Source organism: Streptomyces virginiae (genome assembly GCF_000720455.1).
Classification (GTDB): domain Bacteria; phylum Actinomycetota; class Actinomycetes; order Streptomycetales; family Streptomycetaceae; genus Streptomyces; species Streptomyces virginiae.
Genome location: NZ_JOAK01000026.1, coordinates 108,352 through 160,581, shown reverse-complemented (window position 1 = coordinate 160,581; position 52,230 = coordinate 108,352). Strand labels below are relative to the sequence as shown.

Here is a 52,230-nt window from a genome sequence, read left to right as displayed (position 1 = left end):
CGGCCCGTCCCGGACGGAGCGGGGCCGTGGGGTGGGGACACTGCGGGGGCTCCCCGCAGGACGAGGCGCGACCACCGGGTACGGCCGGGACGTGCCCGCGCGCGCCGAGCCGAGGAGAGCCCCCGGAGGGGCACCACCCCACCCGAAGCCACCGCCCTGCCCGACGGGTCACGCCCCCGGCCGGGGACACCACCCCGGCCCCGCCGGCGATTGAGGCGCGGCCACCGGGCCGCGGGCGGGATCAGATGCCCAGGGCGGCAGCGGTGAGCATGGCCACCGCGTCCTTCTCGCCGTCCAGCGACACCGCGGCAGACGCCTGGCGGCCGAAGCAGAACAGCGTCAGTTCTCCCGGCTCGCCCGTCACCGTCACCACCGGCGTGCCCTTGTGCGCCACCGCCGTCCGCCCGTCGGGGCGGCGCAGCACCAGGCCCACCGGCGAGCGGCGGCCCGTCAGGCGGGCCAGCTTCTCCAGGCGGGACCACAGCGCGTCCGAGAACACCGGGTCCAGCTCCCGCGGGGACCAGTCCGGCTGGGCCCGGCGGACGTCCTCCGCGTGGACGTAGAACTCCACCGCGTTCGCCGCCTCGTCGATCTGCTTCAGCGCGTACACCGACAGCCGCGGCGGCCCGGTCCGGATCAGCTGGATGAGCTCCTCGTACGGCTTGGCCGTGTATTCCTCCATCGCCTTGTCCAGGCGGGTCTTCAGGACGTTCAGCAGGAGCCCGCCCGCCGCGTCCGGCCGCCGTTCCCGGACGACCACGTGCGCGGCCAGGTCGCGACAGGTCCAGCCGTCGCACAGCGTGGGGGCCTCCGGGCCGGCCGCCTCCAACAGGTCCGCCAGCAGCAGGCGTTCACGCTTCGCATGGGTAGACATGCCAGCCAGCCTACGACCGGATCGCGCCGGACGCCCGCCCATCAGGCGGACATGGATCATTCCGCCCGTCCTCGCCCGGCACAATGGCTCCATGAGTACGTCCCCCCGCCCCGGCAACCTCGACCCCGCCATTGCCGCGCGCCTCAAGCGCTCCGCGGACGGGCTGGTACCGGCCATCGCCCAGCAGTACGACACCGGTGAGGTGCTCATGCTCGGGTGGATGGACGACGAGGCCCTGCACCGCACCCTGACCACCGGCCGCTGCACCTACTGGTCCCGCAGCCGCCAGGAGTACTGGGTGAAGGGGGATACTTCCGGCCACTTCCAGCACGTCAAGTCCGTCGCCCTCGACTGCGACGCCGACACCGTGCTCGTCAAGGTCGACCAGGTCGGAGCCGCCTGCCACACCGGAGCCCGCACCTGCTTCGACGACGATGTCCTCCTCCGCGCAGCCGACTAGGCAGGGGTCCCCACGCAATGGATCTTGAGACGTTCCGCAAGCTCGCGGCCGACCGCCGCGTCATCCCCGTGAGCCGCAAGCTGCTCGCCGACGGGGACACGCCCGTCGGGCTCTACCGCAAGCTGGCCGCCGAACGCCCCGGCACCTTCCTCCTGGAGTCCGCGGAGAACGGCCGGTCCTGGTCCCGGTACTCCTTCGTCGGGGTCCGCAGCGACGCGACCCTGACCGTCCGGGACGGCCGCGCGCACTGGATCGGCACCCCGCCCGTCGGCGTACCCACCGACGGCGACCCGCTCGACGCCCTGCGCGCCACCGTCGAGGCCCTGCACACCCCCCGCGACCTCGCGGGCGGCATGCCCCCCTTCACCGGCGGCATGGTCGGCTACCTCGGCTACGACATCGTGCGCCGGCTGGAGCGCATCGGCGAGCACGGCAGCGACGACCTGGAGCTGCCCGAGCTGACGATGCTGCTCACCTCCGACCTCGCGGTGCTGGACCACTGGGACGGCACCGTCCAGCTCATCGCCAACGCCATCAACCACAACGACCTCGACTCCGGGGTCGACGAGGCCTACGCGGACGCCGTGGCCCGCCTCGACGCCATGCAGGCGGACCTGGCCCGGCCCGCGCCCTACGTGCCGGCCCCGCTGCCCGCCTCCGAGCTGCCCGAGTTCTCCGCCCTGTGGGGCGGCGAGAAGTACCAGGCGGCCGTCGAGGACATCAAGGAGCGCATCCGGGCCGGCGAGGCCTTCCAGGTGGTTCCCTCGCAGCGGTTCGAGACCTCCTGCGAGGCCTCCGCACTGGACGTCTACCGGGTGCTGCGCGCCACCAACCCGTCCCCGTACATGTACCTCTTCCGCTTCGAGAACGGATTCGACGTCGTCGGTTCCAGTCCCGAGGCACTGGTCAAGGTCGAGGACGGGCGGGCCATGGTCCACCCCATCGCCGGCACCCGTCACCGGGGCGCGACCCCGCAGGAGGACAACGACCTCGCCGAGGAGCTGCTGGCCGACCCCAAGGAGCGCGCCGAGCACCTGATGCTCGTCGACCTGGGCCGCAACGACCTCGGCCGGGTCTGCGAGCCGGGATCGGTGGAGGTCGTCGACTTCATGTCGATCGAGCGCTACTCCCACGTCATGCACATCGTCTCCACCGTGACGGGGCGCGTGGCCGAGGGGAAGAGCGCCTTCGACGTGCTCACCGCCTGCTTCCCGGCCGGCACCCTCTCCGGGGCGCCCAAGCCGCGCGCCATGCAGATCATCGAGGAGCTGGAGCCCTCCCGCCGCGGCCTCTACGGCGGCTGCGTGGGCTACCTGGACTTCGCCGGGGACTCCGACACGGCCATCGCGATCCGTACGGCCCTGCTGCGCGACGGCACGGCGTACGTGCAGGCCGGAGCCGGTGTCGTCGCCGACTCGGTGCCCGAGCTGGAGGACAACGAGTGCCGCAACAAGGCCGCCGCCGTGCTGCGCGCGGTGGCAGCGGCGAACTGCCTGAGCAGCTCCTGAGGGCGTAGGGGATAGTGGGGTACGTGAGTGCCGTACCCCCGCCCCGATCCGACGCCTCCGCCGAGCCCGAACCCGAGGCCGCCGACAGCCGCAGCAGCCGCCGCAGCGTGGCCGCCGCGCTGCTGCTCGGCGCGCTCGGCGCCACCGTCGTCCTGCTCGCCTCCGGCCGGGTCTGGGCCCGGGGCACCGCCGCCATCGGCAGCGACTCGCTCCAGCTCAGCGCCGACGGGCGGGCCGTGACCGGCCTCCCCGCGGCTCTGGCCATCGTGGGCCTGGCCGCGCTCGTCGCCGTCTTCGCCGTCCGCGGCAAGAGCCGGCTGCTGGTGTCGGGCCTGCTCGCCCTCAGCGGCCTCGGCGCGGCCCTGTCGGCCCTCCTCGGTTCCGACGGCCGCACCGCCCTGGACGCGCAGGCGGTCCGTACGACCGCGGACAGCGCGGCCCACGTGGCCGGCCTGACCCAGACGACGTGGCCGTACGTCACGGCCGCCGGCGCGGTCCTGATCCTGGCCGCCGGACTGCTGGCGCTGCGTTTCGGCGGCGGCTGGCCCTCGATGGGGGGCCGCTACGAGCGTGACGGCAGCCCCCGTCCGCGGGCCGTCGCGGCGGTGGATCCCGACCGGCCGGAAGATCTGTGGAAGGCTCTGGACCGCGGCGAGGACCCGACCACGGACCCGGGCGGCGACCGGACCCGCTGACCCGGCCCCTGAGCCGACCCCCCTGGACGGTGAAGCCGCCCGGTACGGGACAATGTCACCGAGCGTTCGCACAGACCGCACGTTCGACACAGCAGCGCGACAGAGCAACGAGGAGCAACTCATGGCGGGCACTAGCCACGGACACACCCCGGCCGCCTGGACCGGTGTCATCATCGCCTTCATCGGTTTCTGCATCTCCGGCGCCTTCATGGTGCTCGCGAACCCGCTGGGCTTCTGGGCCGGTCTCGTCGTCGTCGCGCTCGGCGGTGTCGTCGGCCTGGCGATGAAGGCCGCGGGCATGGGCGCGCCGAAGGCCGCCCACAAGGACCTCGCCGAGGTCATCGCCGCGAACAAGGTTCCCGCCAAGGCCTGAGCGCGCCGTCTGCGCCGGTCCTGGAAGAGAGCCGAAAGGCGCGGCCCCGTCGGGCTGCGCCTTTTGTCGTGAGCGGAGAGAATCAGCAGGTGGACGCCTCCAGCACCCCCGACGCCGTGCCCGGTCCGCCGACCGGGCACGCCGTACCCGTGGTGCCCGCCGAGCGGGCGTCGCGGGCCAGGCGGCTCGCCGCCCCGGCGCTCTACCTGGCCGCGGCCGGCGCGGCGTTCACGTACGTGGGCACCGTGGACCCCAACGAGCCGGGCCACTACCCGGTCTGCCCGCTGCTGCGGCTGACGGGCATCCTGTGCCCGGGCTGCGGCGGGCTGCGCAGCGCGCACGCGTTCGCCCACGGGGACCTGGCCGCCGCTTTCGGGTCGAATGCCCTCGCCGTCGTCGGCTACTTCGTCTTCGCGGGGTTCATGGCCCTGTGGCTGGTTCGCGCCTTCCGCGGCGGGCCCGTCCCGAGGATCGTGCTGCGTCCCGCCCACTGGTGGGCGGTGGGCGCGGTGGCACTGGTTTTCGCCGTTGTCCGAAATCTCTCTTTCGGGTCGGCACTGGCGCCCTGAGCCCCGTGTGCAGCGGGGATGAAGGGCGTATTCCGAATGTCCAGTTACTGGGACGCCGTCAACCGAGTGCGGAGGGCGACGCCTCCGCCGGATACCATTTGATTGCCGACCTTGCAGTGGTACGTGTCTGCAGGGCGGCCGACCGTCATCGACCCGGAAGGGGGCCGCTCGCGTGAGTGTGCTCGACGAGATCATCGAAGGGGTCCGCGAAGACCTTGCCGAACGGCAGGCCCGCGTGAGCCTCGACGAGCTCAAGGAGCGTGCCGCCAAGGCGCCCCAGGCCAAGGACGGCGTCGCGGCCCTGCGCGGCGACGGCGTCAAGGTGATCTGCGAGGTCAAGCGCTCCAGCCCCTCCAAGGGCGCGCTGGCCGCGATCGCGGATCCGGCCGGGCTCGCCGCGGACTACGAGGCGGGCGGTGCGGCGGTCATCTCCGTCCTCACCGAGCAGCGCCGGTTCGGCGGCTCGCTGGCCGACCTGGAGGCCGTCCGCGCCCGCGTGGACATCCCGATCCTGCGCAAGGACTTCATCGTCACGGCGTACCAGCTCTGGGAGGCGCGTGCCTACGGCGCCGACCTCGCGCTGCTGATCGTCGCCGCCCTGGAGCAGGAGGCCCTCGTCTCCCTCATCGAGCGGGCCGAGTCCATCGGCCTCACCCCGCTCGTCGAGGTCCACGACGAGGAGGAGGTGGAGCGCGCCGTGGCCGCCGGCGCCAAGATCATCGGCGTCAACGCCCGCAACCTCAAGGACCTCAAGGTCGACCGCTCCACCTTCGAGCGCGTCGTCGGCGAGATCCCGCCCCACATCGTCAAGGTCGCCGAGTCCGGTATCCGCGGACCGCACGACCTGATCGCCTACGCGAACGAGGGCGCCGACGCCGTCCTCGTCGGGGAGTCCCTGGTCACCGGACGCGACCCGAAGGCGGCCGTGGCCGACCTCGTCGCCGCCGGGGCCCACCCCGCCCTGCGCCACGGACGGAGCTGACCCGTCCCATGGCCCACGACCGCCCCTCCGTCCGCACGCGGCGCGTGCCGACGGCGCACGCGCCCCTGGCGCGCGGCTGCCGCCCCCGCGGCTGCCGCGCCCCGGCCCGGCGTGTCCACGGGCGGCGGGTCCGGTACGTGATCGGCTCCGAGCCCGGCCAGGTCAACGGCATGCGATGGCGCCGCGGAGACGCGCCGTAACGAGGGCTGCCGCAGCCCGGTACGCGAGACGTACCGCGTCGCGAAGCGGTCCCGTACGGCCTGCTGCCCGGGCCGACCGGCTCCGGGAGCGGGCCGCTGCGCACCGTACGCCGACATCCCCCAGCGGGGTGTCCGCGGCCGGGGCGGGCGGCGCAATACGGTGAAACCACCCGCCGCACCTCGCACCCGTAGGAGCACTGGATCATGTCCAGCGAGTTCTTCATCCCGGACCCGGAGGGTCACGTCCCCAACGCCGAGGGCTACTTCGGCGACTTCGGCGGCAAGTTCATCCCGGAGGCGCTCGTCGCCGCCGTGGACGAGGTCGCCGTCGAGTACGAGAAGGCCAAGGGCGACCCGTCCTTCGCGGCCGAGCTCAACGACCTCATGGTCAACTACACCGGCCGCCCGAGCGCCCTCACCGAGGTGCCCCGCTTCGCCGAGCACGCCGGCGGCGCGCGGATCTTCCTCAAGCGCGAGGACCTCAACCACACCGGCTCGCACAAGATCAACAACGTGCTGGGCCAGGCGCTCCTCACCAAGCGCATGGGCAAGACCCGCGTGATCGCCGAGACCGGCGCCGGCCAGCACGGCGTGGCCACCGCCACCGCCTGCGCCCTGTTCGGCCTCGAATGCACCATCTACATGGGCGAGATCGACACCCAGCGCCAGGCGCTGAACGTCGCCCGCATGCGCATGCTGGGCGCCGAGGTCATCGCGGTGAAGTCCGGCTCGCGGACCCTGAAGGACGCGATCAACGAGGCGTTCCGCGACTGGGTCGCCAACGTGGACCGCACCCACTACCTCTTCGGCACGGTCGCCGGCCCGCACCCCTTCCCGGCGATGGTCCGCGACTTCCACCGGGTCATCGGTGTCGAGGCGCGCCGCCAGATCCTGGAGCGCGCCGGCCGGCTGCCCGACGCCGTCGCGGCCTGCGTCGGCGGCGGCTCCAACGCCATCGGCCTCTTCCACGCCTTCATCCCGGACGCGGACGTCCGCCTGGTCGGCTTCGAGCCCGCCGGGCACGGCGTCGAGACCGGCGAGCACGCGGCCACGCTGACCGCGGGCGAGCCGGGCATCCTGCACGGCTCCCGCTCCTACGTCCTCCAGGACGAGGAGGGCCAGATCACCGAGCCGTACTCCATCTCGGCGGGCCTGGACTACCCGGGCATCGGCCCGGAGCACTCCTACCTCAAGGACACCGGCCGCGGCGAGTACCGCGCGGTCACCGACGACGCCGCCATGCAGGCCCTGCGCCTGCTGTCGCGCACCGAGGGGATCATCCCGGCGATCGAGTCGGCGCACGCCCTCGCGGGCGCCCTGGACCTGGGCCGTGAACTGGGCAAGGACGGCCTGCTGGTCGTCAACCTGTCCGGCCGCGGCGACAAGGACATGGACACGGCCGCCCGCTACTTCGGCCTGTACGACGCCGACGGTGAAGTCGCCGACAACGAGTTCTCCGAGGGGGACGACAAGTGAGCTCCACGCACGGACGCGGCAACATCGAGCTGCTGAGCGCCACCCTCGCCAAGGCGAAGTCCGAGGACCGCGCGGCCCTCGTCGCCTACCTCCCCGCGGGCTTCCCGACCGTCGACGGCGGCATCGAGGCGGTCAAGTCCGTCGTCGCCGGTGGTGCGGACGTCGTCGAGATCGGCCTGCCCCACAGCGACCCGGTCCTCGACGGGCCGGTCATCCAGACCGCCGACGACATCGCCCTGCGCGGCGGCGTCAAGATCGCCGACGTGTTCCGCACGGTCCGCGAGGCCCACGAGGCGACCGGCGCCCCGATCCTGGTGATGACCTACTGGAACCCCATCGACCGCTACGGCGTCGAGCGGTTCACGGCCGAGCTGGCGGCCGCGGGCGGGGCCGGGTGCATCCTGCCGGACCTGCCGGTCCAGGAGTCCGCGCTGTGGCGCGAGCACGCGGAGAAGCACGGTCTGGCGACCGTCTTCGTCGTGGCCCCCAGCAGCAAGGACGAGCGCCTGGCCACCATCACGGCGGCCGGCTCCGGCTTCGTCTACGCCGCCTCGCTGATGGGCGTCACCGGAACCCGCGAATCGGTCGGCAACCAGGCCCAGGACCTGGTCCGCCGTACCCGGGCCACGACCGAGCTCCCCGTCTGCGTGGGCCTCGGCGTCTCCAACGCCGCCCAGGCCAAGGAGGTCGCGGGCTTCGCCGACGGCGTGATCGTCGGCTCGGCCTTCGTGAAGCTGCTGCTGGACGCGCCGGACCTGCCGGCCGGGCTGGACGCCGTCAAGGCGCTGGCGGCCGAGCTCGCGCAGGGCGTCCGCAGGGGCTGAGACAAACCGGACACCCGATCGGGTTCTGTAGTCCGATCGGGTGGAATGGCGGGCAGGGAGGCACGCGAGTGCCTCCCTGCTTCGTTTGGCGGAGCGTGAGCGAGAAGAACGACGGTGCGAACCGCGATGCGACGAAACGATCGGCCCGGGAGCGACTCCAAGCGGAGCGCGAGCGGCAGAAGACCCGGGACAAGCGCCGGCGGACCATGATCGTGGCGGCGGCGGTGGTCGGCGTCCTGGGCCTGGCGACGGTCGTCGGCGTGATCGCGGCCAATGCCGGCAAGGGCGACAAGTCCGACTCGGCGGGCCCGGTGGTCGCCCCCTCCGGCGCCACCGGCAAGGACGCTCTCGCCATCCAGACGGGCAAGCCCGAGGCGAAGTCCACCCTCACCGTGTGGGAGGACTTCCGCTGCCCCGCCTGCAAGTCCTTCGAGGACAACTACCGGGACACCGTCCACGAGCTGGAGGCCAAGGGCCTGCTCAAGGTGGACTACCACCTGGTCACGCTCATCGACGGGAACATGGGCGGCAGCGGCTCCCTGAAGGGCGCCAACGCGGCGGCCTGCGCGCAGGACGCCGGCAAGTTCGCCGAATACCACGACGTCCTCTTCCAGAACCAGCCGCAGGAAGTCGACGACGCCTACGGCAAGAACGCCAAACTGCTGGAGCTGGCGGGCAAGGTCGAGGGGCTGGACACCCCCGAGTTCCGCAAGTGCGTCGAGGACGGCACGCACAACAGCTGGGTGGCCAAGTCGCACGAGGCCTTCGCCGCCGGGAACTTCCGCGGCACCCCGACCGTGCTGCTCGACGGCAAGGACATCTTCTCCGACCAGGCCAACCCGCTGACCCCGCAGAAGCTGAAGGAGAAGGTGGAGGCGGGCGCCAAGGGCTCCGGCGGTGCCGGGGCCAAGGGCACGGAGAAGGAGACCGGCAAGGAGACCGGGAAGGACGCGGGCAAGGACACCGGGAAGGGCGAGGCGAAGGCCTCACCCTCGGCGTCGAGGACGGCGTCGACGGCCTCGAAGGGCACCCCGAACGGTTCCGGCACCGGGTCGCGGAACGCCACCGGGAACGGGTCCTCGGGGGACTGACTTCCGCCGATCCATGTCTGGATTTGGTTTCGACCCTGCCGGGCGGGTTGCGGTACGCACCGTCCGGCAGGGTAGCGTCAGGTCTGCCATGGACATTGCTTACATCCCCAGTCCGTCGACCGGCGTGATCCATCTCGGACCGATCCCGCTCCGCGGCTACGCGTTCTGCATCATCATCGGCGTCTTCGTCGCCGTCTGGCTCGGCAACAAGCGCTGGATCGCGCGCGGCGGAAAGCCGGGCACGGTCGCGGACATCGCCGTGTGGGCGGTGCCGTTCGGGCTGGTCGGCGGTCGCCTCTACCACGTGATCACCGACTACCAGCTCTACTTCGGCGAGGGCCGCAACTGGGTCGACGCCTTCAAGATCTGGGAGGGCGGCCTCGGCATCTGGGGCGCGATCGCGCTGGGCGCGGTGGGTGCCTGGATCGGCTGCCGGCTGCGCGGCATCCCGCTGCCGGCCTGGGCAGACGCCCTGGCCCCCGGCATCGCGCTGGCCCAGGCCTGCGGCCGCTGGGGCAACTGGTTCAACCAGGAGCTCTACGGCCGGGCCACCGACCTGCCGTGGGCGGTCGAGATCAGCGCCGGCCCGAACCGGGACGCCGGCACCTACCACCCGACCTTCCTGTACGAGTCGCTGTGGTGCGTCGGCGTCGCCCTCCTGGTGATCTGGGCCGACCGCCGCTTCAAGCTCGGGCACGGGCGGGCGTTCGCCCTGTACGTGGCCGCGTACTGCGTCGGCCGCGGCTGGATCGAATACATGCGCGTCGACGAGGCGCACCACATCCTGGGCGTCCGGCTGAACGTCTGGACCTCGATCGTCGTCTTCGTGCTCGCCGTCGTCTACTTCGTGCTCTCCGCGAAGCTGCGGCCGGGCCGCGAGGAGGTCGTCGAGCCGGACGCCTCCGGCGGGGAGGGCAAGGACGAGCCCGAGGCCAAGTCCAAGGACAAGGCCGAGACCAAGGCAGAGACCAAGGCCGAGGACGAGACGGACGGTACGGCCGACGCAGGGCCCAAGGACTCCCTGCCGACCCGCGCCCCGCGCGCCGACGCCACGGTGCGGGAGGGAGCCGTCAAGGCCGACCTGCGCAAGCCGTCCGTCGACGCCGAGGCCCCGGAGGCCGACAAGGCCTGACGGCGGAACGTCACGAGGGGGGTGCCGCGTACGACGCGGCACCCCCCTCGCGCGTCCCGCGCCGCCGGAGTCCCCGCCGGGGCGCGGCGGTACCCCCGAGGTCAGCGCGAGGGAGGGGTCAGTGGACCGGGATCCGCGCGGCCAGCGCAAGGGTGCGGTGCGCCGACGCCACGATCGCCGGATCCACGAACCGGCCGTCCGGCAGGGCCAGCGCGCCCGGCGCGGCCCGGGCCGCGCTGAGCACCTCCACCGCCGCGCTCACCTCCTCGGGCGCCGGGAGGTAGGCCCGCTCGATCACCGGGAGCTGCCGCGGGTGGATGGCCGCCCGGCCCAGGAAGCCGAGGGACCGGCCGCGCGCGCAGGAGACCGCCAGCGCCTCCAGGTCACGGATGTCGGGGAACACCGACTGGGCCGGGGGCGCCAGCCCGGCGGCGCGCGCCGCGACCACCACCCGCGAACGGCACCAGTCCAGTCCCTCCTCCGCGCTGGCCGCCAGGTCCGCCCGCAGGTCCGCCTCGCCGAGGGAGAGCCCGCGCAGCGCCGGGTGCGCGCGGGCGATCTCGTAGGCGCGCTCCACGCCCAGCGCCGACTCCAGCAATGCGTGCAGGCCCACCCCGCCGGTGCGGTCGGCGGCCGCGGCGATCTGCTCCGGGGCGCAGATCTTGGGCAGCCGCAGTCCCGCGAGCCCGCGCAGCCCGGCGAGCGCGGTGAGGTCGGCGCCGCCCCACGGGGAGTCGAGGGCGTTGACGCGGACGTGGACGGGAAGCGCGGTCCGCTCGGCCAGCAGCTCGACGGTGGCGGCGCGTGCGTACTCCTTGCGGGAGGCCGCCACCGCGTCCTCCAGGTCCACGATGACGGCGTCCGCCCCGCAGGCCAGCGCCTTGGCGACCACCGCCGGGCGGTCGCCGGGTGCGTACAGCCAGGTCAGGATCACAGTGCCCCCTCGGTTCGCAGCGCGGCGATCTCGGGCCCGGTCAGTCCCAGCTCGGCCAGCACCTCGGCCGTGTCCGCGCCGTGCGGGCGGCCCGCCCAGCGGATCCCGCCCGGTGTCCCGGACAGCCGGAAGAGAACGTTCTGCATGCGCAGGGGGCCCAGCTCCGGATCCTCGATCTCGGTCACCGTGTCGAGGGCCGCGAACTGCGGGTCGGCCATCACGTCGCGGACGTCGTAGACCGGCGCGACGGCCGCCTCGGCGTCCTCGAAGGCGCAGACGACCTCCTCCGCCTTGTGGCGGGCGATCCAGCCGCCGACCGCCTCGTCGAGGACGTCGGCGTGCCGGGCCCGCCCGGCGCCGGTGGCGAACCACGGCTCGGCGATCAGCTCCGGCCGGCCGACCAGCCGCATCACGCGCTCGGCGACGGACTGGGCGGAGGCGGAGACCGCCAGCCAGCGGCCGTCGGCGCTGCGGTAGGTGTTGCGGGGGGAGTTGTTGGCGGAGCGGTTGCCGGTGCGCGGCTGGACGTAGCCCAGCTGGTCGTACCAGAGCGGCTGCGGGCCGATCACGGTGAGGATCGGCTCGATGATGGCCAGGTCCACGACCTGCCCGTGCCCGGTGCGATCGCGTCCGGCGAGCGCCGTCATCACGGCGTACGCGCAGGTCAGCGCGGCGATCGAATCGGCGAGCCCGAAGGGCGGCAGGGTCGGCGGGCCGTCCGGCTCGCCGGTGACCGCGGCGAAGCCGCTCATGGCCTCGGCGAGGGTGCCGAAGCCGGGGCGGTGGGCGTACGGGCCCTGCTGGCCGAAAGCCGTGACGCGGGCCAGGACCAGGCGCGGGTTGGCGGCGGACAGCTCGGGCCAGCCCAGGCCCCACCTCTCCAGGGTGCCGGGGCGGAAGTTCTCGATGATCACGTCGGCGGTGGCGGCGAGCCGCAGCAGGGTGTCCCGGCCGCCCGGGGTGGACAGATCGAGGGTCATGGTCCGCTTGTTCCGGCCGAGCAGCTTCCACCACAGGCCGATCCCGTCCTTGGCGGGGCCGTGACCCCGGGAGGGGTCGGGGACGGCCGGATGCTCCACCTTGACGACCTCGGCGCCGAAATCACCGAGCAGGGTCGCGGCGAGCGGCCCGGCGAAGAGGGTCGCGAGATCGAGCACCCGCAGCCCGTGCAGGGGCCCTGGCCGGGGGTCGGCGGGGGCGGCCCCGGTCGCGGTGGCTCCGCCGGGGGCGGTGGCTCCGGTGGCTTGCGTGGCGCGCCGGGGCGTCTCCTGGGGCCCCGAACGGTTCTCGGGGCCGGACGGTGCGGCGGCGGTGCGTTCTGCGCCCCGCGGGGATCGCCCCGACACACTCCCGGCGCCGGCGGAGTACGTCACGAGGTGGCTCCGGCTCCGTTGTCCGCTTCCCAGCCGGCCAGGGCGAAGGAGTCGGTCTCGGCGCGGGTCGGCATCGAGTCCTGGGCGCCGTGGCGCTGCACCGAGAGCGCGGCCGCCGCCGAGGCCCAGCGCAGCGCCTCGGGCATCGGCCGGCCCTCGCCCAGGGCCACGGCCAGGGCCCCGACGAAGGTGTCCCCGGCCGCGGTGGTGTCCACGGCCCGGACCCGGGGTGCGGGCACGGTCAGCGGGTCCCGGCCGCGCGCCGCGTGGAGGACCCCGGCCGCGCCGAGGGTGATCACCACCTCGGGCACGGTGGTCAGCAGTGCCTCGGCGGCCTGCCGGGGGTCGGTCAGGCCGGTCAGGGCGGCCGCCTCGTGCTCGTTGGGCACCAGGAGGTCGGTGGCGGCGAGGAGTTCGGCCGGCAGGGGCTGCGCCGGGGCCGGGGTGAGCACCGTACGGACACCGTGCGCGCGGGCGGCGCGGGCGCCGGCGAGGATGGCGGGCAGGGGGAGTTCGAGCTGGAGGAGGAGGGCGCCGGCGGCGGCGATCCGGGCCTCGTCCCCCGCCTCCAGGCCGGTGACGCTGCCGTTCGCGCCCGGGATGACGACGATGCGGTTGCCGCCCTCGTCGTCCACGGTGATGTGCGCGGTGCCGCTGGCGCCCTCGACGGTGCGCAGGCCCGCCGTCTCGACGCCGGCGGCGGTGAGCGCGGAGCGCAGTCGTACGCCGAACTCGTCGGCCCCGACCGCGCCGATCATCACCACCTTCCCGCCGGAGCGGGCGGCGGCGACGGCCTGGTTGGCGCCCTTGCCGCCGGGGACGGTCCGGAACGCGCGGCCGGTGACGGTCTCCCCGGGGAGGGGGGCCTTGGGGACGTAGGCGACGAGGTCCATGTTGGTACTGCCGAGCACGGCGATGGCCGTCATGAGCGGGCTGCCTCCTGTGCGGTGAGGTGGGCGAGGGCGTCGAAACCGATGCCGTCGAAGCCGGGGACGGTGGTGGCGAGGCGGTTCTTGAGGGGGGCGCTCCAGCGGTGCGGGATCCGTTCCGGGGAGCCGGTGAGCAGCCCGGCGAGGGCGCCGGCGGTGGCCCCGTTGGAGTCGGTGTCCCAGCCGCCGGACACGGCACCGCAGACGGAACGGGTGAAGTCCCCGTCGGCGTGGGTGAGGGCGGCGGCGATCAGGGCGGTGTTGGGGACGGCGTGGACCCAGTGGTAGTGCCCGTAGCGGGCGTGCAGCCGGTCGACGACGGGGTCGAAGTCGGCCTCTTCGGTGGCCGCGCGGATACCGAAGCGGATCGCCTCGGCGAGGCGGGAGCGGGGCGGTACGGCGGCCAGTCCGGCGCGCAGGCAGGTGTGGACGTCCGCGCGGCCGGTGGCTGCGGTGGCGGTGGTGGCGGCGACGAAGAGGGCGGCGTAGACGCCGTTGCCGGTGTGGGTCAGGGCGGCCTCCCGGTAGGCCTGGGCCGCGGCGGCGGCCGGGTCGCCGGGGTTGGTCCAGCCGTGCACGTCGGCGCGGATGAGGGCGCCGATCCACTCGCGGAAGGGGTTGTGGTGGGTGGCGGTGGCGGGGGGCTCCAGGCCGAGCAGGAGGTTGCGGTACGCCACGCGCTCGGCGGTGAAGGTACGACCGGCGGGCAGCTCGTCGAGCCACAGGCGGGCGACGTCGGCGGTGGTGAAGGCCTTGCCGAAGCGCTGGAGCAGGCGCAGGTTCAGCAGCGGGTAGTTGAGGTCGTCGTCCTCGGGCATGCCGTCGATGTTCTCGGCGAGGGAGGTGGCGGCGGACCGGCGGTTCCAGGGGTATGCGGCCAGCAGCTCCTCGGGGACGCCGCGGGCGGTGAACCAGCCGTCCAGCGGCCAGTTGCCCGCGGCGCGGGCCAGCGCCCGGATCCCGTCGAGGGGCAGCTTCTCGACGGGCTTCCCGAGCAGGCACCCGACGGCCCGCCCGACCCACGCGGCCTCCAGCCGCCGCAGCAGCCCGTACCCGTGCCACGGTCCGGGGCGGGCGCCGTCCGGGACCCGCGCGGACCCCGCCTCGGAGGCGGCTGCCGGGGCCGGGCCGGCGGCGGTGCGTCCCGGGCCGGTGCCCTGAGGCAGTGCTCGGGTGTCCTGGCTGCGGGCCCGGGGCCCCGGGCCGGCGGGCGGATCCTGGCCTGCGCGACCGGCGGGTGGGGTGGGGCAGGCCGCGAGGATGGCGTCCCAGGAGGCCGGCTCGTCGGCGGACAACGGGGAGGGGAGACGGGCGAGTTCGTCCAGCAGACGGGCCGCCAGCGCACGGAGGTGCGGGGGTGCCGGGGCGGGGGAGGCCCCGGCGCGCTCGGGCGCCGGGTGGCCGCCCGCGGCGGACCACGCCCGCAGGGCGGGGCCCGGATCGCGGCCGTCCTCGGCGGCCTGGCGCAGCTCGTGCCCGACGAGGTCCTCGGGCTGGGCCCAGGTCAGCCGCACACCACCGCCCACACCACCGCAGGCGCGGGGCCCGGTCGCGGCGCGGGACTCGGGCCCGGCGGCGCGTTCGCGGACGCCCGGCGGGGGCTTCGGGCGGGCGAGGGCCGATCCGTAGGCCGGGTGTTGGCCGGCGGCTGTGCCGGGGGTGCCGGGGCGGCCGCGAGCGTCGACGCCCGCGCCGGCCGCCCAGCGGGCACCCTTCGGCCCGGTGGACGGCGTCCCCACGGTCTCGACGGCGTCTCCCACCGTGGAGGGGGTCGAGTCGGCGCGGGCGTCGGCCGCCTGCCGGGCGGTGGCGGCGCCGGATGCCGTCGGGTGGGCGGTTGGGCCGGAGGGGCCGGCGGGGGAGGAAGGGGTCATCGGGGGGTGGCGATCGTGGCGAAGGCCGATTCGTGGGCGCGGCGGCGGGCGCGGTCGTGGGCGAAGATCTCCCGGGTCACCGCGGCCATCGCCACGGCCGGGGCGTGCAGGTCCAGGCGGCTGGCCTCGGCGACCTGCTTCGCCCAGACGGCCGGGACCGCGGCCTCGCCACCCAGGGCTCCGGCGATCGCCCCCGCCATGGTGGCGATGGAGTCGCAGTCCCGCCCGTAGTTGACCGCCCCGAGCACGGCCCCCTCGTACCGGCCGTCCGCGACGAGCAGCATCCCCAGCGCGATCGGGAGTTCCTCGATGGCATGGAGGCGGGACGGGCGGCGGGCGTCGAGCGAGGGGGTGCGGTAGTCCGGGCCGACCGAGTCGTAGGGGGCCACCGCCGCCCGCAGGGGCGCGAGCGCCGACTCGAAGTCCCGGTGGGCGCGAGCCGCCTCGCGGACGGCCGCGATCGCGGCCCGCGTGCCGTCCTTCGCCAGGGACAGCGCCGTGTCCACCACGCTCGCGGCGGTCGCCCCCGGCACGCACGCCGCCGCCACGGCCGCCGCGAACACGCCCGCCGCCTCCCGCCCGTACGAGGACTGGTGCGCGCCGGCGATGTCGAGGGCCTCCGCGTAGGCCCCCGCCGGGTTGCCCGCGTTGGCGATGCCCACCGGAGCCATGTACATGGCCGCACCGCAGTTGACGATGTTGCCGGTGCCGGCCTCGCGCGGGTCGACGTGCGCGTAGTGCAGGCGGGTCACCATCCACTTCTCCGCGAGGAAGATCCGCTGCAACGGCAGTGCCTCGGCCTCCAGTTCGGGGATCCAGCGGGGGGTGGACATCAGGTCGGGGACCAGGTGCTCGGCGACGGCGTAGGCGTCGAGGTGGTCCCGTACGGCCTCGTAGACCCGTACCAGCGCGTGCGTCATCAAGGTGTCGTCCGTGACGTGTCCGTCGCCCTTGTGGTACGGGGCGATGGGGCGGGCCGTGCGCCAGTTCTCGTGCCACGGGCCGACGATGCCGTGGACGCGGCCGCCGTGCCGTTCGACGATCTGGTCCGGGGTCCAGCCCTCCACGGGGCCGCCGAGCGCGTCACCGACGGCGGCGCCGACGAGGGCCCCGCAGGCCCGGTCCTCCAACGTGAGCGTCATTCCACTCTCCTTGTCCGGAAACCCTGGTCGCAGCCAGTGCGTGCGGGAGATTTACCACCTTGCCCCGGATGCGCCCGCGCAGGCGCGGCCGACACGTCCAGGGAGGCGTCGCCGGGCTGGAAGCCGCCGATCACACGTGCGGCCTCCGCTCCGGCGGGGCGGCCTTGGGCGAGGTGAGTTCGGTGGCGGCGAGGAGCGCGGCGAGCTGCACGAGGTCGGTGCCGGCGAGGCGGGGGAGCGCGCAGCCGGAGAGGGTGCGGCAGGCCTCGCGCCAGGCGGCGGGGATGGAGTCGCCGCCGCCGATCACGCCGGTGAGCGCGCCGGCGAGGGCGGGGGCGGAGTCCGCGACGCGCGACAGGCACGCGGCGGCCGGTACGGCCTCGGTCGTCCTGCCGCGGGCGGCGGTCGCGAGGGCGAGGGCCACGGGGACGGTCTCGGCGGCGGCGATGCCGTAGCTGTACACGTGGTCGACGATCTCGTGTTCGAGGGTCGGGACGATGGCGAAGGCGCCGCCGTCGGCGTGGGCGCGGGCCAGTCCGACGGCGTGGCGGGCGTTGCGGCCGATCTCGGTGGCGCCGGGGAGCTGGGCGAGGGCGGCGTCCACGGCGGCGTCGACGTCGGCGGTGGTGAGGGCGGTGGCGACGGCGGCCGCCATGGCGCGGGCGCCGTGCACACCGTCGCCGTCCTGGGTGTAGCGGGCGTCGAACTCGGCGAGGTCGGCGGCGGCCGCGGCGTCTCCGGGGTGGACGACGGCCAGGACGCAGGCGCGGACGCAGGCGGCGTCGTCGAAGTAGTGCGGGTTGTCGTGGCCGGTGGCGGGCGGGCGCAGGCCGGTGGCGAGGTTGCCGAGGCCGGCGCGTACGGAGATCCGTGCGCGCAGGGGCAGTACGGCGGACTCGACTTCGGGTGCGCGTTCCGCTGCCGCGGCCACTTCGGAGGCGAGGGCGTTCCAGGCGAGGTCGATGGCGGCGCGCATGCGGCGGGAGCGGGAGAGGTCGCTGAGGAGGACGCCGGCGGCGGTGAGTACGGATTCGGCCACGAAGGCCGCCCACTCGGCGTCGTCGGAGGGGCCGAGGCGCAGCGGCTCCGGGGGCTGGTTGAGGGCGATGGGGACGGGGAGGGTGGTGGTGGCGTTCTGTTCGGCGAAGGTGTCGAGTTCGCGGGTGAGGCGGCGGGTCCACTCGGGCATCCGGCTGGCGCGGTGGCGGGCCGCGGGCCAGCCGGCCGCGTCGCCCGCGGCGAGCCCGAGGAGGAGGCCTTCGATGGGGCGGCGGTCGTGGGTTGCCGGGGCCCCTGCGGGGTGCTCGGCGGGGTGGGCGGTGGCCCGGATCACGGTCCGCAACGCCGGTTCGGCGGCGCGAGCGGAATCCATGGTCAGGGGCAGCCCCCGGGACGCCTGCGCGTCCGGAGCCACGCGTTCCACGAGCCCGGCGGGCCGGATGTCCACCACCGGGCGCAGCGGCGTGCCGGCCGGCACCGGCAGCAACCCTCCACCCGTGCCCACCGCCCCGGCCCCGGCCCCGGCCCCGGTCCCGGTCCCGGTCCGGGCCTCCGTGGCGGGTAGGGGGTGCGGCCGTCCGGCCGGCACGCCGTCCGCGGGGGCCGCCGGGTCGGTCGGTACCGGCCGTGGCCGGATCTCCGCCGCCCCCTCCGCGCCGCCGCCGGCCCCGGCCCCGGTCGGTGCGGGCTGCGGCCGCTCGCCCGCCGCCGGCGCGAAGGCGGCCTGGTCCTCCTGGGCGCCCCGCCCCGGAAGGGCGGTCGCCACCGGCCGGGACAGCGCCCCGAGGCCTGCCGTCGGGCTGCTGGGCACGAGCAGCGGCCGGGCTCTCGGGCTCCGCTCCGCGCCGCCGCCGGCCGCGGTCGGTACGGGCTGCGGGAGTAGCCGGACCTCCTGCCCACCGGTTGCCCCGGAGCCGTCGCCGAGGCCTGCCTCGGCCGCCCGGGGGTCCGGCGTCATGGGCACCGGCTGCGCGCCCCGCCCGCGTTCCGCGAGGCTCGGCAGGTCGGCCGGGTCCGCCGGTGCGGCCGGGTGCGGCCGGGCCTCCTGCCGTCGGTCCGCGCGGGGGGTGGCCTGCCCGGGCTCAGGGACGGGGTTCCGGTCGGCGCCGGCCGGGGGGAGGGCGGGGTGTGCGGGGTCGGGCGGTGGGGTCATCGGGCGGCCTCGTATTCCGGGGTGAGGAGGTCCGCGATGTCCAGGACGTGGTAGCCCCGCATCGACGGCAGGCAACTGCCGCGCACCGGGCCGATCGCCGAGGCCCAGGCGGTGGGGATCGCCGTGGCGCCCGACATCGCGCCGGCCAGGGCGCCCGCCACCGCGGCGGTGGTGTCCGCGTCGCGGCCCATGTTCACGGCGGTGAGGACGGAGGCGGCGAAGTCGCCGCCGGAGGCGGCGAACGCGCCGAAGGCCAGGCCCACCGCCTCCGGCGCCAGGTCCGTCCACGGGTAGCCGCCGATGACGACCGCCGAGCGCACCGCCCGTTCCCCGCGCGGGGCCGCGGTGACCGCCCGGCGCAGGGAGCGGGCCGTCCAGGAGTCCGACGGGATGACCGAGAGGGCCGCGGAGACCACGGACGCCGGGCTGCCGCCCGCCATGGCCGCGGCCACGCCCGCCGCGACCGCCTGGCCGCCGTAGATGCCCTCGCCGTCGTGGCTGACGGTGCCGTCGATGGCGACCAGCCGCGCCGCCTCGGCGGGCCGCCCCGCCGCGAAGACGCCGAACGGCGCGGCCCGCATGGCCAGTCCGTCCGACCACGCGTGCCGGTGCTGGGCCGAGATGGGCGCCGCCAGGCCCCGGCGGAGGTTCTCCAGGGTGCCGCGCTCGGAGAACCCCGCACCGCGGAACGGCCCCTCGTCGAGGTCCGCGATCCAGTGGTGCCACGCCCGCTCGACGTGGGAGACGGTGAGCGCCGAGCCGTGGCGGGCCAGGAGCAGCCCCGAGAAGATCGCGTACTCGGTGTCGTCCGTGCCCGCCGGGTCCTCCGTCACGAAGCCCTCGATGCGGCCCCATTTCGCCCGGATCTCCGACGGCTTCATGTTCTCCGCGGGGGCGCCGAGCGCGTCGCCCACCGCGAGTCCCAGAAGAGCGCCCCTTGCCCGTTCGAGGAGGACCTGCGGATTGCATGCAATCTGCTTCACCGGCTCCATGGCGCGCCTCTCCCACGTGGTTGGGCCCATCATGAGCCCTTGGGGGATTTGTGCCATGTCATGCGGTTTGTCGCGCGCCGCGAAACACCCCGGGAACATCGGCGTCACCCGGTCGCCGACCCGCAAAACCGCAGGTAAGTACGGCCTTCCTTGCTGGCGGGCCAGGAAAATCGTGCGTAGTTTCGAGGTGTTCAGGGGGAGCGGGACGTGTCACGACGTCCGTTCGCACCAATGGGGAGACAAGGGGAGAAAACGCGCATGTCCATCATCGACATCGAAGCACCGCTGCACACCGCCCACCGCGACAACCACACCCACCGCGACGTCAACGGTGGATGGCTGCGGCCGGCCGTCTTCGGTGCGATGGACGGGCTCGTCTCCAACCTCGCCCTCATGACGGGCGTGGCCGGTGGAGCCGTCGCCCCGCAGACCGTCGTGATCACGGGCCTCGCCGGCCTCGCCGCCGGAGCCTTCTCGATGGCCGCCGGCGAATACACCTCCGTGGCCTCGCAGCGCGAGCTGGTCCTCGCCGAGCTCGACATCGAGCGGCAGCAGCTGCGCAAGCACCCCGTCGACGAGATGGAGGAGCTGGCCGAGCTCTACGTCTCCCGCGGCGTCGAGCCGGCGCTCGCCCGGGAGGTCGCCATGCAGCTGTCCCGCGACCCCGAGCAGGCGCTGGAGATCCATGCCCGCGAGGAACTCGGCATCGACCCCGACGACCTGCCGTCGCCGCTCGTCGCCGCCGTCTCGTCCTTCGGGTCCTTCGCGCTGGGCGCCCTGCTCCCCGTACTGCCCTACCTGCTCGGCGCCACGACCCTGTGGCCGGCGGTGCTGCTCGCGCTGGTCGGGCTCTTCGCCTGCGGCGCGGTCGTCGCCCGGGTCACCGCCCGGTCGTGGTGGTACAGCGGCCTGCGCCAGCTGCTGCTCGGCGGAGCGGCCGCCGGTGTGACGTACGTCCTGGGAACCTGGATCGGCGGATCCATAGGCTGACCGGCCTGGGAGTGAGACACTATGCAGGACGCAACATAAGTAGTCCGTTACCCGGCGGTTTCGATCCCGTGTCCGCCGGGCATCACACCAGGACTCCGGGTGGGCAATGATGCCCGCCCTGTACCGGGACCTTCGCCCCACGCGATACGCCGCGATATGCCGGGTCACCTCGCGACACCCCCGCGATCCGCCCGTAGAGCGCCGCGAAAGTCCCCTCTTTCTGCCTCGCGCAGTGTCCGCATGCTGGAATGGCATATCCGCTTCTCGGGATAGTCGTCATCATGTAATCTGCACGAAATTTCGCAGAGGGCCAACGTCGTCCCTCGGCTATGCACATATGCCACGACGACGACGGGAGAGCCGATGCGTTCCGCATCCACGCACTCCGCGACCGGCCTGAACACCGCCTGGTCGCCCATGGACGGTCGCCCCGCCCAGCAGGGCATGTACGACCCGCGCAACGAGAAGGACGCCTGCGGCGTCGGATTCGTGGCGAACCTCACCGGCGAGGCCACCCACACCCTCGTTGAGCAGGCCCTGACCGTTCTGCGGAACCTCGAGCACCGCGGCGCCACCGGCTCCGAGCCGGACTCCGGCGACGGCGCGGGAATCCTGTCCCAGGTACCGGACGCCTTCCTGCGCGAGGTCGCCGGATTCGAACTCCCCGAGGCCGGCGCGTACGCCGTCGGCATCGCCTTCCTCCCCGCCGACGGCACCGCACAGGCCGTCGCCGCGGAGCAGATCGAGGCCATCGCCGCCGAGGAGAACCTCACGGTCCTCGGCTGGCGCGAGGTCCCGGTCACCCCCGACCTGCTCGGCAACGGCGCCCGCGCCACCATGCCCGCCTTCCGCCAGCTCTTCGTGAGCAACGGGACGACCGGCATCGAGCTGGACCGCAAGGCGTTCGTGCTGCGCAAGCGCGCCGAGCGCGAGGCCGGCGTGTACTTCCCGTCGCTCTCCGCCCGCACCATCGTCTACAAGGGCATGCTGACCACCGGCCAGCTGGAGCCCTTCTTCCCGGACCTCTCCGACCGCCGCTTCGCCTCGGCGCTCGCCCTGGTCCACTCGCGCTTCTCCACGAACACCTTCCCGTCGTGGCCGCTCGCCCACCCGTACCGCTTCGTCGCGCACAACGGCGAGATCAACACGGTCAAGGGCAACCGCAACTGGATGAAGGCCCGCGAGTCCCAGCTCGCGTCCACCGTCTTCGGCGAGGGCGCCCTCGACCGCATCTTCCCCATCTGCACCCCGGACGCCTCCGACTCGGCCTCCTTCGACGAGGTCCTGGAGCTGCTCCACCTCGGCGGCCGGTCGCTGCCGCACAGCGTGCTGATGATGATCCCGGAGGCGTGGGAGAACCACACCTCCATGGACCCGGCCCGCCGCGCCTTCTACCAGTACCACTCCACGCTGATGGAGCCCTGGGACGGCCCCGCCTGCGTCACCTTCACCGACGGCACCCAGGTCGGCGCGGTCCTCGACCGCAACGGCCTGCGCCCCGGCCGCTACTGGGTCACCGACGACGGCCTCGTCGTCCTCGGCTCCGAGGTCGGCGTCCTCGACATCGACCCGGCCAAGGTCGTCCGCAAGGGCCGCCTCCAGCCCGGCAAGATGTTCCTCGTCGACACCGCCCAGAAGCGGATCGTCGAGGACGACGAGATCAAGAACGAGCTCGCCTCCGCCGCGCCCTACGCCGAATGGCTGGAGACCGGCGAGATCGAGCTGACGGACCTGCCCGAGCGCGAGCACATCGTGCACACGCACGCCTCGGTCACCCGCCGCCAGCAGACCTTCGGCTACACCGAGGAAGAGCTGCGCGTCATCCTCGCGCCGATGGCCCGTACCGCCGGCGAGCCCCTCGGCTCCATGGGCACGGACTCCCCGATCGCGGCCCTGTCCGAGCGCCCCCGGCTGCTCTTCGACTACTTCACCCAGCTGTTCGCGCAGGTCACCAACCCGCCGCTGGACGCCATCCGCGAGGAGCTCGTCACCTCGCTGCTGTCCTCGATCGGCCCGCAGTCCAACCTGCTGGCGCCGACCGCCGCGTCCTGTCGCAGCGTCACCCTGCCCTTCCCGGTGATCGACAACGACGAGCTGGCCAAGCTCATCCACATCAACGCCGACGGCGACATGCCCGGCATGAAGGCCGCCACGCTCTCCGGCCTCTACCGGGTCTCCGGCGGCGGCGAGGCGCTCGCCGCCCGCATCGAGGAGATCCGCGCCGAGGCCGACGCGGCCATCGCCAACGGCGCCCGCCTGATCGTCCTGTCGGACCGCCACTCGGACGCCGAGCACGCGCCGATCCCCTCGCTGCTGCTCACCGCCGCCGTGCACCACCACCTCATCGCCACCAAGCAGCGCACCCAGGTGGGCCTGCTGGTCGAGGCCGGCGACGTCCGCGAGGTCCACCACGTCGCCCTGCTCATCGGCTACGGCGCCGCCGCGGTCAACCCGTACCTCGCCATGGAGTCCGTCGAGGACCTGCTGCGCGCCGGTACCTTCCTGTCCGGCCTGGAGCCGGAGCAGGCCATCAAGAACCTGATCTACGCGCTCGGCAAGGGCGTCCTGAAGGTCATGTCCAAGATGGGCATCTCCACCGTCGCCTCCTACCGCGGCGCCCAGGTCTTCGAGGCCGTCGGTCTCAACGACGAGTTCGTCGAGACCTACTTCAACGGCACCGCCACCAAGATCGGCGGCGCCGGCCTCGACGTCATCGCCAAGGAGGTGGCCGCCCGCCACGCCAAGGCGTACCCGGCCTCCGGCGTCGCCGCCACGCACCGCGCGCTGGAGATCGGCGGCGAGTACCAGTGGCGCCGCGAGGGCGAGCCGCACCTGTTCGACCCGGAGACGGTCTTCCGCCTCCAGCACGCCACCCGCAACCGCCGGTACGACATCTTCCGGCAGTACACGGACCGCGTGAACGAGCAGTCCGAGCGCCTCATGACGCTCCGCGGCCTCTTCGGCTTCAAGTCCGACCGCCCGTCGATCCCGATCGACGAGGTCGAGCCGGTCTCCGAGATCGTCAAGCGCTTCTCCACCGGCGCCATGTCGTACGGCTCCATCTCCAAGGAGGCGCACGAGACCCTCGCCATCGCCATGAACCAGCTGGGCGCCAAGTCCAACACCGGTGAAGGCGGCGAGGACCCCGAGCGCCTGTACGACCCGGCGCGCCGCTCCTCCATCAAGCAGGTCGCCTCCGGCCGCTTCGGCGTCACGAGCGAGTACCTGGTCAACGCGGACGACATCCAGATCAAGATGGCGCAGGGCGCCAAGCCCGGCGAGGGCGGCCAGCTGCCCGGCCACAAGGTCTACCCGTGGGTCGCCAAGACCCGGCACTCCACCCCGGGCGTCGGCCTGATCTCCCCGCCGCCGCACCACGACATCTACTCCATCGAGGACCTGGCTCAGCTGATCCACGACCTCAAGAACGCGAACCCGGCCGCCCGCATCCACGTGAAGCTGGTCTCCGAGGTCGGCGTCGGCACGGTCGCGGCCGGTGTCTCCAAGGCCCACGCGGACGTCGTCCTGATCTCCGGCCACGACGGCGGTACGGGCGCCTCCCCGCTCACCTCGCTCAAGCACGCGGGCGGCCCCTGGGAGCTCGGCCTCGCCGAGACCCAGCAGACCCTGCTGCTCAACGGCCTGCGCGACCGCATCGTCGTCCAGACCGACGGCCAGCTCAAGACCGGCCGTGACGTGGTCATCGCCGCGCTCCTCGGCGCCGAGGAGTTCGGTTTCGCGACCGCGCCGCTCGTCGTCTCCGGCTGCGTCATGATGCGCGTCTGCCACCTGGACACCTGCCCGGTCGGCATCGCCACGCAGAACCCGGTCCTGCGGGACCGCTTCTCCGGCAAGCCCGAGTTCGTCGTCAACTTCTTCGAGTTCATCGCGGAGGAGGTGCGCGAGCTCCTCGCCGAGCTGGGCTTCCGCACGATCGAGGAGGCCGTCGGCCACGCCGAGTTCCTCGACACCACCCAGGCCGTCACGCACTGGAAGGCGCAGGGCCTCGACCTGGAGCCGCTCTTCTACGTGCCCGAACTGCCCGAGGGCGCGGTCCGCCACGCCCTGATCGAGCAGGACCACGGACTGGAGAAGGCCCTCGACAACGAGCTGATCGAGCTCGCGGCCGACGCGCTGAACGCCGAATCGGCAGAGGCCGCCCAGCCGGTCCGCGCCCAGATCGCCATCCGGAACATCAACCGGACCGTCGGCACCATGCTCGGCCACCACGTCACCAAGAAGTTCGGCGGTGCGGGCCTGCCCGACGACACCATCGACCTGACGTTCACCGGCAGCGCCGGCCAGTCCTTCGGAGCCTTCGTCCCGAAGGGCGTCACCCTCCGCCTGGAGGGCGACGCCAACGACTACGTCGGCAAGGGCCTCTCCGGCGGTCGCATCGTGGTCCGCCCGGACCGCGGCGCCGACCACCTCGCCGAGTACTCCACCATCGCCGGCAACACCATCGGCTACGGAGCCACCGGCGGCGAGATGTTCCTGCGCGGCCGCACCGGCGAGCGCTTCTGCGTCCGCAACTCCGGCGCCCTGGTCGTCTCGGAGGGCGTGGGCGACCACGGCTGCGAGTACATGACCGGCGGCACGGCGGTCGTCCTGGGCGAGACGGGCCGCAACTTCGCGGCCGGCATGTCGGGCGGCGTCGCGTACGTCATCGACCTCGACCCGCACAACGTCAACGTCGGCAACGCGGGCGCCGTAGAGGCCCTGTCCGACGCCGACAAGCAGTGGCTGCACGATGTGGTGCGCCGCCACGAGGAGGAGACCGGCTCGACCGTGGCCGCGAAGCTCCTGGCTGACTGGTCCGTCGCGGTGGACCGCTTCAGCAAGATCATCCCGACCACGTACAAGGCAGTGCTCGCCGCCAAGGACGCCGCTGAGCTCGCCGGACTCTCGGAATCCGAGACCACGGAGAAGATGATGGAGGCGGCGACCAATGGCTGACCCGAAGGGCTTCCTCACCACCACGCGCGAGACCGCCTGTTCCCGTCCCGTCGCCGACCGGCTGAAGGACTGGAACGAGGTCTACGTCCCGGGCTCGCTGCTGCCGATCATCAGCAAGCAGGCCGGCCGCTGCATGGACTGCGGCATCCCGTTCTGCCACAACGGCTGCCCGCTCGGGAACCTGATCCCCGAGTGGAACGACTACGCCTACCGCGACGACTGGGCGGCGGCGTCGGAGCGGCTGCACGCGACGAACAACTTCCCGGAGTTCACGGGCCGCCTGTGCCCGGCCCCGTGCGAGTCGGCGTGCGTGCTCGGCATCAACCAGCCGGCCGTCACCATCAAGAACGTCGAGGTCTCGATCATCGACAAGGCGTGGGACAACGGGGACGTCACCCCGCAGGCCCCCGAGCGCCTGTCCGGCAAGACCGTCGCCGTGATCGGCTCGGGCCCGGCCGGCCTGGCCGCCGCCCAGCAGCTGACCCGGGCCGGCCACACCGTGGTCGTGTACGAGCGCGCGGACCGCATCGGCGGCCTGCTCCGCTACGGCATCCCCGAGTTCAAGATGGAGAAGGTGCACATCAACCGCCGCATCGAGCAGATGCGCGCGGAGGGCACCAAGTTCCGCACCGGTATCGAGGTCGGCCGTGACATCACGGCCACCGACCTGCGCAAGCGGTTCGACGCGGTCGTCGTCGCGGCCGGCGCCACCGTCTCCCGCGACCTGCCGGTCCCGGGCCGCGAGCTGAACGGCATCCACTTCGCCATGGAGTACCTGCCGCTCGCGAACAAGGTGCAGGAGGGCGACTTCATGGCGCCCCCCATCACCGCCGAGGGCAAGCACGTGGTCGTCATCGGCGGAGGCGACACCGGCGCGGACTGCGTGGGCACCGCCCACCGCCAGGGCGCGGCCTCGGTCACGCAGCTGGAGATCATGCCGAAGCCGGGCGAGGAGCGGAACTCCAACCAGCCCTGGCCGACGTTCCCGATGCTCTACAAGGTCACCTCGGCCCACGAGGAGGGCGGCGAGCGGGTCTACTCCGTCTCCACCACCCACTTCGAGGGCGACGAGGACGGCAACGTCAAGGCCCTGCACCTGGTCGAGGTCGAGTTCGTCGACGGCAAGCTCGTCCAGAAGCCCGGCACCGAGCGCGTCCTCCCCGCGCAGCTGGTGACCCTGGCGATGGGCTTCACGGGCACCGACCAGGCGAACGGCCTGGTCCAGCAGTTCGGCGTGGAGCTGGACGCCCGCGGCAACATCGACCGCGACGCCTCCTACGCGACCAACGTCGACGGCGTCTTCGTCGCCGGCGACGCGGGCCGCGGCCAGTCGCTGATCGTCTGGGCCATCGCGGAGGGCCGCTCGGCCGCCCGCGGCGTGGACCGCTTCCTGACCGGCACCAGCACGCTCCCGTACCCGGTCAAGCCGACGGACCGCTCGCTGACCGTGTAGGTACCCGCAGCGCCCCCGCCTCGCGAAGGGCGGGACCCCTCATACGGTCCGTACAAGGGCGTACGGAACACCCGGCACAGCGCCCGCCACGTCCCCGACCAGGGGTGGCGGGCGCTGTGGCGTTGTGTAGTCGTATCAATGCGTTCCGCCGAACCGCTGGTGAGCCGAGGACTACGCTTTTCGCCGAGCGAGGGCACTGTGGAAGCGGGGAGTTGGCTCATGGCCAAGCCGAATGACGAGGGTGGGGCGCAGACGCCGGAGGAGTTCGCCCGCGAGGAGCTGCGGGGGAAGCGCGAGGCGGCGGGGCTGACCCAGGAGGGGCTGGGCGAGCGCATCTTCGCCACGGGGGCGTACGTCGGCATGATGGAGAGCGGTCGGCGTCGACTGCGCCCTGAGATCGCCAAGCTCATCGACAGGGAGCTGAACACAGGAGATTACTTCTACCGGCTGGCGAAGGCGTTCAAGTCCAAGCACATCGAATACTTCGCCACCGTGGCCGAGTTGGAGGGCCTGGCGACGGCCACCTACGAATATGCCTGCATGCTGGTTCCAGGGCTGCTCCAGACGGAGGACTACGCCAGGGCCGTCATCCGGGCCGCCAGCCCGACAGCGCTGGGTGAGCGTGTCGAGGCCCTGGTCGCGGCACGTATCGAACGGGCACGGCTCCTCGTCGATCCGGAGACCCCCGAGGTGTGGGTGGTCCTCCACGAGTCGGTGCTGCGGACGACAGTCGGGGGGCCTGCTGTAATGGCAGCCCAGTTGCGGCGCATCTCCTCGTACGCCCGAGCCCATCGGATCACCGTTCAGGTGGTGCCGTTCTCGGCTGGTGCCCATGGGGCCCTGAATTCGCTGGTGCGCATCATCCAGTTCTCGGACGCGCCCGACGTGGCCTATACGGAGGGTCCTCACGCCGGGCAGCTGCTCGACTATCCGGCCCTGGTTCAGCGCTACTGGAGGTCCTACGATCTTGCCAGGGCTGCTGCGCTGTCGCCGGAGGTGTCCCTGACCCTGATCGAGTCGGTGGCGGAGGAGTACGCGACATGCGCGCAGACGTGAACGGCCTGTCCTGGCGCAAGTCCTCGTACAGCAACGGTGAGGGCGGGGACTGCGTCGAGGTCTCCGACGACCTCCCAGGCCTGGTCCCCGTCCGCGACAGCAAGCAGACCGGCACCGGCCCGGTCCTGGTGTTCCCGGCCGGTGTGTGGTCCTCGTTCATCCGGGGCGTGAAGGCCCGCTAGGTGTTCTGGAAGTTCCAGAAGACCGCGACCTCGTCCTCGTTGACGGCGATCAGGCCGGCGTCCCAGTCGTAGCCGCTGAAGGGCGTGTGACTGCGGGAGGGTTGCCGGTAGAAGTCGGGGCGGTCGCCCTTCCAGCCGAGCGCGATATTCCTCGCGGTCACCGGCCTCCAGATGCGGGTCGGCGTGCTGCGGCCCGGCGTCTGGGTCGTGTCCGATCCGGGTGCGGTCCTCGACCCCGCCGGCAACGAGGCCCGCGGCTACAAGGGCTGCGCCGATCCGAAGACGGACCCCTTCGACTGCTTCGCGAAGTCCGACCTGCACATAGAGGTCGACTACCAGCCCGCCGACCGCTACTGGACCTTCCAGTGGATCGAGACCGGGATCTTCCTCGCGCTGTCCGGGCTGCTCGCCGGGTTCTGTGCCTGGTGGCTGCGCCGCCGGACGGCCTGACCGGGGGAGCGGGGCGACGAGGGGCGGCCGAAGCCAACGCAACTGGCTTCGGCCGTTCCCGTCGACCCTACTCGCCCCCGGCGGGGACCCCGCCGCCGCCGGGTTCGTCCTCCGGCGCCGGGTCCTCGCGCGGCGGTTCGTCGTCGTTGCCCCGGCGCTGGGTGCGCAGCCCGTGATCCGGCGCCCACGACCGCACCACCAGGTCGTCACCCTCGATGCCGATGTGCACGACCTCCGTCAGGTCGGCGTAGAAGAGGTGGAAGGGGTGCGGGGTCTCCGTCTCCTCCGCGTACCGGTGCAGTTCGGGCGGGTCCACGAGCTCCACGGCGCGCCCGGAGATCCGTACGTCCCCGTCCGGCATGGTCTCGCCCTCGCCCGGATTGGTGTGCAGGGCGAAGCGCGGGTCGCGCTGGAGGTCTTTGGCCTTCATCGAGCCGGCCATCATGCCGAGCCACAGCTCCCCGCCCCGGATGTCGACGTTCAGCCCGGCCACCCGGGGGGAGCCGTCCTTGCGGAGGGTGGCCAGGACGTGGTGGGGGTACTGCGCGAAACGGGCCTGGACGGCCGCCGCGAAATCCGGTTCCGCCTTCTCGAAGACTGCCCAACTGGTGTGCGTCATACGTCCATCAAAGCGCGGGCACCGGCGGGCCGGGCTCAGGCGCGCACGATGCCCGCACCGCGTGCCGCGGCCAGCCAGGCGGGGAACTCCCCGACGAGGCGGTCGTACAGTTCGCCGTCGGGTACGGTGCGCGGGTCGGGGCCCGCGTGGAAGTAGCCCGCGTTGTCCACGGGCCGCTTCGCCGGGACCGGCAGCTCGTCCAGCCGGCGCAGGAAGTCGAACTGCGTGCTGCGGGTGTTGCCGAAGCCCACGAACTGCCAGAAGAGCGGCATCCGGGCCGCCTTGCACAGGTACTTCTCGGCCGCGAGCTTGTTGATCGGCCCGCCGTCGGTCTGGAAGACGACGAGGGCGGGGGTCGTCGATCCCGAGTCCAGGTAGTGGTCGATGACCGCGTCCATCGCCGCGTGGTAGGCGGTCTTGCCCATGTGGCCCAGGCGGGAGGCGATCTCGGTGACCCGGCCCTCGTGTCCGGCCAGGGAGATCTCCTCCACCGCGTCGACCTCGGTGGAGAAGAAGACCACCGGCACGCGGGCGTCGTCGTCCAGGTGCGCGGACAGGCCGAGCACCCGGTCCGCGAGGGCCTGCACGCTGCCGTCCTGGTAGTAGGGGCGCATCGACCCGGAGTAGTCCAGGACCAGGTAGACGGCGGCACGTCCGCCCTCCATGCCGTGCTTGCGCAGGGATGTTCCGGCGCTCTTGTAGAGGTTCACGAGGGCCGGAGCCGACTCCTCGACCTTGCGGAGGCTGATGGCGCTGCTCGTCATGGGGCGAGGGTATGCCGAAGGCTTCGGGGGCGGGGTCAGTCGGGGCGCTGGGCCTGCGCCTCCTTCAGGAGCTGCGGGTACGGTGTCTGGGCCATCGAGCCACGCACGAACGCCAGACCGTATCGATCGACATCCCGTCTCTGCCCCGTGGGATCGGCGATGTTGAAGGCCTTCTTCTCGCCAGGACTCGTGACGTTGACGTAGACGACCGGCCTGTTTCGGTACAGCCACCAGACCGTCACGCGCTCCCTGCCGCGCGTCAGGTTCAGGAGCTCACTGCTCTGGGAGATGTCGGACTGGTATCTGACGTAGTCCTTGTCGGCCGGCAGGGGTCCCGGGGGGTCGTCGTCCTTCCCCTCCCGCTTGAGTTTCCCCCGCCACTTGCCGGATCTTCCGAAGTCGGTGTTCATCGTCATCCTGTCCTGCCTGAACGCGTAGGCCGAGACCTGGGCCGTCACCGCCTCGTAGTCGAGTTTTTCGGGATTCTTTATCTCGACGACCACGTCCTCTGAAATCTCCTCCTCCGGGTTCAGCTCCCTCCCCGGCGGTTGGACCAGCTCGCCGGGTTTGATCAGTTTGTACTTGTCTTTCGGGTCGCTCGCGAGCTTGGCATGTATCCAATAGATGCTGCCGAGGATGTGGACCGGGACCTGGCCGGAGTTCTTGAGGTGCAGACGGACCCGCACGTACATCTTCGTTCCGTCCCTGTTCAGACTCGGCATCCCGATCTCAGCCGCACCCTGCACCAGCGGGCGCGATACGGAAGGGAGATAGACCTGGGTGTACGCGAGGTTCGTGACGACGAGGAGGGTGGAGATGATCGTCCCGATCGCGATGCGCCCCGGGTTGTGGAGCACCGACCACACCCGGCGGCGGCAGAGCACCCACAGGCTCCACGAGGCGCTGAGTACGAGGCCGGCGAAGAGGGCCAGACACTGCGGGTCCGTCGGCCTCTCCCTGTTGGCGAGGTACATCAGGAGCAGCACGGAGCCGACGAAGAGCTGGACGAGTGCGCCGAACAGGAGGGCCGGACCCGAGTGCCTCGTTCTCCGCTTGCGCCAGTAGTCGAAAACGGCCACGAAAGCGATCAATTCGACGACGGTCATGAAAAGGAAGAAGAAGCCCGTCACCCGGCCGGCGAAGGTCAGGGCGTCGAGGGAGTCCTTCACGCCTATCCATGCGCACATTGCGGCGCTGGCCAGAAAACCGACGGCCATGACGGCGCCGGTGATCCGGCGTCCCCAGCTGCGGGCCGGCCAGGAGGTGCCGTCTCCGCCGCGCCATTCGATGTCGTACTCGGGGGCCACACCGGCACGCTTCAGGGCGTTCTGCAGCTCGTGCGCGCTCCACACCTTGCCCACGGGTTTGCCGTCCACCACGACTTTGCGCAAGCCGATGTCATCCGGTGGCCCCACGACCACAGCGGGCTTGTTCTCCATGGCGCCAGCCTGCGCCCGTACTCGGACGAATGCCGCTGGAGCACGTGTCCCAGGAGCGACTCCCGTGCAATGCGGGGGCTCGGCCGTCACTCGAATGGAGTAATAGGGTGCGCATCCGGCCAGGGCGGGGGGCGAGGCTGGTGACGACCGTGTCGCCTCGTCCATGCATGGAGGTCCTGATGCGTACACGACTCCCCGGAGCCATCGCCGCCGCTCTCCTGATCGTGTCCGGCGCACTGGCTCCTGCGGTACAGGCTGCCGCCGTGCCCACCGTCGACGGGCAGACGTGCATCGACGGCAGAGGATCGGTGGAGTACGAGTCCACCCAGGACTCGTGGATCTGCGTCGGTGGCAGCTACGACGGCCAGCGGATCGACTGACCCTGGTCGCGCCCGTCGAGTTCGTCGATGTCGTCGAGCATGGCGGCCGCCAGGTCGCGCTCGGAGGTGTAGTACCGCTCGGCCCACTTGAGGGTCACCGCCGGGTACGCCCAGGCCGGATCAGCCTGGGCCGCCTCCGCGTCCGCCGCCGCGCGCAGTCGCATGTCCTCCGCGAAGTCCCGCTGCCGGAGCAGGACTTCGCGCATCTGTGCCGGTTCCAGGAGGTGGCCCAGCCACAGGCGCAGCATCGGGCCGTGCTTGAGTACCGGCGGGTCGACCGGGGCCTGCCGGGCCCACTCCCGTACGGCCGCCAGGCCCTCCTCGGTGATCCGGTACACCCGCTTGTCGCGCGTCCCGGTGTCGTGGCCGATCCTGCGCGAGGTCGCGTAGCCCGCCTTCTCCAGGCGCTTGAGCTCGCTGTAGATCTGGCTGAAGGACGGGCTGGAGTAGAAGAAGCGCAGGGAGAGGTCCGACCGCTTCTTCAGGTCGTAGCCGGAGAGTTCCTCCCCGAAGGAGAGCAGTCCGAGCACCGCCCAGCCGGTCGTGGGGAGCGTGCGCTTGTTCGTCTCGTCGGCCACGCAGCGCAGTCTACGACCGGGCCGCCGGGTCCCCCGGCACTCTTCCCCCTGCCGGGTGTGACTGCTAGAAGTATGGCTATTAGGCATATGGGGGAGGGGTCTCGTGGCGCACACCGGTCTCGACGGGAAGGTCGTCATCGTCACCGGCGCCGGACGCGGCCAGGGTGCCGCCGGGGCGCGGCTCTTCGCCGGGGCCGGCGCGCGGGTCGTGGTCACCGACGTCCGGGAGGAAGAGGGCCGGGCCGTCGCCGCGGAGCTGGGAGGTCAGGGGTTGTACGTCCGCCACGACGTGGCCGACCCGGAAAGCTGGGCGACGGTGGTCGCCGCGTCGGTCCGCGCCTTCGGCACCGTCTCGGCGCTGGTCAACAACGCCGCCCTGTGGCGCACGGCCCACGTGGAGGAGCAGCGGCTCGACGACTTCGAAGTCCTGCTGCGGGTCAACCTGCTGGGGCCCTTCCTCGGCATCCAGGCCGTGGCCCCGGTGCTGCGGGCGGGCGGGGGCGGCTCCGTCGTCAACGTCTCCTCCACCGCCGGACTGGTCGGGATACCGGGCCACGCGGCCTACGGCTCCACCAAGTTCGGGCTGCGCGGGCTGACCCGGTCGGCGGCGCTGGACCTGGCGGGTGACCGGATCCGGGTGAATTCGGTGCACCCGGGGGCCATCGACACCCCGATGGTGGCCGGCGCGGTCGAGGGCCGGGACTGGTCGCACCTGCCCCTGGGGCGGATCGGGCGGCCGGAGGAGGTCGCCGAGCTCGTCCTCTTCCTCTGCTCGGACGCGTCCTCGTACGTCACGGGCGCCGAGTTCACGGTCGACGGGGGGATGACGACGGCCTGACCGGCGGGAAACCCTGCGGCCCAGGCACAGGCCCAGGCCCACGGCCCCCGCCCCCCGGCCCCCGGCCCCCGGGCATGATGTGTCCATGGCTGATCGGATACGGAGACTGCCCGGAGCGGTCCTGCGCAACTGCCTGGTCCTTGCAGTGGAGTTCGGTGCGATCTGGCTGCTGCGCGGTCCGGAGGGCCCCTGGGTCCCGGTCCTGCTGGCCGTCTTCGTCGCCGGCGCGGCCGTACCGCACGGAACCGACGCCGAGTTCGTCGCCCGCACCGCAGTGGCGCTCACCGCGGTCGGGGTCGCGGTCCTCGGCGGGATCACCTGGGACCGGCACGTCCTCCACGACCGGGGCCGGGAGCAGGTGGCGGTGGTCGTGCAGCGGACGACGGTGCAGGACGGCTCGGCCGCGTCCCCGTCGCTTCGCCTGCGCACCGAGGCGGGCCGCGATCTGCCCGGCCCGGTGACGATGGACCTCGCGGTCGGTGCACGGCTGACGGTCACGATGGACCCCGACGGGCCCGCGTGGTCCCCGGGCGGGCGCCCGGACCGGCCGCTGTGGCAGGCGACCGGCACCGGTGCGCTCCTCCTGTTCCAGAGCGTCCTGCTGCTCCGGATCTCCCTGCGCCGCTCGCGGACCTGACGGCGACGCGGGGAGGACCGCCCCTGCGGGCTACTTGATCATGTAGGAGCAGCCCTTCGCGTTCGTGACGCCGTCGCTCTCCGCGACCACCTTGCCGTCGACCTTGATCGTGCAAGGGGCCTGCCGGAGCTTGCCGTCGGCGCCCGTGATCGTGCCCGGGACGACGTTCACCAGGTAGCCCACCTTCTGCTCCGCTGCGGTGAGTTCGGCGGTGCCCGACTTCGTCCACGGCAGTGTCTGCTGCTCGAAGCCGCTGCCGATGCCGCTGTACATGACGGCCGTCCTGCCCGTACCGCCGACCTCCAGGGTCACCTCGTGCTTCGCCCCGCCGCCGCCGGCGGCCGGGGCCGGCGCGGGGCCCTGGCCCTGGTCCTTCGAGGCCGCCGGCTGCGGCTGCTGCTTGCCGCCCTCCGGGGCCGGCTTCGGCTCCGCGCTCCCGCAGCCGGTGAGCAGCAGCGCCGCCCCGGCGCACAGCGTCACGGCGGTGATGGTCCTGCGCATGTCCTGATACCTCGATCTTGTTTGCTTTGTCCTTGTGATCGAAAACAATGGACGCATGACGACACGCGCCCGTTCCTTCGACGCCGCAGCCGCCTCCTACGCCGCCCACCGGCCCGGCTACCCGCCGGCCCTCCTCGACGCCGTCGAGGAACTCACCGGTCGCCCGCTCGCCGGGGCGCGCGTGGCCGACGTCGGCGCGGGCACCGGGATCGCCACCGCCCTGCTGCACGAGCGCGGAGCCGAGGTCGTCGCCGTGGAACCCGGGGACGGGATGGCCGCGCAGCTGCGCCGGGCGCATCCCGGGATCCCGATCGTGCGCGGGGACGGGGACCGACTGCCGCTGGCCACCGGCGCGTTCGACCTCCTCACCTACGCCCAGGCCTGGCACTGGACCGACCCGGCCCGCTCCGTCCCCGAGGCCCGCCGCGTGCTGCGCCCCGGCGGCGCGCTCGCCATCTGGTGGAACGACGCGGACCTCACCGTCCCCTGGATCGCCGAACAGGAGGCCCGCCTGGCGGACTTCTTCGGCGCGAAGCAGGGGACCGGCTTCCGTACCCTGCCCCTCGGGCTCGGCGGGTTCACCACCCGCTCCGTGCGCTGGTCGCGGCGCATTGCGCTGGACGCGCACCTCGCCAACCTCGCCAGCCACTCCGCCTTCCTGATGCTGGGCGAGGCAGGCACCCGCGCGTACTTCGCCGCGGAACGGGAGAAGCTGGCCCCGCTCTTCCCCGACGGCACGGTCGAGGAGAGTTACGTGGTCAGCCTCAACGTCGCCCGGGTGTGAGGGACCGCAGGACCTCCGCCCGGCAGGCCGACGGCGTGCCCCACGCGTCCCGCAGCGGGCGTGCCTTGCGCAGCCACAGCGACAGGTCCAGCTCCTCGGTGTAGCCGACCGCACCGTGGAGCTGGAGCGCCGTCATGGCCGCCCGGTACGCCGCCTCGCCGCAGCGCAGCTTCGCCGCCGCCACGTCGCCCGGGGCCAGTGACAGCGCCGCCGCCCACACCAGCGGCCGCGCGAACTCCAGGGCCACGAGGGTGTCCGCCAGCCGGTGCTTGACCGCCTGGAAGGAGCCGATCGGCGTCCCGAACTGCGTGCGCTGCTTCACGTATCCGACCGTCCGCTCCAGCAGGGCCTCGGCGACGCCCAGGCACTGGGCCGCCGTCAGCAGCCGCGCCCAGAGCCCGGCCGCCCGGGCCGCCCGCGCCACCGCCGGTCCCGCCGCGAGCGGTTCGCCCCCGGCGGGTGCGAGGCGCGACAGGCGCCGGGCCGGATCGGTCGACCGCAGGGCGTCGCCCGGGGCGGCCGGCCGCAGCTCGCCCGCCCCCGACACGGTGAAGCAGTACGTCGCCGCGTCCGCGTCCAGGGCGTACGGCCCCCCGCCGCTCTCGCCCGGCAGCGTCAGCGTGGCCCAGGCCTCGCCCGCGACCAGGCCCGGCAGGAACCGCTTGGCGAGCGCCTCGTCCCCCAGCTCCGACAGCAGTACCGATGCGGCGGCGCTCTCCACCACCGGCCCCGGCGCCCCCGCCCGGCCCAGCTCCACGAACCCCAGCGACAGCTCCAGCGGGAGCAGGCCGGCCCCCTCGTACGCCTCGGGCGCGGCCAGCGCGAACAGGCCCGTCCCCGCGAGCCGGGACCGCAGCGCCAGCCCGGGCCCGTACTCCCCGTCCGCCCAGGCCCGTACGGCGGCCGGGACCTGAGCCGTGCCCAGCAGGGAGCGCAGCGTACGGGCGAAGTCCGACTGCTCGTCGGTCGGCAGGAAACGCATCAGCGGCGGCCCTTCGGGAGGCCGAGCAGCCGCTCGGCGATGATGTCGCGCTGGATCTCGTTCGTTCCCGCGTAGATCGGCCCGGCCAGCGAGAAGATCCACGGCTCGGCCCACTCGCCGTCCGCCAGCTCGGCGTCCGCGCCCAGCAGGTCCAGTGCCGTCTCGTGCAGGGCGATGTCGTACTCCGACCAGAACACCTTGTTCAGGCTGGACTCGGCGCCGACGGCGCCGCCCGCGGCGAACCGGGAGGCGCCGGCCCAGGTGAACAGCTCGTAGGCGCGCGCCCCGACCACCGCGTCCGCCACCCGGTCGCGCAGTGCCGTGTCGGCCGGATCCCCCTGCTCCCGCCACAGGGCGGTCAGCCTGTGGGCCGCCGCAAGGAACCGGCCGGGGGAGCGCAGGGTCAGGCCGCGCTCGTTGCCGGTGGTCGACATCGCGATCCGCCAGCCCTGACCCGGCTCCCCGATCACGTCCTCGTCCGGCACGAAGACCTCGTCCAGGAACAGCTCCGCGAAGGCCGGCTTGCCGTCGAGGCGGCCGATGGGCCGCACCGTCACCCCCGGCGCCCTCAGGTCGAACATCAGGTACGTCAGACCCCGGTGCCGTTCGGGGGCGTCCGGGTCGGTGCGGAAGATGCCGAAGGCCCGGTCCGCGAAGGCCGCCCGCGAGGACCAGGTCTTCTGCCCGGACAGGAGCCAGCCGCCGTCCGTGCGGACCGCGCGCGACGTCAGCGAGGCCAGGTCCGAGCCCGCCTCCGGCTCCGACCAGGCCTGTGCCCAGACCACCTCGCCGCTCGCCATCGGCGGCAGCACGCGCGCCCGCTGCTCGGGCGTCGCGTGGTCGAAGAGCGTCGGCGCGAGGAGGCTGATGCCGTTCTGCGAGACCCGGCCGGGCGCGCCCGCCGCCCAGTACTCCTCCTCGAAGACCAGCCACCTCACGAGGTCGACGCCCCGGCCGCCGTACTCCTCGGGCCAGGACACCACCGACCAGCGGTCCGCGTGCAGCCGCGCCTCCCATTCCCGGTGCGCGGCGAAGCCCTCCCGCGTCTCCAGCGAGGGCAGGGGGGAGGCGGGTACGTGGTCGGCCAGCCAGGCGCGCGCCGCGGCCCGGAAGGCCTCCACGTCCGCCGTCTGGGTCAGGTCCATCGGGTGCCCGCCTCCTCGAACGCCGTCACTTCCCTAACAAGTGTTTGGTAGGTTAACGTACGGGCATGAGCAGCGTCGAGGAGTTCGCATGAACGAGCCCCGGTACACCGCCGGCCACCACCTGCTGCAGGACCGCACCGCCGTCATCACCGCCGCCGCGGGCGCCGGGATCGGCGGTGCCACCGCCCGCCGCTTCCTGGAGGAGGGCGCCCGCATCGTCATCGGCGACGCCCACGCCCGCCGGCTGAAGGAGACCGAGGACGCCCTCACGGCCGAGTTCGGGGCCGGCCGCGTCGTCTCCCTGCCCTGCGACGTCACCGACGAGGACCAGGTGCGGGCCCTGTTCGCGCTCGCCGAGCAGACCCACGGCAGCCTCGACATCGTCGTCAACAACGCCGGACTCGGCGGCACCGCCGCCCTCGTCGACATGACCGACGAACAGTGGACCCGCGTCCTCGACGTCACCCTGAACGGCACCTTCCGCTGCACCCGCGCCGCACTGCGCTCCTTCAGTGCCTCCGGCACGGGCGGAGTCGTCGTCAACAACGCCTCCGTCATCGGCTGGCGCGCCCAGAGCGGCCAGGCCCACTACGCCGCGGCCAAGGCCGGCGTCATGGCGCTCACCCGCTGCGCCGCCCTGGAGGCCGCGGAGTTCGGCGTACGCGTCAACGCGGTCGCGCCGAGCCTGGCCATGCACCCCCACCTGGTGAAGGTCACCAGCGAGGAACTCCTGGCCGAACTCACCGCCCGCGAGGCCTTCGGCCGGTACGCCGAGCCCTGGGAGGTCGCCAACGTCATCGTCTTCCTGGCCAGCGGCTATTCGTCGTACATGACGGGCGAGACGGTGTCCGTCAGCAGTCAGCACCCGTAAGGGGGTGTCCGACAATGGGCGCGTGCCAACGAACAAGCCGGACACCGAGCCGGCAGCCCAGCGCGAAGCCAAGCCGACAGCGAAGAAGAAACCACAGGTGACGCCCTCGCCCGAGCGGCGCCGTGAACTCCTCGACACCGCCGCCGAAGTCTTCGCCGCGCAGGGCTACAACGCCACCACCGTCCGCAAGATCGCCGACGCCGCCGGGATGCTCGCCGGCAGCCTCTACTACCACTTCGATTCCAAGGAATCGATGCTCGACGAGATCCTCTCCGCCTTCCTGACCGAGCTGTGGGAGGGCTACGACGCCGTCCTCGCCGCCGGACTCGGCCCCCGGGAGACCATCGAGGCCCTCGTCACCGAGTCCTTCCGCGAGATCGACCGGCACCGCGCCGCCGTCGCGATCTACCAGAAGGAATCTCGCACCCTCTCCGCCCAGCCCCGCTTCCACTACCTGTCCGACTCGCAGCAGAAGTTCGAGAAGGCCTGGCTGGGGACGCTGGAACGGGGGGTCGCCGCCAAGGTCTTCCGGGCCGACCTCGACATCCGCCTCACCTACCGCTTCGTGCGCGACACGGTGTGGGTGGCGGCGTCCTGGTACCGGCCGGGCGGACAGCACAGCCCCGACGAGATCGCCCGCCAGTACCTGTCGATGGTCCTGGACGGGATCGCCCTGCGCCCCACGTGACGGATCCGACCGTCCGACCGTCTGAGGAGTCCCGATGCCCGAGGCCTACATAGTCGACGCCGTGCGCACCCCCGTGGGGCGGCGCGGAGGCGGCCTGTCCGCCGTCCACCCGGCCGACCTCGGCGCGCACGTCCTCAGAGAACTCGTCGAACGGTCCGGGGTGGACCCGGCCGCCGTGGAGGACGTGGTCTTCGGCTGCCTCGACACGGTCGGCCCGCAGGCCGGGGACATCGCACGCACCGCATGGCTCGCCGCCGGCCTGCCCGAAGAGGTCCCCGGGGTCACGGTCGACCGCCAGTGCGGCTCCTCCCAGCAGGCCGTGCACTTCGCCGCGCAGGGCGTGCTCTCCGGCACCCAGGACCTCGTGGTCGCCGGCGGCACCCAGAACATGTCGATGATCCCGATCGCCTTCGCCTCACGGCAGGCGGCCGAACCGCTCGGCCTCACCGAGGGCCCCTACGCGGGATCCGCAGGCTGGCGCGCCCGGTACGGCGACGCCCCGGTCAACCAGTTCCACGGCGCCCAGCTGATCGCCGAGAAGTGGGGGATCTCGCGCCGGGACATGGAGGAGTTCGCGCTCCGCTCCCACCACAGGGCGGTACGCGCGATCGACGAGGGCCGCTTCGCCCGCGAGACCGTGGCCTACGGGGACGTGACCGCGGACGAGGGACCGCGCCGGGACACCACCCTGGAGAAGATGGCGACGCTGAAGCCGGTCGTCGAGGGCGGCACCATCACCGCCGCGGTCTCCTCCCAGGTCTCCGACGGCGCCGCGGCCCTGCTGATCGCCTCCGAGCGGGCCGTCCACGAACACGGCCTGCGGCCGCGGGCCCGCATCCACCACCTGTCGGTACGGGGCGAGGACCCCATCCGCATGCTGTCCGCCCCCATCCCGGCGACGGCGTACGCGCTGAAGAAGACCGGCATGTCACTGGCCGACATCGACCTGGTGGAGATCAACGAGGCGTTCGCCCCGGTGGTCCTGGCCTGGCTGAAGGAGACCGGCGCCGACCCCGAACGCGTCAACGTCAACGGCGGCGCCATCGCGCTGGGCCACCCGCTGGGCGCGACCGGCGTCAAGCTGATGACGACGCTCCTGCACGAACTGGAACGCACGGGCGGCCGCTACGGCCTCCAGACGATGTGCGAGGGCGGCGGCCAGGCCAACGTGACGATCATCGAACGCCTGTAGTCCCCGTCCGGCCGGGGCGCCCGCCGCCACCCAGGCGGCGGGCCGTCGCCACCGCCACCAGGAGCCTTCGCGTAGCACGGGGGGCGGAGGTCACACCCACCCGTCCGCACCCCGGGACCGAGGTGTGCTAGCTTAGTGACCGTTGCAGTTGTGGTACCCATGAACTTTATGTGCGCCTGACGGGAATGTTCCTCAGGCGCTTTTATTGTTTTTTTGCCGGAATCTCCGGATGGGGCCCTTTGCCGCCTATTCAGGAGATTTAAAATGGCACTTGGCACCGTGAAGTGGTTCAACTCGGAAAAGGGCTTCGGCTTCATCGAGCAGGACGGCGGCGGTCCGGACGTCTTCGCCCACTACTCGAACATCGCCACCCAGGGCTTCCGTGAGCTCACCGAGGGCCAGCGCGTGTCCTTCGACGTGACGCAGGGCCAGAAGGGCCCCCAGGCGGAGAACATCATCCCCGCCTAATTCCTTCAGCATGCCGGGGTCCGCACCGAGAGGTGCGGGCCCCGGCTTGTCTGCTGTCTCGACCTTTGTTTTACCTGCCGGTTTCAGGAGGGCTTTCTCGCATGACCAGCTCCAGCTCCGCACGACCCAGCCGCCGCCCCACCCGGGGACGAGGAGCGGCCCAGGGGCGTCCGAAGGCTGGTGCGGGACGGCAGAAGTCCGCACCCGCCCCCCGGCCCCAGGAATTCACCATGCCCGAGCCGACCGTCCCGGCGCTGCCGGCGGTCGCCGCGTTCGAGGACATGGACATGCCCGAGGCGCTGCTGAAGACCCTCGCCGCCCAGGGCGTCACCGAGCCGTTCCCCATCCAGGCCGCGACCCTGCCCAACTCGCTCGCCGGACGCGACCTCCTCGGCCGCGGCCGCACCGGCTCCGGCAAGACGCTGGCCTTCGGCCTGGCGCTGCTGGCCCGTACCGCCGGCCGCCGGGCGCAGCCGAAGGCGCCGCTCGCGATGGTCCTCGTACCGACCCGTGAGCTCGCGCAGCAGGTGACCGACTCCCTGGCCCCGTACGCCACGGCCGTCAACCTGCGCATCGCCACCGTCGTCGGCGGCATGTCGATCAACCGGCAGTCGGGCGCGCTGCGCCGCGGCGCCGAGGTGCTCGTCGCCACCCCCGGCCGTCTGAAGGACCTCATCGACCGCGGCGACGCGGACCTCTCGCAGGTGTCGATCACCGTCCTCGACGAGGCCGACCAGATGACCGACATGGGCTTCATGCCGCAGGTCACCGCGCTGCTCAAGCAGGTCGAGCCCGGGGGCCAGACCATGCTGTTCTCGGCGACCCTCGACAAGAACATCGACAAGCTCGTCAAGATGTTCCTGACCGACCCGGTCGGCCACTCCGTCGACCCGTCGGCCGGCGCGGTCACCACCATGGAGCACCACGTCCTGTACGTCATGGACGAGACCGACAAGAAGGCCGTGGCGACGCGCATAGCCGCTCGCGACGGCCGGGTGATCATGTTCGTGGACACCAAGCGCGGTGTGGACCGCATGGTCAAGAAGCTCCTCGCCGACGGCGTGCGCGCCTCCGGCCTGCACGGCGGACGCTCGCAGCCGCAGCGCAACCGCACCCTGGACTGGTTCAAGACGGGCGAGGTCACCGCGCTGATCGCGACGAACGTCGCGGCGCGCGGCATCCACATCGACGACCTCGACCTCGTCGTCAACATCGACCCGCCCACCGACCACAAGGACTACCTGCACCGCGGCGGCCGTACCGCCAGGGCCGGCGAGTCCGGCAGCGTGGTCACCCTGGTCCTGCCCGACCAGAAGCGGGACATGACCCGGCTGATGTCGGACGCCGGAATCTCCCCGCGCACCGCGCAGATCAAGTCCTCCGACGAGGAGCTGGCCCGGCTGACCGGCGCCAAGGAGCCCTCGGGCATCCCGGTGGTGCTTGAGGTTCCGCAGCAGCCCGCGCCGAAGGCGCGCAGCGGCTCCGGCTCCGGCTCCGGTTCGGGTTCCGGCTCGCGCCGCCGCTCGGGTTCGGGCGGCGGACGCGGCGGCTCCGCCACCGGCGGCGCCCCGGCGGCCGGCGGCCGCGGACGCCGTTCCGGCGCAGGCTCCGGGCAGGCCCCGGCGGCCTCCGGCGCGGGCCAGGCCCGTCGCGGCGGCCAGGGAGGTCAGGGCGGCTCGGCCACCGGATCCGGCGAGCGCGGACGACGCGGCGCGGGCGGCTCCGGCGGCGGCGCCGCGGCGGCCTCCGCCCGCAGCCGGGTCGGCACCGGCGGCCAGGGCCGCCGCCGCACGGTCTGACCCGCACCGGCCCCACCGATACGCACGGCGAAGCCGGGCAGCGCACCACGCGCTGCCCGGCTTCGCCGTTTCGCGTGGCGGCCGCGCGGCCCTACCTGTCGCCGTCGCCGGCGCCGTGGCCGCCCGCAGGGGCGGCGAACCTTGCACCGAACCCGCCGGTTGGAGAGATCTCTTCACACAACCCGCACTCCGTCCGCCCGGCGTGCCGGCCGGGAACTGCCCGCGGCGCGCGCGGAACGGGAACGTATGGCTGAATCGTGTAGCTCATAAATCGGCTGGAAAATGCCGGCACAGCCGCTGTGCGGGGCAGAAGTGACCGGCATTCACATGCGCGTGTTCGGGCAGCGGTCGCCGCGCGGCGGAGGGGCAGCTCGGCCGCTGGTCGACGTCGACCGCGTCAGGTTACCCGAGGTCGCACGCCTTGATCATTCAGGCCTTGCAGGCAGGCGCGCAACGCCGATTCCGGACCCCAACTGGAGGCGATCCGTGCCGGTTGAACAGCTTTGATCCCGATCTGGACAGCTCGTCTTGCAGGATTGGAAAGTGGCGTGCGTCACACACCGGATCGTCGTCTTGCGGATGTGGATGCAGGATGCATACGGTGCTGATCAGTCGAGGTGCGGACCAGTCCTCGATGAACAACGGGGGAACGAAAAGTGCATCGCACGAAAATTTTCATGGGCGTTGACGTCAATAGTCCCGCTCTTCTTCGCACCGCTTCGATCGGTGCCCGCGTCTCCGGCTGATCCGGAGCGCATCTTTTACGGCGCCCCAGTGCGCCTTCCTTTCCACGAACGATCGCGCTGACCTCTGCGCCGGCCGGCAGGAATGAATCCGCCGCCGGTCGCCGACGCGCAGAACCCGCCCGGCCGTTCTTTTCCCAGTGGACCCCTGATACGGCACTCCGCCGTCTCGGCCGTCCTTTTGCGTGCGCCATCCTGCGCTGTCCTGTGCAGTGCTTCGTGGTGCCCGCAGGGATCAATTCTTGTGCTTGAGGGGAGAAGTAGGTGGCTGTCATGCAAAAAGAAGTGGCGCCCGTGGATCTGGACGCCACTCCGGAGGTCGACAAACTCCTCGTCGACCTCGGGGTGGGGCCCTTCGTGCGAGACTCGGTCACCTCTCCCATCGGCAGGAACGACGCCTGGGCCGGCCTCACCGCTGATGGGACCGAGGTTTTCGTCAAACGTCTGACCGGGGCCGCTCCCGACGTGCGGGCCCGAATGCGGCGCATGCTCGCATTCGAGGAGTTCGCCGCCGCCGCCCGACCGCCCGAACTGCATCGGCCGGTTCTGCTGGGCAGCGACACCGAGCACAACGTGGTGGCCTTCGAACGCATCGTCGACGCGCAGAACGGTGCGCAACTGATGGTGGACGAAGTATTCACGGGGGAACACGCGCACCGGATCGGGCGCATCATCGGGCAGTTGCACGGGGCTGTTCCGCCGCATTCCGCAGAGCTGGACGACGAGCCGCCGCCCTTCCCGCCGGTGCCGTTCCTGCGCGGGCTGCCCATGTCCGTCTACGCCAAGTCCAGTGCCGGTGAGCTGGAGGCCTGGCGCCTCCTCCAGGGTGACCCCGTGCTGATCGCAGCCCTGGAGCGGCTGCGTGACATGGAGCGGTCGTCGCCGCGCGTGCCCTCGCACTGCGACTTCCGTGTCGACCAGCTGCTCGTGCATCCGGATGCCATTTACGTCGCCGACTGGGAAGAATTCCGGCTGGCTGATCCGGCGCGTGACGTCGGTGCTTTCGCGGGTGAATGGATTTACCGATCGGTCCTTGACGTCGTGACCAACAGGGGTGACGATGTGTTCATCGACGTTGAATTCACGCACGAATTGATAATTCAGCGCGGTGTTGAGAAGATGCAGCGTCTCCTTCCTCTGGTGGCCGAATTCTGGCAGGGTTACAGGGCGGTGCGGCCCCAGGTGGACGACGGCCTCGCCGTACGGGCCACGGCATTCGCCGGATGGCATTTGCTGGATCGGCTCGTCGCGGGCGCCCTGTCCTCCTCCCGGCTTACCGGCATTCAGCGTGCAGCGGCCGGCGTCGGCCGTGCGGCGGTCGTAAATCCGGAGAAATTTTCATTGACACTCGGATTCGGGGACGTGAAAGTAGCGTGACGACGCAAGGACGGGGGGATGTTGCGATGCTATCGCCGGACGTACTTGAGGTAATGCGGCGCATAAACGTCTCGGCGGACCGTTCGGCGGCCCGGGTCGGGGAACGGGAAACCGAGGCTGAGACGCCCCGGGAACTGCGCCGGATCCTTTCCGAGGCGATCTACGACGTCTTCCACTCGGGGCAGCAGGACGCCAAGATCCCGACGCGGCTGCGGGACCCGGCCCTGGAGGCCCGGTTCGCCGCGGTCGTGCCGCACGCGGACATCACCACCAGTGCGGTGGCCCGCTCCGGGGCCGAGCAGGACGACAAGGGCAACACCCGGGTGCTGGTGGAACGCGAAGGCGTCCGCTTCTGGGCGCCCGAAGGCGTTCTCGCCGCGGTGGACCGGCAGCCGGCCGACGCCGAGGTGAAGGCCTCGGGCGTCAGGCCCGGGGACGTCGTCAGGCTGCGGATGCCCTCGGCACGGCCGGGCCTGTCGCCGGGGTTCTTCCTGGTCGACGGTTCGACGCCGCGCCGCGGGGGCCGAGACGTCCTGCGGCTCTACGTGAACGTCACCAACGTCGACGACGCCATCGGGGTATGGGGGGCCGCCCTGTCCTTCCTGGAGGAGCGTGGGCTGCCGTACCGGGCGAAGGTCCTGTCCGCGCCCGAGCTCTACCCCCGGCGAGACGCGCTCGTGGTCTACCTGGACGGCGAACTGGCGTCCGTCGCTCCCGAACTCGCCGCAGCGCTGGGGGACCTGCCCGGCATCGGCGCCGACACCTCCTCCTTCGTCGAGGAGCTGCGCCCCGGCATCGCGACGGCCTGGGAGCCCACCGACCCCCACTCGGGCCGGCAGGGCCTGAGCTTCGGCCAGCACCGCGCCAGCGTGCTCGCCACGGCCCTGGTCGACAGCTCCGACACCCCGGACACGGCCGAGCGCACCGTCGTCGAGCGCTTCACCGAGGCCGGGATCGACCCGGCCAACCCGGCGCGCAACCTGCCGTCCGCGGCCTGAGCGGCGCTCCGCAGCGACTCCCGAACGCCCGGACCACCAGGACCGGTGGCCCGGGCGGGGAGCGCGACACGTGATGAGCCCATTGCTGGAAGCGCCAACGGCGCTTCCTGTCTTGAGCTCAAGCACTCGAACGAGAAAGAAGAATCATGAACAGCAACGACAGCATCATGGAACTCGTCGCAGGCTACGAGACCTACATGGACGCGAACGAGCTCGACGTCACCGCCGTCGCCGACGCTCCCGCCACCACCTGGTACTGCGCCTCCGCCGCGGTCAGCTTCCTCAGCGCCGCGACGTACGAAGCCACCTGCTGAAAAACCGGCCACAGAGCCGCGCTCACCGCTCCGGGGCAAGCGGAGCGGCGAGCAGCCCACTCGATTCACGCACTCATTTAGGAGAGAGCACATGGAGAAGGCCACGTCCATCGTAGAGCTGCTGTCGGGCTACGAGGCATACAGCTCCGTCGAGGAGATCAACCTGTCCGCGGCTTCCGACGCCCCGGCCACCACCTGGGGCTGCGCCGCCGTGTCGGCGAGCATCAGCTGGATGAGCGGCCAGGTCGTCTCGAAGACCGTCGACGACGGCTGCTGATCCCCCTCAGGGACCACCCGGTGCGGCGTGCGCGGGCCTTCCCGCGCACGCCGCACCACCCCTCCACCCCTCGAACTTCCAGCGTGAGGCGCGACCGATGGCAGAGCCCCAGCCCTACGAGAAACTGATGTCCATGGCGGACCTGCTGACCCCGGCCGCCATCCGAGCCACGGCCACGCTGTGCCTCGCCGACCACATCAAGGCCGGCGCGACCACCTCCGAGGCCCTCGCCGAACGCGCGGGCACGCAGCCCGACGTCACCGACTCCCTCCTGCGACACCTGGCCGACATCGGCATCCTGACGGCGGACGACGAGGGACGGCACTACTCCCTGACCCCGATCGGCGAGCCGCTGCTGTCCGACCACCCCTTCAGCCTGCGCCAGGTGCTGCGCAACGACAGCATGATCGGCCGCGGCACGCAGTCCCTGCTCCGCCTCGACCACACCGTCCGCACCGGTGAACCCACCCACGGCGGCGGCTACTGGGAGAGCGTGAACAACGACCCCGCCTACGCCGAGGAGTGGGGCGAGCAGGCCCGGGCGTTCGACGCGGTCGCCGACCAGCCGCTGTCCTGGGGCGCCCAGTACATCGTCACCGAGTACGACTGGAGCCGCGCCCGCAGCGTCGTCGACGTCGGCGGACACCTCGGCGCCATCCTGCTGGCGCTGCTGCGCCACCACCCGCACCTGCGGGGCACGCTCGTCGACCTCAAGAACGTCGCGGAACAGGCCGGCGCCCGCTTCGCGCGCAGCGAGGTGGCCGACCGGGCCGAAGCCGTGGTGGGCAGCTTCTTCGACCCGCTGCCGAAGGGCGCCGACGTCTACCTGCTCTCCGCGATCCTCGCCGACTGGCGCGACGACGACGCCGTACGGATCCTCGGCCGGTGCCGTGACGCCGCGGGCCCGGAGGGCCGGATCCTGCTCGCCGACGTGGCCATGCCCACGAACGGCCCGGCCACCGAACTGCAGTTCCGCTCGATGATGCCGGCTCCGTCGCGCTCCGCCGAGGAGCTGGAGGCGCTGTGCACCGAGGCCGGGCTGAAGGTCACCTGGCGAGGGCGTACGGGGCTGCGGACCCTGCTGGAACTGGCACCCCGCTGAACTCCGCCCGCCCGAGGAATCGCACGCGCATTGTGAAAGGAAGACGCCCAGTGGCCGTGCCCGACCCCAACCAAGACTTCCGCATCCTGCGGGAACTCGCCGCCGACCGGAAGGGCCAGATCGCGCTCGTCGCCCTGCTGGCCCTGCTGTCGACCGCGTCGACCCTCACCCTGCCGTGGGTGGTGGGCAAGCTGCTCTCGACGCTCGGTGGCGACGGGCTGACCTGGTGGACCGGGCTTCTGGTGGCCCTCGGCATCGGCTCCGCCCTGGCCGGCGCCGGCGCCACGTTCCTGCTGGCGCGCCTGGGCCAGCGGATGATCTGCCGCCTGCGCGTCCGGACGATGCGGCACACGCTGGGCATGAAGGTGTCCGACATCCGTGCCGAGGGCAGCGGCAACCTCGTCGCCCGGATCACCGCCGACACGTCCCGCATCAAGAAGCTGATCGACGCGGGCCCCATCCAGCTGCCGATGGCCGCGCTCACCACCGTCGGCACCCTCGTGATCATGGGGTTCATCGACTGGGTGCTGCTCCTGGTGACCCTCGGCGCCTTCTCGGTCGCGGCCGTACTCATCACCGGTGTCGTCAAGGGCCTGCGGCGCAGCTACATCTCGGTGCAGGAAGTCACGAGCAGCCTCGCCCAGCGCTACATCGCCGCCACCGACGCAGTCAAGGTCATCAAGGCCTACCGCGCCGAGCAGCAGGTCGGCGACGACCTCGCCGAACACGCGGAGAACGTCGCCCGACGCGAGATCGACGCGGCGCGCATGGAAGCCCTGATGATGCCGGTGATCACACTCGGCCAGCAGATCGCACTGGTCGCGGTGATCACGGGCGGCGGGGCGCGGATGCTGGACGGGCGCCTCTCGCTCGCCGACTTCGTGGCGTTCCTGTTGTACCTGCTCCAGCTCACCGCCCCGTTGATGATGATCGCGTCCGCGGTGACCGCCCTCAAGATGGGCGTGGTCGCGCGGGAGCGCTTCACCAGCCTGTTCGCCATGGAGCAGGAGGCGGGCGACCAGGACCGCGCGACGCTGCCGGAACGCCGGCCCGCCGCCCCCGCCGTCGAGTTCGAGGACGTCCGGTTCGGCTACGGCTCGACGCCGGTGCTGCGCGGCGCGGACTTCCGCGTACCGGCCCGGGGACTCACCGCCATGGTGGGCCTGTCCGGTTCCGGCAAGACGACCTCGCTCGAACTCATCGAGCGCTTCGCCCTCGCCGACGGCGGCAGCGTCCGCGTCTTCGGGCGGGACGTCACCGACTGGCCCCTGGGCGACCTGCGCCGCCGCATGGCGTACGTCGACCAGTCCGCCACGCTCGTCCAGGAATCCGTCCGCAGCAACCTCACCCTCGGGCGGAGCGCCACCTCGGTCTCGGACGACGACATGCTGCGGGTACTCGACCGGGTCGGCCTCGCCGAGGAACTGGCCCGCACCCCGCAGGGCCTGGACACCGTCCTCGCGGGCAACGTCGACCTCTCCGGCGGGCAGCGCCAGCGCCTCGCCATCGCCCGCGCCATGCTCTCCGAGTCCGATCTCGTACTCCTCGACGAGCCGTCCTCGCAGCTGGACAGCGTCAACGAGCAGAAGCTCCGGGACCTGGTGGACGAACTCGCCCGGGAGCGGGCCATGCTCGTGGTCGCCCACCGGATCTCCACCGTCCAGCACGCCGACCACGTGATCGTCTTCGACGAGGGCCGCGTGGTCGGAGAAGGACAGCACGCCACGCTGATGCGGGACTGCCCCGTGTACGCGCGCCTGGTGCGCGGCCAGATGCTGGCCGCCGAGGACGGCACGGCGGCCGACGCCGACGCACGCGTCCTGGAGACGGGGGCACGGGCATGAGCGACCACTCCTTCCTGGTGCCGTTCGTACCGACGCGCCCCGAACAGCTCCTCCCCTTCGCCGCGCTCGCCCAGTGGAGCAAGGCTGGCCGCCTCTGGCAGGGGCAGGGCACCGCGAGCGACACCCACCAGGCGTTCACCTACGCCGCTGCCAGCGGCTTCCGCGGCCCGGTCGGCACCTCGGTCTCCCTGATGCCGTTCTGCCACCCGTACGACGCCGCGCTGCGGGCCCAGAGCCTCGCCGCCGCCATGGGCCACTCCGTGGTGGCCGGCTTCGGGCCCGGAGCCAAGGTGCTCCAGAGCAGCATCCTCGGCGCCCCCTACCGCAGCCAGCTCGGCGCGGTCCGCGACTACGTCACGATCGTCCGCGACCTGCTCGCGGAAGGGAAGGCGGACCACGAGGGCGAGTTCTACACCTGCCGTGCCGCGCTGCCGCGGATGCCGCTGCCGCCCGTCCAGGTGGGGCTCGGCGTGCTCCGGCCGCGCATGGCCGAACTCGCCGGTGAACTGGCCGACGTGGCCATCACCTGGCTGACCCCCGCCGCGTACCTGCAGGACACCGTGGTACCCGCACTGCGCGCCGGCGCGGGGAAGACCGGGCGGCCGGTGCCGCGCGTGGTGGCGATCGTGCCCGTCGCGCTCGCCGGCCCGAACCGCGACGCGACGAAGCTGGCGCTCGCCAGCAACTCGGGACACATGCGGCTGCCGCACTACACCGACATGCTCAGCCGTTCCGGCATCGACGTGGACATGAAGGCCGACCCGGAGGCCAGTGGCAAGGCGCTGGTGGGCGGCGACGCGTTCCTCTACGGCGACGAGTCGGAAATCCGCGAGAAGTTCGCCCAGTTCACGGCGGCCGGCGTCGACGAGATCGTGCTCAACGTCACCGGCGTCGCGATGACCGAGGGCGGTCCCGCCGCGCTGCGGGAACTCGAGGCGCTGCTCCGCCTGGTGGATGCCGCATGACGGCGTACCCGCCCCGACAGGACGCCCACACGGCCGTCGGGGCGCCGGAAACGGTGGAATCCGCGCAGGTCGCGCCGTTCGGGATCTCCCGGCTGCTGCTCGTCGTCACCGGTTCGGCCTCGGCCATCGGGCTGCCCCAGTGGCTCGGCTGGCTCCGGCGCGAGTATCCGCAGCTGACCGTGCGCGTGGCGATGAGCCGCAGCGCCGAACGGTTCGTCACCCCGCTCTCACTCGGCCTGCGCCTGGAGGAGGACGTGGAGATCGACGCCTGGGAGGAGTGCACCCGGGCCCGGCACGTGGAGTACGCCGAGTGGGCTCAGGCCGTACTCGTCTACCCGTCGACGTTCCACTTCACGGCCCGGCTGGCGCTGGGCCTCGCCGACACACCGGTGCTGCTGGCCCTCCAGTGCACCGACGCGATCGTGGCGGTGGCTCCCTCGCTGCCGCCCGGCGGCCTGGACAGCCCCGCGTTCCGGTCGCACTGGTCCACCCTGGCGGCCCGGCCCAATGTCGTTCTCGTGCCGCCGGCCCCGGGGTACAGCCTGACCACCGGGCGGGAGGACGGCTGGGTCCCGCCGCCCCTGACCGAGGCGCTGCGCCGCATCGAGGACCGCAGGACCGAACGGGAACGGGAACGCGAGCAGGAGCGGGAGCGCCGGGAACGGGCCGGGAGCCCGACGCCGGAAGCGGACGCCCTCGCGTACGCGGCGTTGCTGGCGGACGGAGCACAGGCATGAGCGGCACCTCACCCGCGACCGGGACCGAAACCGGGACCGGGACCGGGACCGCGGTCACGGTCGAGCAGACGGCGTCCGCACAGGTCCCGGAGCGCAGGGAGTTCGGGACCGGACTGCTGCACACGGTGGTGACCGGGGACCCGGACCGCGGGTACACGTGGGTGCGCCGTCCCGGCCCCCTGTCGCCCGCGCCCTTCGCCGCGCCCGGCCTCGACCTGGCCGGCCCCCACGGCCCCGCCGCACCGATCGCACCGGACGCACCAGACGCGCAGGCGCCGGCCGGCGCCGTCCGCTGGGCGGCGGGCACCGAGACCGCCGAACCGGGCGGACGCCGCTACCGCGTGCGCGGCCCGGAGTCGGTCGCCCGGCGCCTGCTGCACCACGGCCCGGACGAGGACCTCGTCGCCGTCCTGGAGGGAGTCGGCCGCCTGCTGCGCACCCTCCACGAGACCCCCGTGCCCCAGGACCTGGCCGGAGGCCCGCAGACCCGGCCGCGCGGACTCGTCCGGTTCACCGACTGGCTGGCCGGCCGGGCCGCGAGCCCCCGGGCCGCGTACGCGGAGTCGCGTCTGCGTCCCCGCCTCGGCGAGACGCGCATGGCCGCGCTGCACGCACTGTGCGCGCGGATCGCGGACGAGCCGGACCCCGTGCTCTGCCACGGCGCACCCGCCCTCGGCTCCCTGGTCCCCGCGGTACCGTCCGGCGGCGCCGACCTGCTGATCGGCGAGGACCTGTGCCTGGCGCCCTGGTACTTCGACCTCGGCTGGATCCTGGGCGAGCTCGTCGAACTCAAGTGGTACCGGGGTGACGGCCATCCCGCGTGGCCGCGCCTGCTCGACGCGCTCTTCCAGGGATACGGGCGCGACCTCGGTGACGAATGGGGCCGGTTGGCCGCCCTGCGGGTCCTGCTGCACCTGCACGACTACACGGCCTACGTCGGCTGGGACGAGAAGACCTTCGAGAAGTACACGGGCTTCGCGATGTTCCTGCTGGACCTCTGAGCCGGAACCCTTGGGAGACAGACATGATCCGCACACCGGCCGTACCGCAGACACGGGCCACCCCGGACGCGGCGCCGGCCGGCGGCGGGCTGCACAAGCGCACCCTGTCCAACGGCCTGCGCGTGGTCCTGTCCCCGCACTGGCCCACCCCCCGGGCGGCGGTCGCGGTGCACTACGGGGTCGGGTTCCGCTCGGAGCAGCCGGGTCAGGAGGGCATGGCCCACCTCTTCGAACACCTGATGTTCCGGGGCAGCGCCAGCATCGCCGACGGCGCGTTCTTCGACGGGCTGCTCCCGCTCGCGGGCGCCGCGAACGGCACCACCCACCAGGACTACACCGACTACTTCCAGACGGTCCCGGCCCAGGCCCTGGAGCAGGCCCTGTTCCGCGAGGCCGACCGGATGCGCGCGCCGCGCTTCGCGCCCGCCGAGCTGTCCGCGCAACTCGTTGAAGTGGCCCGGGAGATCCGGCACATGCGGGACGGCCGGCCGTACGGCGGCTTCCCGTGGCCCCTGCTGCC

The 52,230-nt window shown here is 72.5% G+C and carries 51 protein-coding genes and 1 pseudogene (1 of these 52 only partly in view); 36 read left to right on the top strand and 16 right to left on the bottom strand.

Annotation, left to right across the window (positions count from 1 at the left end; genetic code table 11):
* Nucleotides 1-241: 241 nt before the first annotated feature.
* Nucleotides 242-874, bottom strand: coding sequence for a TIGR03085 family metal-binding protein (locus tag IG86_RS0130645; protein ID WP_030824594.1), 633 nt, complete (start codon nucleotides 872-874; stop codon nucleotides 242-244).
* Nucleotides 875-965: 91 nt separating this feature from the next.
* Here IG86_RS0130645 and hisI point away from each other — a divergent pair, with 91 nt between their 5' ends.
* The 11 genes and pseudogenes from hisI to lgt all read left to right on the top strand — a co-directional run bounded on the left by hisI (nucleotide 966) and on the right by lgt (nucleotide 10,184).
* A complete protein-coding gene (hisI, locus tag IG86_RS0130640) occupies nucleotides 966-1,334 on the top strand; it encodes a phosphoribosyl-AMP cyclohydrolase (RefSeq protein WP_030824597.1) in 369 nt (122 codons plus the stop codon).
* A gap of 17 nt (nucleotides 1,335-1,351) precedes the next feature.
* Nucleotides 1,352-2,842, top strand: coding sequence for an anthranilate synthase component I (locus tag IG86_RS0130635; protein WP_030901269.1), 1,491 nt, complete (start codon nucleotides 1,352-1,354; stop codon nucleotides 2,840-2,842).
* Nucleotides 2,843-2,856: 14 nt separating this feature from the next.
* Nucleotides 2,857-3,537 (top strand): TIGR02234 family membrane protein, encoded by a 681-nt coding sequence (locus tag IG86_RS0130630; RefSeq protein ID WP_030824614.1) that lies wholly within the window; start codon nucleotides 2,857-2,859, stop codon nucleotides 3,535-3,537.
* 121 nt (nucleotides 3,538-3,658) lie between these two features.
* Complete coding sequence (locus IG86_RS0130625) at nucleotides 3,659-3,910, top strand: HGxxPAAW family protein (protein ID WP_030662148.1); 252 nt, start codon at nucleotides 3,659-3,661, stop codon at nucleotides 3,908-3,910.
* 68 nt (nucleotides 3,911-3,978) lie between these two features.
* Nucleotides 3,979-4,479 carry a DUF2752 domain-containing protein gene (locus tag IG86_RS0130620; protein WP_385873598.1) on the top strand — a complete coding sequence of 167 codons (501 nt, stop codon included), beginning with the start codon at nucleotides 3,979-3,981 and terminating at the stop codon, nucleotides 4,477-4,479.
* Between the two features lie 172 nt (nucleotides 4,480-4,651).
* Complete coding sequence (gene trpC, locus IG86_RS0130615; protein WP_030032547.1) at nucleotides 4,652-5,461, top strand: indole-3-glycerol phosphate synthase TrpC; 810 nt, start codon at nucleotides 4,652-4,654, stop codon at nucleotides 5,459-5,461.
* An 8-nt stretch (nucleotides 5,462-5,469) separates the two neighbouring features.
* Entirely contained in the window at nucleotides 5,470-5,661 is a 192-nt protein-coding gene (gene trpM, locus IG86_RS44740) for a tryptophan biosynthesis modulator TrpM (protein ID WP_030662153.1), read from the top strand.
* Between the two features lie 204 nt (nucleotides 5,662-5,865).
* Nucleotides 5,866-7,137, top strand: a complete 1,272-nt coding sequence (gene trpB / locus IG86_RS0130605) for a tryptophan synthase subunit beta (protein ID WP_030824621.1) — start codon at nucleotides 5,866-5,868, stop codon at nucleotides 7,135-7,137.
* A complete protein-coding gene (gene trpA, locus IG86_RS0130600) occupies nucleotides 7,134-7,961 on the top strand; it encodes a tryptophan synthase subunit alpha (protein ID WP_030901266.1) in 828 nt (275 codons plus the stop codon). Before trpB ends, trpA begins: the two co-directional genes overlap by 4 nt.
* Nucleotides 7,962-8,056: 95 nt before the next feature.
* Nucleotides 8,057-8,851: pseudogene (locus tag IG86_RS0130595) on the top strand (DsbA family protein); the annotation flags it as partial.
* Between the two features lie 289 nt (nucleotides 8,852-9,140).
* On the top strand, nucleotides 9,141-10,184 hold the full coding sequence (lgt, locus tag IG86_RS0130590) for a prolipoprotein diacylglyceryl transferase (protein WP_078906088.1): 1,044 nt from the start codon (nucleotides 9,141-9,143) through the stop codon (nucleotides 10,182-10,184).
* 118 nt (nucleotides 10,185-10,302) lie between these two features.
* On the opposite strand, the gene IG86_RS0130585 is transcribed toward lgt, so the two are convergent.
* The 7 genes from IG86_RS0130585 to IG86_RS0130555 form a co-directional block, all read right to left on the bottom strand.
* The gene (locus IG86_RS0130585; RefSeq protein WP_030824634.1) at nucleotides 10,303-11,118 is read right to left on the bottom strand and encodes an HpcH/HpaI aldolase/citrate lyase family protein; all 816 of its coding nucleotides are present in this window, start codon (nucleotides 11,116-11,118) and stop codon (nucleotides 10,303-10,305) included.
* Entirely contained in the window at nucleotides 11,115-12,290 is a 1,176-nt protein-coding gene (locus IG86_RS0130580; protein ID WP_030824637.1) for a CaiB/BaiF CoA transferase family protein, read from the bottom strand. Before IG86_RS0130580 ends, IG86_RS0130585 begins: the two co-directional genes overlap by 4 nt.
* A gap of 197 nt (nucleotides 12,291-12,487) precedes the next feature.
* Nucleotides 12,488-13,417: a ribokinase gene (gene rbsK / locus IG86_RS0130575; RefSeq protein WP_051785511.1), complete on the bottom strand. Its 930-nt coding sequence runs from the start codon at nucleotides 13,415-13,417 to the stop codon at nucleotides 12,488-12,490.
* The gene (locus IG86_RS0130570; RefSeq protein ID WP_244306148.1) at nucleotides 13,414-15,294 is read right to left on the bottom strand and encodes an ADP-ribosylglycohydrolase family protein; all 1,881 of its coding nucleotides are present in this window, start codon (nucleotides 15,292-15,294) and stop codon (nucleotides 13,414-13,416) included. The genes rbsK and IG86_RS0130570 overlap by 4 nt, the downstream gene beginning before the upstream one ends.
* Complete coding sequence (locus IG86_RS0130565; protein ID WP_030901257.1) at nucleotides 15,291-16,436, bottom strand: ADP-ribosylglycohydrolase family protein; 1,146 nt, start codon at nucleotides 16,434-16,436, stop codon at nucleotides 15,291-15,293. The genes IG86_RS0130570 and IG86_RS0130565 overlap by 4 nt, the downstream gene beginning before the upstream one ends.
* Before the next feature lie 130 nt (nucleotides 16,437-16,566).
* Nucleotides 16,567-17,808 carry an ADP-ribosylglycohydrolase family protein gene (locus IG86_RS0130560; RefSeq protein WP_078848188.1) on the bottom strand — a complete coding sequence of 414 codons (1,242 nt, stop codon included), beginning with the start codon at nucleotides 17,806-17,808 and terminating at the stop codon, nucleotides 16,567-16,569.
* A gap of 776 nt (nucleotides 17,809-18,584) precedes the next feature.
* Nucleotides 18,585-19,580, bottom strand: coding sequence for an ADP-ribosylglycohydrolase family protein (locus IG86_RS0130555; RefSeq protein ID WP_045936518.1), 996 nt, complete (start codon nucleotides 19,578-19,580; stop codon nucleotides 18,585-18,587).
* Between the two features lie 258 nt (nucleotides 19,581-19,838).
* Here IG86_RS0130555 and IG86_RS0130550 point away from each other — a divergent pair, with 258 nt between their 5' ends.
* The 5 genes from IG86_RS0130550 to IG86_RS0130530 all read left to right on the top strand — a co-directional run bounded on the left by IG86_RS0130550 (nucleotide 19,839) and on the right by IG86_RS0130530 (nucleotide 28,217).
* Nucleotides 19,839-20,570, top strand: coding sequence for a VIT1/CCC1 transporter family protein (locus IG86_RS0130550; protein ID WP_030901253.1), 732 nt, complete (start codon nucleotides 19,839-19,841; stop codon nucleotides 20,568-20,570).
* A 417-nt stretch (nucleotides 20,571-20,987) separates the two neighbouring features.
* The gene (gene gltB, locus IG86_RS0130545) at nucleotides 20,988-25,526 is read left to right on the top strand and encodes a glutamate synthase large subunit (RefSeq protein ID WP_030901250.1); all 4,539 of its coding nucleotides are present in this window, start codon (nucleotides 20,988-20,990) and stop codon (nucleotides 25,524-25,526) included.
* The gene (locus IG86_RS0130540; protein WP_030824662.1) at nucleotides 25,519-26,979 is read left to right on the top strand and encodes a glutamate synthase subunit beta; all 1,461 of its coding nucleotides are present in this window, start codon (nucleotides 25,519-25,521) and stop codon (nucleotides 26,977-26,979) included. The genes gltB and IG86_RS0130540 overlap by 8 nt, the downstream gene beginning before the upstream one ends.
* 219 nt (nucleotides 26,980-27,198) lie before the next feature.
* Nucleotides 27,199-28,035 carry a helix-turn-helix domain-containing protein gene (locus tag IG86_RS0130535; RefSeq protein WP_030824664.1) on the top strand — a complete coding sequence of 279 codons (837 nt, stop codon included), beginning with the start codon at nucleotides 27,199-27,201 and terminating at the stop codon, nucleotides 28,033-28,035.
* Nucleotides 28,020-28,217, top strand: a complete 198-nt coding sequence (locus tag IG86_RS0130530) for a DUF397 domain-containing protein (protein ID WP_030901246.1) — start codon at nucleotides 28,020-28,022, stop codon at nucleotides 28,215-28,217. Before IG86_RS0130535 ends, IG86_RS0130530 begins: the two co-directional genes overlap by 16 nt.
* On the opposite strand, the gene IG86_RS43265 is transcribed toward IG86_RS0130530, so the two are convergent.
* Complete coding sequence (locus IG86_RS43265) at nucleotides 28,214-28,378, bottom strand: hypothetical protein (RefSeq protein WP_157854942.1); 165 nt, start codon at nucleotides 28,376-28,378, stop codon at nucleotides 28,214-28,216. The genes IG86_RS0130530 and IG86_RS43265 overlap by 4 nt on opposite strands.
* A gap of 10 nt (nucleotides 28,379-28,388) precedes the next feature.
* Here IG86_RS43265 and IG86_RS0130520 point away from each other — a divergent pair, with 10 nt between their 5' ends.
* Nucleotides 28,389-28,667 carry a hypothetical protein gene (locus IG86_RS0130520; protein WP_030824671.1) on the top strand — a complete coding sequence of 93 codons (279 nt, stop codon included), beginning with the start codon at nucleotides 28,389-28,391 and terminating at the stop codon, nucleotides 28,665-28,667.
* Nucleotides 28,668-28,734: 67 nt separating this feature from the next.
* Here IG86_RS0130520 and IG86_RS0130515 read toward each other — a convergent pair whose 3' ends face one another.
* The 3 genes from IG86_RS0130515 to IG86_RS0130505 are packed head-to-tail and all read right to left on the bottom strand — an operon-like array spanning nucleotide 28,735 to nucleotide 31,489.
* Nucleotides 28,735-29,286 carry a pyridoxamine 5'-phosphate oxidase family protein gene (locus tag IG86_RS0130515; protein ID WP_045936516.1) on the bottom strand — a complete coding sequence of 184 codons (552 nt, stop codon included), beginning with the start codon at nucleotides 29,284-29,286 and terminating at the stop codon, nucleotides 28,735-28,737.
* 35 nt (nucleotides 29,287-29,321) lie between these two features.
* A complete protein-coding gene (locus tag IG86_RS0130510) occupies nucleotides 29,322-30,050 on the bottom strand; it encodes a VWA domain-containing protein (protein ID WP_030824674.1) in 729 nt (242 codons plus the stop codon).
* A 35-nt stretch (nucleotides 30,051-30,085) separates the two neighbouring features.
* Nucleotides 30,086-31,489 (bottom strand): hypothetical protein, encoded by a 1,404-nt coding sequence (locus IG86_RS0130505; RefSeq protein WP_157854941.1) that lies wholly within the window; start codon nucleotides 31,487-31,489, stop codon nucleotides 30,086-30,088.
* A gap of 179 nt (nucleotides 31,490-31,668) precedes the next feature.
* On the opposite strand from IG86_RS0130505, the gene IG86_RS0130500 reads away from it, so the two are divergent.
* Entirely contained in the window at nucleotides 31,669-31,869 is a 201-nt protein-coding gene (locus IG86_RS0130500; RefSeq protein ID WP_157854940.1) for a hypothetical protein, read from the top strand.
* On the opposite strand, the gene IG86_RS0130495 is transcribed toward IG86_RS0130500, so the two are convergent.
* On the bottom strand, nucleotides 31,845-32,456 hold the full coding sequence (locus tag IG86_RS0130495; protein ID WP_385873554.1) for a PadR family transcriptional regulator: 612 nt from the start codon (nucleotides 32,454-32,456) through the stop codon (nucleotides 31,845-31,847). The genes IG86_RS0130500 and IG86_RS0130495 overlap by 25 nt on opposite strands.
* A 94-nt stretch (nucleotides 32,457-32,550) precedes the next feature.
* Here IG86_RS0130495 and IG86_RS0130490 point away from each other — a divergent pair, with 94 nt between their 5' ends.
* Both IG86_RS0130490 and IG86_RS0130485 read left to right on the top strand, forming a co-directional pair.
* A complete protein-coding gene (locus IG86_RS0130490; RefSeq protein WP_030901234.1) occupies nucleotides 32,551-33,285 on the top strand; it encodes a glucose 1-dehydrogenase in 735 nt (244 codons plus the stop codon).
* An 85-nt stretch (nucleotides 33,286-33,370) separates the two neighbouring features.
* Nucleotides 33,371-33,922, top strand: coding sequence for a hypothetical protein (locus tag IG86_RS0130485; protein WP_157854939.1), 552 nt, complete (start codon nucleotides 33,371-33,373; stop codon nucleotides 33,920-33,922).
* Nucleotides 33,923-33,952: 30 nt separating this feature from the next.
* On the opposite strand, the gene IG86_RS43260 is transcribed toward IG86_RS0130485, so the two are convergent.
* Nucleotides 33,953-34,423 carry a hypothetical protein gene (locus IG86_RS43260; protein ID WP_030824688.1) on the bottom strand — a complete coding sequence of 157 codons (471 nt, stop codon included), beginning with the start codon at nucleotides 34,421-34,423 and terminating at the stop codon, nucleotides 33,953-33,955.
* A 55-nt stretch (nucleotides 34,424-34,478) separates the two neighbouring features.
* Between IG86_RS43260 and IG86_RS0130475 the strand changes: the two genes are divergently transcribed.
* Nucleotides 34,479-35,207, top strand: a complete 729-nt coding sequence (locus tag IG86_RS0130475) for a class I SAM-dependent methyltransferase (RefSeq protein ID WP_030824690.1) — start codon at nucleotides 34,479-34,481, stop codon at nucleotides 35,205-35,207.
* On the opposite strand, the gene IG86_RS0130470 is transcribed toward IG86_RS0130475, so the two are convergent.
* Nucleotides 35,188-36,189 (bottom strand): acyl-CoA dehydrogenase family protein, encoded by a 1,002-nt coding sequence (locus IG86_RS0130470; protein WP_030824693.1) that lies wholly within the window; start codon nucleotides 36,187-36,189, stop codon nucleotides 35,188-35,190. The two genes, IG86_RS0130475 and IG86_RS0130470, sit on opposite strands and share 20 nt — an antisense overlap.
* Complete coding sequence (locus IG86_RS0130465) at nucleotides 36,189-37,334, bottom strand: acyl-CoA dehydrogenase family protein (RefSeq protein WP_030824696.1); 1,146 nt, start codon at nucleotides 37,332-37,334, stop codon at nucleotides 36,189-36,191. The genes IG86_RS0130470 and IG86_RS0130465 overlap by 1 nt, the downstream gene beginning before the upstream one ends.
* 88 nt (nucleotides 37,335-37,422) lie before the next feature.
* Here IG86_RS0130465 and IG86_RS0130460 point away from each other — a divergent pair, with 88 nt between their 5' ends.
* From IG86_RS0130460 to IG86_RS40280, 15 genes are all read left to right on the top strand, one after another.
* A complete protein-coding gene (locus IG86_RS0130460; RefSeq protein ID WP_030824699.1) occupies nucleotides 37,423-38,205 on the top strand; it encodes an SDR family oxidoreductase in 783 nt (260 codons plus the stop codon).
* 22 nt (nucleotides 38,206-38,227) lie between these two features.
* A complete protein-coding gene (locus tag IG86_RS0130455) occupies nucleotides 38,228-38,893 on the top strand; it encodes a TetR/AcrR family transcriptional regulator (protein WP_045936515.1) in 666 nt (221 codons plus the stop codon).
* A 34-nt stretch (nucleotides 38,894-38,927) separates the two neighbouring features.
* Nucleotides 38,928-40,085: an acetyl-CoA C-acetyltransferase gene (locus IG86_RS0130450; RefSeq protein ID WP_030824705.1), complete on the top strand. Its 1,158-nt coding sequence runs from the start codon at nucleotides 38,928-38,930 to the stop codon at nucleotides 40,083-40,085.
* A 264-nt stretch (nucleotides 40,086-40,349) separates the two neighbouring features.
* A complete protein-coding gene (locus tag IG86_RS0130445; protein ID WP_030028954.1) occupies nucleotides 40,350-40,553 on the top strand; it encodes a cold-shock protein in 204 nt (67 codons plus the stop codon).
* Nucleotides 40,554-40,654: 101 nt separating this feature from the next.
* Nucleotides 40,655-42,352, top strand: coding sequence for a DEAD/DEAH box helicase (locus IG86_RS0130440; RefSeq protein ID WP_030901228.1), 1,698 nt, complete (start codon nucleotides 40,655-40,657; stop codon nucleotides 42,350-42,352).
* A 1,016-nt stretch (nucleotides 42,353-43,368) separates the two neighbouring features.
* Entirely contained in the window at nucleotides 43,369-44,472 is a 1,104-nt protein-coding gene (gene lxmK / locus IG86_RS0130435; RefSeq protein WP_037943318.1) for a class V lanthionine synthetase subunit LxmK, read from the top strand.
* 53 nt (nucleotides 44,473-44,525) lie between these two features.
* Nucleotides 44,526-45,470 (top strand): T3SS effector HopA1 family protein, encoded by a 945-nt coding sequence (locus IG86_RS0130430; protein WP_051785509.1) that lies wholly within the window; start codon nucleotides 44,526-44,528, stop codon nucleotides 45,468-45,470.
* Nucleotides 45,471-45,616: 146 nt separating this feature from the next.
* Nucleotides 45,617-45,784 (top strand): LxmA leader domain family RiPP, encoded by a 168-nt coding sequence (locus IG86_RS43770; RefSeq protein WP_167751178.1) that lies wholly within the window; start codon nucleotides 45,617-45,619, stop codon nucleotides 45,782-45,784.
* Nucleotides 45,785-45,875: 91 nt separating this feature from the next.
* Nucleotides 45,876-46,061, top strand: a complete 186-nt coding sequence (locus IG86_RS39270) for an LxmA leader domain family RiPP (RefSeq protein WP_037848572.1) — start codon at nucleotides 45,876-45,878, stop codon at nucleotides 46,059-46,061.
* 97 nt (nucleotides 46,062-46,158) lie between these two features.
* Entirely contained in the window at nucleotides 46,159-47,163 is a 1,005-nt protein-coding gene (locus IG86_RS0130415) for a methyltransferase (RefSeq protein WP_030824719.1), read from the top strand.
* Nucleotides 47,164-47,213: 50 nt separating this feature from the next.
* A complete protein-coding gene (locus IG86_RS0130410) occupies nucleotides 47,214-49,007 on the top strand; it encodes an ABC transporter ATP-binding protein (RefSeq protein WP_045936602.1) in 1,794 nt (597 codons plus the stop codon).
* Nucleotides 49,004-49,972, top strand: a complete 969-nt coding sequence (locus IG86_RS0130405) for an LLM class flavin-dependent oxidoreductase (protein ID WP_030824725.1) — start codon at nucleotides 49,004-49,006, stop codon at nucleotides 49,970-49,972. The genes IG86_RS0130410 and IG86_RS0130405 overlap by 4 nt, the downstream gene beginning before the upstream one ends.
* Entirely contained in the window at nucleotides 49,969-50,709 is a 741-nt protein-coding gene (locus tag IG86_RS0130400; protein ID WP_063761582.1) for a flavoprotein, read from the top strand. The genes IG86_RS0130405 and IG86_RS0130400 overlap by 4 nt, the downstream gene beginning before the upstream one ends.
* Complete coding sequence (locus tag IG86_RS0130395; RefSeq protein ID WP_030824741.1) at nucleotides 50,706-51,710, top strand: aminoglycoside phosphotransferase family protein; 1,005 nt, start codon at nucleotides 50,706-50,708, stop codon at nucleotides 51,708-51,710. The genes IG86_RS0130400 and IG86_RS0130395 overlap by 4 nt, the downstream gene beginning before the upstream one ends.
* Nucleotides 51,711-51,733: 23 nt before the next feature.
* Nucleotides 51,734-52,230, top strand: the start of a protein-coding gene (locus tag IG86_RS40280) for a M16 family metallopeptidase (protein ID WP_051785508.1). 2,170 nt of this gene lie beyond the right edge of the window; the window shows 497 of its 2,667 coding nt (coding positions 1-497); its start codon is at nucleotides 51,734-51,736; its stop codon lies beyond the right edge, outside the window.

Excerpts from the sequence above, each read along its gene's own strand:
- IG86_RS0130460 (WP_030824699.1), top strand. The coding sequence starts at position 37,423 with ATGAACGAGCCCCGGTACACCGCCGGCCACCACCTGCTGCAGGACCGC.
- trpB (WP_030824621.1), top strand. The coding sequence starts at position 5,866 with ATGTCCAGCGAGTTCTTCATCCCGGACCCGGAGGGTCACGTCCCCAAC.
- IG86_RS0130405 (WP_030824725.1), top strand. The coding sequence starts at position 49,004 with ATGAGCGACCACTCCTTCCTGGTGCCGTTCGTACCGACGCGCCCCGAA.
- IG86_RS0130440 (WP_030901228.1), top strand. The coding sequence starts at position 40,655 with ATGACCAGCTCCAGCTCCGCACGACCCAGCCGCCGCCCCACCCGGGGA.
- IG86_RS0130510 (WP_030824674.1), bottom strand. The coding sequence starts at position 30,050 with ATGACGAGCAGCGCCATCAGCCTCCGCAAGGTCGAGGAGTCGGCTCCG.
- IG86_RS0130635 (WP_030901269.1), top strand. The coding sequence starts at position 1,352 with ATGGATCTTGAGACGTTCCGCAAGCTCGCGGCCGACCGCCGCGTCATC.
- IG86_RS0130555 (WP_045936518.1), bottom strand. The coding sequence starts at position 19,580 with ATGGAGCCGGTGAAGCAGATTGCATGCAATCCGCAGGTCCTCCTCGAA.
- IG86_RS0130450 (WP_030824705.1), top strand. The coding sequence starts at position 38,928 with ATGCCCGAGGCCTACATAGTCGACGCCGTGCGCACCCCCGTGGGGCGG.
- IG86_RS0130470 (WP_030824693.1), bottom strand. The coding sequence starts at position 36,189 with ATGCGTTTCCTGCCGACCGACGAGCAGTCGGACTTCGCCCGTACGCTG.
- IG86_RS0130415 (WP_030824719.1), top strand. The coding sequence starts at position 46,159 with ATGGCAGAGCCCCAGCCCTACGAGAAACTGATGTCCATGGCGGACCTG.
- lgt (WP_078906088.1), top strand. The coding sequence starts at position 9,141 with ATGGACATTGCTTACATCCCCAGTCCGTCGACCGGCGTGATCCATCTC.
- IG86_RS0130530 (WP_030901246.1), top strand. The coding sequence starts at position 28,020 with ATGCGCGCAGACGTGAACGGCCTGTCCTGGCGCAAGTCCTCGTACAGC.
- hisI (WP_030824597.1), top strand. The coding sequence starts at position 966 with ATGAGTACGTCCCCCCGCCCCGGCAACCTCGACCCCGCCATTGCCGCG.
- IG86_RS0130475 (WP_030824690.1), top strand. The coding sequence starts at position 34,479 with ATGACGACACGCGCCCGTTCCTTCGACGCCGCAGCCGCCTCCTACGCC.
- lxmK (WP_037943318.1), top strand. The coding sequence starts at position 43,369 with ATGCAAAAAGAAGTGGCGCCCGTGGATCTGGACGCCACTCCGGAGGTC.
- IG86_RS43770 (WP_167751178.1), top strand. The coding sequence starts at position 45,617 with ATGAACAGCAACGACAGCATCATGGAACTCGTCGCAGGCTACGAGACC.
- IG86_RS0130430 (WP_051785509.1), top strand. The coding sequence starts at position 44,526 with ATGCGGCGCATAAACGTCTCGGCGGACCGTTCGGCGGCCCGGGTCGGG.
- IG86_RS0130400 (WP_063761582.1), top strand. The coding sequence starts at position 49,969 with ATGACGGCGTACCCGCCCCGACAGGACGCCCACACGGCCGTCGGGGCG.
- IG86_RS0130395 (WP_030824741.1), top strand. The coding sequence starts at position 50,706 with ATGAGCGGCACCTCACCCGCGACCGGGACCGAAACCGGGACCGGGACC.
- IG86_RS0130515 (WP_045936516.1), bottom strand. The coding sequence starts at position 29,286 with ATGACGCACACCAGTTGGGCAGTCTTCGAGAAGGCGGAACCGGATTTC.
- IG86_RS0130500 (WP_157854940.1), top strand. The coding sequence starts at position 31,669 with ATGCGTACACGACTCCCCGGAGCCATCGCCGCCGCTCTCCTGATCGTG.
- IG86_RS0130465 (WP_030824696.1), bottom strand. The coding sequence starts at position 37,334 with ATGGACCTGACCCAGACGGCGGACGTGGAGGCCTTCCGGGCCGCGGCG.
- gltB (WP_030901250.1), top strand. The coding sequence starts at position 20,988 with ATGGACGGTCGCCCCGCCCAGCAGGGCATGTACGACCCGCGCAACGAG.
- IG86_RS43260 (WP_030824688.1), bottom strand. The coding sequence starts at position 34,423 with ATGCGCAGGACCATCACCGCCGTGACGCTGTGCGCCGGGGCGGCGCTG.
- IG86_RS0130645 (WP_030824594.1), bottom strand. The coding sequence starts at position 874 with ATGTCTACCCATGCGAAGCGTGAACGCCTGCTGCTGGCGGACCTGTTG.
- IG86_RS0130570 (WP_244306148.1), bottom strand. The coding sequence starts at position 15,294 with ATGACCCCTTCCTCCCCCGCCGGCCCCTCCGGCCCAACCGCCCACCCG.
- IG86_RS0130445 (WP_030028954.1), top strand. The coding sequence starts at position 40,350 with ATGGCACTTGGCACCGTGAAGTGGTTCAACTCGGAAAAGGGCTTCGGC.
- trpM (WP_030662153.1), top strand. The coding sequence starts at position 5,470 with ATGGCCCACGACCGCCCCTCCGTCCGCACGCGGCGCGTGCCGACGGCG.
- IG86_RS0130565 (WP_030901257.1), bottom strand. The coding sequence starts at position 16,436 with ATGACGCTCACGTTGGAGGACCGGGCCTGCGGGGCCCTCGTCGGCGCC.
- IG86_RS0130520 (WP_030824671.1), top strand. The coding sequence starts at position 28,389 with ATGCGGGTCGGCGTGCTGCGGCCCGGCGTCTGGGTCGTGTCCGATCCG.
- rbsK (WP_051785511.1), bottom strand. The coding sequence starts at position 13,417 with ATGACGGCCATCGCCGTGCTCGGCAGTACCAACATGGACCTCGTCGCC.
- IG86_RS0130560 (WP_078848188.1), bottom strand. The coding sequence starts at position 17,808 with ATGGATTCCGCTCGCGCCGCCGAACCGGCGTTGCGGACCGTGATCCGG.
- IG86_RS0130550 (WP_030901253.1), top strand. The coding sequence starts at position 19,839 with ATGTCCATCATCGACATCGAAGCACCGCTGCACACCGCCCACCGCGAC.
- IG86_RS0130505 (WP_157854941.1), bottom strand. The coding sequence starts at position 31,489 with ATGGAGAACAAGCCCGCTGTGGTCGTGGGGCCACCGGATGACATCGGC.
- IG86_RS0130485 (WP_157854939.1), top strand. The coding sequence starts at position 33,371 with ATGGCTGATCGGATACGGAGACTGCCCGGAGCGGTCCTGCGCAACTGC.
- IG86_RS0130535 (WP_030824664.1), top strand. The coding sequence starts at position 27,199 with ATGGCCAAGCCGAATGACGAGGGTGGGGCGCAGACGCCGGAGGAGTTC.
- IG86_RS39270 (WP_037848572.1), top strand. The coding sequence starts at position 45,876 with ATGGAGAAGGCCACGTCCATCGTAGAGCTGCTGTCGGGCTACGAGGCA.
- IG86_RS0130625 (WP_030662148.1), top strand. The coding sequence starts at position 3,659 with ATGGCGGGCACTAGCCACGGACACACCCCGGCCGCCTGGACCGGTGTC.
- IG86_RS0130540 (WP_030824662.1), top strand. The coding sequence starts at position 25,519 with ATGGCTGACCCGAAGGGCTTCCTCACCACCACGCGCGAGACCGCCTGT.